Origin of the sequence: Brevibacterium sp. FME17 (assembly GCF_014897515.1) — a bacterium.
Taxonomy (GTDB): domain Bacteria; phylum Actinomycetota; class Actinomycetes; order Actinomycetales; family Brevibacteriaceae; genus Brevibacterium.
Window position 1 is genome coordinate 1 of the sequence record NZ_JABUYD010000021.1, and the last position, 57,671, is coordinate 57,671.

Below are 57,671 nucleotides of genomic sequence, written 5' to 3' on the forward strand. Positions count from 1 at the left end.
TCGATCACTGGCGCCCAGAGGCACGACTGGTGGACCCCAGCGAAGCGAATATTCAGTAACGGGGCAGTCCAGTTCGAGCGCTGGCGGACCCTCGAACCCCAGCGCGAGGTGATCGAGCTGGCCAAAGCTCAAAGCGTCTATCAGCGCAAGCTCACTGACGAAGACGTGCAAGCCTGCCGAGCGAGGGCCGGCATGGGAATCTCGGTGGCCGAGGCTGCCCGACGCTACGCGGTCTCTCGGCAGACTCTCTACAACGCAATCAAAGGAACGGGAGCCTGCTCTCCCGATTCCTGAGGAGCTGAGCGTGTCAACCTATTGACGCCGAACGAGATGCTCGCAGTCGATTTTATGCGAAGCGTTTTTTGACAAGATCGCTGACACGGACCCGGTTGATGATCAACACCCCGGACAGCGAAGCTGCTGCCGTGAGCACGGTTGTGCTGATGAATGGGACTGCAAGAACTCGCACCGCGATTGCGAAATCCATTCCAGGTATCCATGGCAGCACTGCGATGCACAATAATGCGGCCGCGCCAGTGCTGAGTACCCCTCTCAGCCCTAACCGTGACCACCATGCTCGAATGAGGGAGTAGCCGTGCAATCGCTGCACCCCCAGCGCCGCAGCGTCGCGAGCTAGCGCACCGATCGTAGCCACAATGACCAGCGCGGCGAGGGTGCCAGAAAGCGCTAGAAGGGGCGTTGAAGACAACGGTTCGGCATCCACTGCATCGCCAGTGTCTTCAACGAACGTGGCGGGGGTGGTCAATGCTGCATCTGGATCTGTTTTGAGGATCTCTTCATTTACTTGCCGGCTGACTGCTTCAAGGAAACTCTCGAAATCTCTCCGAATATCGGTTTCGGCTTTGTAGACACCAATCGCTGGGAGGTTCGCGAACACGTCTTCTAACGGGCGGAATGTGAGGTCGTAGCTATTCGCGAGACTCTGCGGAGTCTCCTTCGTAGCACCGGGTTTAGTCGACAGCACTGTCCCTGTCGCCTGCGTTTCGGAGTTGGTCAGCGTGTTTCCGCTTACGAGGCGTGCACGGTCAAATATCTTCGTTGGGTGGTTGAGTCGAATGTAGTAGGTGAGGTCGAGGCCGTTTCCATCTGACTGGCGAACGGTTCTTCTCACGAGATTGACATTGTTCTCATCCGCCGCGGTAGTGAGAATACGTTCTGTCGCCGAGGGATCCTGGACAGGTACATCGCGGGGCCAGATGAAGACCGCCATGTCTTGGGTGAGACCCTCAGCCGCGGTTTCCTGCGCACGCTTAATCTCGGTGGTCAGTCCAAGAGCTGCTGTAATGATGAACGTGAAGAAGAGGGTGACCGCGACGAAATTTCTCACGAAGGTGCGTCCTCGTGGCCTGCGTCTTGGTTTGATGTTCCTTCGTGTTTACTCAGGGAGGCGACTTCTACGGTTCTGGTACAGATTTCAGCTACTCGAAGGTCATGCGTTGCGAGGAGGATGGTCCGTCCGTCGGCGCTCATTTCCCTCAGGAGTTTGACGATTTCATCGCGGTTGTTTTCATCGAGTGATCCGGTGGGTTCGTCGGCGAGAACGAGTTCGCATGGTTTCAGCCAAAGGCGCGCGATGGCTACTCTCTGCTGTTCTCCTCCGGAGAGAGAGTAGACGCGGCGATTTTCGTATCCAGGCAGACCCACGCGCTCGAGAATGCGGGCGATCTGCCTTGCGTGATCACTGCGGTCGGAAGAGTAGGTCAAAGCGACTTTCAGGTTTTCGCGCACCGTCGCGGAGCCAATGAGAGCGAAGTTTTGAAACAGGTACCCGAGGCGATGCCGCAAGAACAGAGTGGCGTCTCGTGAGCGGGGCCGTGGTGCTGTGGTGCCGAAAAGTCGAACTTCGCCTGCATCGGGAGAATCGAGGAGTCCAGAGAGATTGAGGATCGTCGACTTCCCAGACCCGCTGGGCCCGGTGAATGCGACCATTTCCCCGGGACTGACAGAGAAACTAGCGTGACTGAGTACAGTCCGTCCGGTGTAGGTTTTTTCGACGTTATCGAAAACGACAGGGTCTACTTCTTTACGGCTGGGCATATCAGATTTCCTTGAGGCGGAGAGCGGGATGGCGGCGATCGAAGACCATGACGACAGCGATGGCGATGACTGCCTCCACGAGCACAACGGAGCCAGTGACAGCAAGGAGAGCCGGCCATTCATCGAGAAGTACCAGAGGATGGAAATACTCTGGGATCGCCACATGGCCTCCGAGAACATAGAAACTGGTGGTTGCCACCAGAGCGGCAGGGATGAGAAGCAACCAGGACGTTGCGAGCCCCGCGAAGACCTCCCCGAAACTCTTGAGCCTCGAGTAACCGTGGAGTCTGCGGATAGCTGAGTGCACACGCCATCGTTCATAGGCGACTACTACAGCCACGATGCTTAAGACCACGGTCAAGGCTCCGGCCACAACTGCGGCAGTGATCAACCAACGCGCATCCTCAGATGAGAGGGAAAACTGCTCGTTGATTGCATCGGCAGGGTAGACGAGTGCAGTGAAGTTGTCATCGAGTTCGTACTTCTCGAACAGGGGCAGCAGCTCTTGGTAAACCTTCTCAGGGTCTCCATCGACTCGCACCTTCATTGGAGTGTCGATTTCACCGGTGATCGTGTTCTCCCAATCGCTGGCGATTGTGTTCGAGCGTGTCATCACTGTGACGATGGGGTCAGGCAACGTGTTGCCCTCTTTCGGTCGTATTTGGGTGTCAAACGTGAATAGATCTTGGCCGGGCTGTGTCCATACGATGCGAACCTTCTGTTTGCGGACTGCGTCACTGACTTCGTAGCTATTTGCTTCTGCGTATTCGACGTCGCTGTCGGATGGGCCATTGCGTGATTCCTGCACATAGTCTCGGATCAGATCCTCACGATCCTTCAAAGTCTCCGGAACAGCGATGACCCAGTCAGTTTCTTCATCTGAAACCGCGATGGGTTTTCCTGAGCTATCGAGAATGGGATACTTCTCAAGATAGTTGGTGTTCACGCTCATCTGAACATAGGGCAGCACAGGGTCGTCTCCGACAACATCCATGTCAGCTGCCTCGACGTAGATCCCTCCGCGATCGTCAAGCTCGGGGTAGATGCGTTCGGCTACGGTTTTGGAGATTCCGTCAGTGCCGTCCTTGATGGCCTGGAGGTCGTCTCCATTGCTTCGTGGGAAGTAAACGGCATAGTCTGTGCTTTCACTCCAGTCAGTGAGTGCCGAAGCATCGTCTGAAACGAGGGCGAAGGCGCTGAAGAGGCCGACAGCCACGGCAATGAGCACCCCCGCGGCACATGACTTTATCCCGAATGCCACCAAAGTCTTGATGCCACTCTTGGAAGGTATCCGCATAGGTTTCCTATCGTTAGCAGAAGATCATCCGAGCTGGGGTAGGCCGACTTTTCGGCCTACCCCAGCTCGGATGAGGATACTCGAACGGCTTTGACTACGCGTTCGCGCTCCACTTCGTCTTGCAGGTCTGTGATCTCTTGCCGTAGGCGTTCGCGTTGGCCCATTTGCCCTTACTGGCGGTCTTCGTCACATTGACGGAGCCGATGATCGCAGTGCCAGAGTGGCGCTTTGTGCGGTGGAAGTAGTGGGAGTAGCACTTCTTCTGCTTTCCGGCCTTCGTCGTCACTTTCTCGCTACCGAAGTTCCATGTTCCACCGCCCGGGCTCTTCTTCGCCTGGGTAGTGAAGCCTTCCCCTGTTGCCTCATCTTGCACAATGGCTTCACCTGAGGTCGCTTGTTCGCTTGAGGCGCTGACGTTGCTGGAGGAGGTGTCACTTGCCATTGCTCCAGTCGCACCAGTTGCCGACAGAGCAAGCGCGAGAACAACCGTCGCTATCGTCTTTGAAGTCTTCACTCCACTCTCATGTTTCTATCAATCATTCTTCAGTGAACGGTCAGGATTGACCAATTAGTCACGCTAACGAGAAGTTCCGCAAAGCACATCGCACGATAGTATGAAGTTTCGACCTTTTTCACTCAGCAACCAGAGCCGTGGGACTGATGCACGGATCGGTACTCGGCATGAGCCACGACGTCCACTTCAAGCTCGTACGCTCGAGGTGACCTGTCGTATCGATCCGACAGGTCACTTTGGCAAGTAGACGTGAAGTATTCGGCGAACATAGACACTTGAGGACTTGCTCTACCGCAGGATACCGGTCCTGTGGCTACTACACGGTCGGGAATCTACTATTTTTCTTGATCGACGCACGAACTAGTAACCCTATGGCCACTCCGACGGTGATGCCCACCCAGCCGATGATGACAGTTGATGAGTTGAACTGAGCTCTGCCCAAAGGCATCACCAGATACTGGATCATTTCAACCAGCAGCGACACAATGTAGGCGCTGAGAGTCAGAGAAATGATGTTCCTCCACTGTGTGAACACACCACTAGCAATCCCGATTGGAGTGAACAGAACGAGATTCATGGACTGCCAATTGATGGTGAGCAGCGCGCTAGGACTGGGGAGCGCCCACGTCCAGACTCGTGTAGTCAACAGGCCTTCTTCCATTTCCAGTGCGTGGCCTGTCGGAGTCAAGGTCGCAGACAGAATTAGCATCAAGCTAGCTAGCCACCAAAACACTATGATCGGTTGTTCCTTTAGCTTTGCTCCGAGACGTTTGGCAAAAAGAGCTGCGATCACTGCCCCTACAACGAAGGCTGGCAGTGCAAACGGTAGGGCGCTGAAGTATCTGGACATTTACAGACCCGTACAGAACGTCGTTCTTGTGTCATAGATCTTGCCCGAAATCGTGTCTTTCATTAGACCCCTAGCGCCAGGGCGCGTCTCGCAGAGACGCCCGCGTCCCGATTTTTGTTGTAGGCGACCTTGTTCTTGGAGACCTTACCTTCAATACAACTTGGGCATTGAGAGTTTCATTCAGATTATCCGACTGCTCATCCCAGTCAGTGGCGCTACCACCGATAGTTCTGCTCTCGTTCGCCCAAGGCCAATCGCCTCGACAACATGACAGTTCGGTCCCAGAACATATACGCTGAACTCATACGCACCTCAGTGCTCACACAGTACTGACTTGGGGTCTCGGCACTGGGATCCCATGATCTCAGCTCGGCCGAAGGAGCACGACTTTGCCATCAGACGAACAGCTGACCGGAACTTGGGTCATCGACCCCGCACATACCCGCCTCGGATTCTCCAGCCGTCACGCGATGGTCTCGCGCATCCGTGGTGCTTTCAACACCGTCGAGGGCAAAGTCGTCGTCGCTGAGGATCTGGCGAATACCGAAGTGACCATCACGATTGATGTTGACAGCGTTGACACACGCACCCCTGATCGCGATGCTCACCTGCGAAGCGCAGACTTCTTCGACGTCGAAAACTATCCGACGATCACATTCAAATCCACCGGCGTCGATGAGGTCGAAGAAGGAAGCTACATCGTCAACGGTGACCTGACGATCCGCGATACCACCCGGCCAGTCTCTGTCCCCCTCGAGCTGCTGGGAATCGACCGCGATCAGAACGGTGCATTGAGGGCAGGCTTCGAAGGCAAACGCCGCATCGATCGTAAGGACTGGGGTGTGACGTGGAATACGACCTTGGATTCTGGCGGTCTGCTCGTCAGTGACAAGATCACTCTCGAATTCGAGCTCTCCCTGATCAAGGAATAGTCGGGCGGACGGATCGTTTTAAGAGGCGGTCAGGGGGCGCTGAGAAGCGCCCCCCCTGACCGCCTCTTCGTTGTTTGCCACCGCTTCTTCGTCGCTACGCCGGCCTGAGTTGTTGATTGAGCTTTTGACCTAGTTGCTGACCTAGCGGTTGATCGCCATCTCAACCGCACTGTCATCTTCCCACTCGAAGATTCTCAGCAGGTCCGCCTCCGATACCGATACGCAGCCTGCAGTCTCCTGACTACCCGTGTTGACGTGGAGGAAGATCGCTGAACCCTTGCCTGGCGTGGCGGCGGTGTTGTAGTCAATGACCTGGCCGTAGTCGTACGCGGGGGTCTGGTGCATGGATTCCCCGGAGTATCCGTCGGACTTCTTCTGCATGGTGTTGTAGCCCTTCACCGCGTCTCCATCGACCCAGACATCGTCCTTGGTGGTCTTGACGTACTTGGAGCCGTGAAACTGCTTGGGCTCCGCCTTCATGCCGAACCCATAGCCCATGTTGTACACGCCGGACGGCGTCTTGCCGTCGCCCTCATGCTTCGCTCCGGCGTCGGCGATGCCGTTATAGCCGACGTATCCGTCGACACTCATCGCAGAATAGTAGTTGTCATCCCACTTCTCGCAAGCGTCGACCGTTGCGGTAGATCCGCCGGTGCCGGTGACGGCAATGACCTTCTTCGCGGTGGCGCCCGAAGCCACAGAGCATTTCTCGCCGAGGTGATCCGGCTTCTGCGAGGCATTGCCGTCGACGAGCCCAGCCCCGAGACCCATAGCGGCCTGAGCCGAGGTCCCAGTCAACAGAGCGCCCGCAGCCAACGCTGTGGCAAAGCCCGATGTCAGCCAGCGGCGTGTTCTGCGTGAGCGGAAATGGGCAGCTCGTGGGTGTGTATGTGCAGGTTTCATGACTGTCTCCTCATCATCGGATTCTTATCATTGGGGGAAGGGCCTACGTGATTGCTGGGACGGCTGCGTTCAGGGCGAGTAGGGCGGAGTTCGTTCTTCATTCTCAGCACCGGGTTCAGCTCCAATATCTGCCTCGGTGCCGGCGTCCTGATCTCCGTCCACGTCCTGGTCGGTGCCGCGCCATTTCGCGATGCCGCGCATGACTTGATAGATGATGATCGCCGAGGCTGAACCAAGTGCAATGCCTTCGAACTGAAGGTCACCGGGAGTCCAGGTGAAATTGGCGATCGCGACGATCAGCGCCACCGCGGCGGTGTTGAGGTTGATGGGGTTGGAGAAGTCGACCTTGTTCTCCACCCAGATGCGCACGCCCAGCATGCCGATCATCCCGTAGAGCACGGTTGCCGCCCCGCCCAGAACACCGGGTGGGATGGTTGCGATGATCTCTCCGAATTTGGGCAGCAGGCTCAAGATCAGCGCAATGACGCCGGCACATAGGTAGGCGGCCGTTGAGAAGATTCGTGTCGCGGCCATGACACCGATGTTCTCGGCATAGGTCGTCGTTCCCGAACCTCCGCCTGTGCCGGCGAGAATCGTGGAGAACCCATCGGCGAACAGCGTCCGGCCCGTGATCGAGTCGAGATCGCGTCCGGTCATCGCCGACACCGATTTCACATGTCCGATGTTCTCAGCGATGAGGACGAAGACGACGGGGAGAAAGAGCCCCAAGTAGCCCAGGTCGAATGCGGGGGCATGGAAGGCAGGCAGTCCCACCCAATCGGCCTGTCCGACAGTGGTGAAGTCGATCTGCCCCTGCATCCATGCTGCACCGTAGCCGACGAGGACGCCGACGAGGATGGACAGGCGGCCGAGCATTCCACGAAACAGCACACTGGTGACCAAGACGGTGGCAATCGTGATCACCGCGGTCAGGGGAGCTTCCTTCACCCAGTCCCAGGCAGCGGGCGCGAGGTTGAGCCCGATGAGAGCGACGATGGACCCGGTGACAACCGGAGGCATGGTGACTTCGATCCACCGCACTCCGGCGAAGTGGACGACGATGCCCACCAGAGCGAGAGTCACTCCGACAGAGATGATCCCGCCCTGCGCCAGGGCCATGGCGTGGGAGTCGAGGTCCTCGCCCGAGGTGGCTGCGAATCCGGTGACGGCACCGATGGGTGCCAGCAGGCCAAAGGATGAACCCAGATATGAGGGCATCATACCCTTGGTGATGAGCAGGAAGAGAAGCGTTCCGATAGCTGTGAAGAACAGCGTGGTCGAGGGAGGGAAGCCGGTCAACAGAGGCACGAGGAACGTCGCCCCGAACATGGCCACCACGTGTTGGGCGCCGATTCCCACGGTCCGCGGCCAACTCAGCCGCTCCTCGGGCAGAACGCTCTCTCCAGGACGGATCGTCTTGCCATCCCCGTGCCGCTTCCAGCCCATTCTTCCGTCGAAGGGACTGGACGCAGGTGTCGCCTCATTGGGGGATGTCACCACTCGTCTCCTTTTCCGCCCGCCCGGAGGTGGCGGTGTCTGTTCGTCATACGTTTGCTGCCGAGAGCAGTCTATTCGTTTTCACCCACCCTTCATGCGCCGGTTCGAGCCAGGACTGATACTTCATTGAACACTGTTCAAGAAAGACGGCTTGCAAGCTAAGCTCATTACGCGACTATAAGGAGAAACCACCGATGACCAGCTGGTTCGACACCCTTGCCGACTCCCTACTCGATGGTGCAGTGATCACCGCTGAACAGGCGACTGCTCCGCTGGCGACGCCCGACCGCGAACTCCTCGATCTCGTCGCCGCGGGATTCCGGCTCAGGCGCAGACAGTTCGGAATGAGCGTCAAACTCAACTACTCCGTCAACCTCAAATCGGGACTGTGTCCGGAGAGCTGCAGCTATTTCTCACAAGCCCTTTGATCCTCGGCGCCGTCGTGGCTGAAGACCGATGAAGCAGTGAAGCAGGCAGATCTCGGCATCCGCGGAGGAGTCTCACGGGTCTGCCTGGTCGCCAGCGGACGAGGCCCCGGAAATCGCGACGTCGACCTGCGCATCGTCATCACGGCGCGATTCGTCTGCCCAGACCGGGAGACCAGGCTGGCCGGCGGACGCGAGATCCATCTCCGGTCGTTGCAGGCACAGGCGCTGCACGTGGCGAACTCGATCTTCCTCGGCGACTACCTCACAGCAGAAGGGCAGGCCGCCGAAGAGGATATCGTCCTCATTCGCGACAACGGTTTCACCATCCTCGGTTCCGAGAACGGCGTCGAAGCTTCGCCCACTTCCACAATCAGTAACCTGGGAGCGGGCACAGTGCAGGGAGCCAACGCGTGAGCCCGACTCATAACCTGGCTGCAAGCAGGTGTGCGCTTCAGGGTTCGCGCAGCTGTCGCTTGAGGATCTTGCCGGCGGAGTTCTTCGGCAGTTCGGCCACGAAGTCGACGCGTTTGGGAACCTTGAAACCGGCCAGACGATCCTTGACATGGGTGAGCACTTGCGCCTCGGTGATCTTAGGCTGATCAGGCTTGATGACGACGAAAGCGGTGATCGCCTCGATCCACTTCTCATCGGCGACACCGACGACCGCCACCTCGGCGACCTGGGGGAGTTCGAAGATCGCGTCCTCAACCTGTCGACTGGCCACCAGCACGCCGCCTGTGTTGATGACGTCCTTGACTCGGTCGACGACCTCGATGAAACCGTTTTCGTCTACGGTGACGAGGTCTCCGGAATGGAACCAACCGTTGTCGAAGGCTTCGGCTGTGGCCTCGGGCCGATTCCAGTAGCCCTCACACAGCTGCGGTGATCGGTAGAGGATCTCACCCTGTTCGTCGACACCGACATCATTGCCGTCGCCGTTGACGACCCGGGTTTCGACGAAGAAGACGGGCCGACCGGCTGAGGCCGCGTGATCATCGTGTTCTTCGGGACGAAGCACAGCGCACAAGGGTCCCAGCTCGGATTGGCCGAAACAGTTATAGAAGCCTAATTTCGGCAGACGCTGTCGCAGTTTCTCAAGCACCGGCCCCGGCATGATCGAGGCACCGTAGTAGGCCTTGCGCAGGCTCTCCAGATTGCGGGTATCGAGGTCGGGGCTGTTCGCGAGTGCGACCCACACCGTGGGGGCGGCGAAGAAGGAGTTGATCTCGCGTTCCTCGAAGATTGACAGCAGCTGCTCGGGGACGGGTGCGGGCACGACGATGTTGTGGGCCCCGATGGACAGCAGCGGAAGAAGGAAGACGTGCATCTGCGCCGAGTGATAGAGGGGGAGTGCATGGACTGCTCGGTCGGTGGGAGCGAAGTCGAGGCTCATCAGTGATGACATGTATTCGTGAACGAGTGCACGGTGGGTCATGATCGCACCCTTGGGCGCCGAGGTGGTCCCCGAGGTGTAGAGCAGCTGTGCGATGTCGGTGTCCGCGACGTCGAATTCCTCAGGAGCCGCCGGTGCGGTATCGGGTGCAGCAGCCGATTTCAGAAGCGTGGAGAAGTCCATGACCTGGGCATCGGCTCCGGTCGGTGTTGCGGTGACTGCATCGAGGAGATCGGCATCGGCGAAGACGAGCCGTGCTCCTGAATTGTCCAGAATGTAGTCGAGCTCGTCATTCTTAAGCTGATAGTTCACCGGCACATGGATGAGACCTGCGCGGGCACAGCCGAGGTAGAGGAGGAGGTAGAGATCGGAGTTCTTCCCGTAGGCGGCGACCCGGTCTCCCTTCTGTGCCCCGAGGTTGACCAGTTCGCGAGCCACAGCCGTCACCGCTGTGTCCAGACTGGAATAGGTCCACGTGCGGTCGCCGAATTCCACGGCGGTGGAGTCGCCGAAGCGTCCTGCGCTGCGACGCACGATATCGGCGACAGTGGAGGAGAAATGCAGTTCCGGCGATGGCGTAGTCGATGTATTCGTAGTCATGGGCCAAATCTATAGCCCAACTGTGATCTGGTGAACAGCGTCTCGCATATTTTTGCTGCATCTCGGACAATTCTGTGCCGCTGCCGCGCCCCTGCGAATGACCCACTCCGGGCACGCTGCTGCCGGCACCCCATTGAACACGCCGCGGCTGTGGTGGCTTCGCTGGCGTAGCCTGCCCGTGGCTGCTCGGATGTAATACTGTGGTGGCATGAGATACCCGAAGGTCAGTGAATGTGTGGACGTCTTCGAAACACTGTGGCCAACGGCCCTGGCAGAGAGTTGGGATTCGGTCGGTCTGGCCGTGGGCGATCCCGATGCCGACGTGCGCTCGATCCTGCTCGCACTCGACCCCATGGACGCGGTCATCGCAGAAGCGGTGGTGTTGGGTGCAGATCTTGTGTTCAACCATCATCCGCTCATGCTCAAACCCGTGAAATCGGTCAACGCCTCCACCCTCAAGGGTGGTGCCGTCCACACGCTGATCAGCAATGACATCGCGTTGTTCAACGCCCACACGAATGCGGATTCCGCGCGTGGGGGAGTCTCGGACGCGCTCATCTCCCTGCTCGGCATCGGCGACGCGGTTCCCCTCGTGCCCCATGCAGAAGGGGCGAGCACCGGAATCGGCCGTGTCGGAGATCTTCCCAAGCGGACGCCGGTGCGCGATATCGCCCGTACCCTTGCCACTCTTCTTCCCCGAACAACGACGGGTGTGCGCATCGCCGGCGACCCAGCTGCGGCCGTCACGCGAGTCGCCGTCTGCGGTGGTGCGGGAGATTCTCTGTTCGACGAGGTCCGTGCCAGCGGCGCGGAGGTCTACATCACGGCCGACCTTCGTCACCATCCCGCCACTGAGGCTCGCGACACCGCCAACAGGCAGGGCGGACGCCCGCAGCTCATCGATGTCTCCCACTGGGCTTCGGAGACCGTCTGGCTGACCGCGGCCGCCGAACAGTTGGAGACCGAATTCGCCGAGCGCGGATTCACGGTTGCCCTGCAGCATTCGGCGGTCAACACCGATCCCTGGGTCGAACGCTATTGATTCCCTGCCCACGACCCCCGATGCTTCGATGACAAGGAACCCCCAATGCTGATCACTGCCGAACAACGCACAGAACTCGAATCACTCATCGAACTTGCCGCCCACGGTCGCGCCCTGCGGCACGAACACGACAACCCCACTCAAGCCTCGGCATTGAATGATCTCGTGTCCTCGCACAAGGAGCTCGAGACTAAGAAGACCGAGGCCGCCGAGGTGGTTGAGAAGTACCGCGCCGAGGTTGCCGAGCACGCCGGTGCCATCGAGGCCCAGAACGGCCAGATCAAGAAGAAGACCGTCGAGCTCAATGATGGCACCGGTCTGACCAGTCGTGATCTCGTCAATCTGCAGGGCGAGATCGCAGGTCATGAGGAACGCGTTGCTGAGCTTGAAGAGGCTGAGCTCGGTACCATGGAGGAACTCGAATCCGCTGAGGCTGCGCTCACCGAAGTCGAGGCCTCCCTCGCCGAGGTGATCGCATCTGGCCGTGCCACGCAGACGGCAATCAAGGACCGTAAAGCGGAGTTGGCTGCCGAGCTTGAGGCCAACAGTGCCTCGGCGCAGAAACTGAAGGCCGACCTGCCTGAGGCGTTGATTCGCCAGTTCGAGCAGAATGTCGCCCAGGGCGGTCCTGGAGCTGCGATCCTGAATGGCCCGAACTGCCAGGCGTGTGGTCAGGAGATCAGCGGCATGGCGTGGAAGAGCATGCTGCTCGAGGACCCGAACCAGACCTATGAGTGTGAAGAGTGCGAGTCGGTTCTGCTGCGTAAGGGCTGAGCCCGGCTCCATGAGCGGGAGCGAGAGGGACTCAGTCGCGCAGGATGATGCTCAGCGCCGCCGGCCGGTTCTTGGCATGTGGGGTGAATTCGACCTCATAGGACTCTTCTGCCCGTGAAACCAGATCCTCAGAGTTCGCCGGCAGCTCACGGTCGTCTGCGAGCAGTCGGCCGACGAGTTCGCCGCGATAGTACTTTGCCCAATGGGAGACAACGCTGCGCTTGGCACCGATGACCTTGACGGCTCCCAGTGTGATGACCTGCTCGTGAGGTCCCGGCCATGCGCCCCGGTAGTCACTGGATCGGCAGTCGAGGATCACCTCGGCGGGGTCGACCATGAGTGATTTGGCCAAGACCGGCTTCCACCAGGACGACAGCTTGCCGAGGGTGCCGAGGTCGGTCTTCATCGCCAGCCGATAGGCGGGTATCGGATCGAGGCCGTTGACCTGGCCGAAGAGCGCCGAGAACACGTGCACATTTCGCAGGCGCTGGGCCAGAGTCTCATCGGCCATAGCATCGGCGACGAGATCCGGGGCACCCATCGCTTCATAGAGAACACCGGAATAGGTCAGAAGGGCCGGGGCGCAGGGGAGCGTATCGAGGCCGACATTGCGTTCGACGTCGGCCGCTAGCGAAGCTCCCACCCCTAGCTGAGTGAGTGCGTCTTTACGTTTGGATACCTTCTGCAGGGCAGCGAGGACCTTCTTCCGCTGTGGGGTGAGATCCGGTGCAGAGAGCCCTGGGAGGTCGAGTGGGGGACCCGAGTTCGCGGGAGTCTTACCTTCTGAGGGCGGCAATAGGATCTTCACGTCACCATCGTAGGTCCCAACGGCGAATCGCTGATTCTCTGTCCACGTTAGTTTCATCACGCCTGGCTCCTGCGTGCTGGAAGCGGCCCGATCACTGTGGCCGATGAGGGTAGACTGCTGTACTCGAGGACAGGTCACCAGACGGTCGCGGCTCTCTCACGAGAGCTGAGGAACGTCCGGGCTCCACAGAGCAAGGATGGTGGGTAACACCCACCCGGGGTAACCCGCGGGCCAGTGCAACAGAAAGCAGACCGCCCAGTTTCGACTGGGTAAGGGTGAAACGGTGGTGTAAGAGACCACCAGGGTGCCGGGTGACCGGCGCCGCTGGGTAAACCCCATCCGGAGCAAGATCAGACAGGCGACGTTCGAGGCTGCTCGCCGAGTCGTCGGGTGGATTGCTTGAGGCCGGTGGCAACATCGGTCCCAGATAGATGACCGTCCGTCGAGAAGGGTAACCGACTCGATGACAGAACCCGGCGTATCGGTGGCCTGTCCTCACCTACACTGCCAGACCGGCGCCGCGTCCGAGCTAGGCGGTGCCCTTCTTCACCTTGGCCTTGCCGTTGTTGGCAGCCAGAATCGCAGCACCGACGATGCCGGCATTGTTGAACAGCGTCGCCGGCCGCAGCTCTGCCCGGGTGCTGATCAGGTGCAGGAACTGTGCATGCGATTTCGAGATGCCACCGCCGATGAGGATCACGTCGGGTGCCACCAGCAGTTCGACCTGCGAATAGTACTGCTGCAGCCGTCCCGCCCACTCCTCGTAGCTGAGCCCCTCACGGACCTTGACCGATTCGGCCGCCTGGGTCTCCGCATCGCGACCGTTCATCTCGAAGTGACCCAGCTCGGTGTAGGGCACCAAACGCCCCTGAGTGAAGAGTGCTGTGCCGATGCCGGTGCCCAAGGTCGTCAGCAGCACCGTCTTCTTACGATGTTTGCGGCCGGCACCGAAGGTCATCTCGGCCAAACCTGCCGCGTCAGCATCGTTCATGATGAAGAAGCGCCGACCGGTATGTTCGGCAAGGATTCCAGTGATGTTCGACCCGATCCATGACTGGTCGAGATTCGCCGCGTATTCCACATGGTCATCGCGGACGACGCCGGGAAACCCGCAGCCGATCGGCAGAGCATCGAGAGCTGAACGGTCGTCGACGACCCCCAGCTCGAGTGCTGTGGATACAAGGAGCTCGACGAGCTGTGCGATCGCCTCGGCGACAGCGACCGGGGAACTGGGCTTCGGGGTGAGCACCCGTACACGCTTGAAGGCGAGGCCGCCGGTCTCGGTGTCGACGAGTGCGGCTTTGATGCCTGTTCCTCCGACATCGACTCCGATGGCGAAGCGTCCTGGCTGATCGTTCGTCATCTCAATCCTGTCGGGTCGCGGGGCCCGCAGCGATGGCTGCATCGGCATCGGGGAGAGTGAGGATATCGGCACCGGTCTCGGTGACGACAAGTGTGTGTTCGAACTGTGCGGAGCGCTTCCGGTCCTTGGTCACCACAGTCCACGCATCGTCCCAGACGTCCCAATCCACGGTTCCGAGGTTGAGCATCGGTTCGATGGTGAAGATCATTCCCGGTTCCATCACCTCGGCGTGGGCGGGTGCCGCGTCGTAGTGGGGGACGATGAGTCCGGAGTGGAACTCACGGCCGACCCCGTGTCCGCTGTAGTCGCGGACGACACCGTAGTCGAAGCGCTTCGCGTACTTCTCGATGACTCGTCCGATGACGTTGATCTCGCGGCCCGGCTTGACGGCCTTGATGCCACGCATCGTGGCGTCCCAGGTGCGTTCCACGAGGAGGCGCGATTCTTCATCGACGTCTCCGGCATAGAAGGTGTAGTTCGTGTCGCCGTGCATGCCTTCGATGTATGCGGTGATGTCGACGTTGACGATGTCTCCGTCGGCGATGACGGTCGAGTCTGGGATGCCGTGGCAGATCACCTCGTTGAGCGATGTGCATACAGACTTCGGGAATCCGCGATAGCCCAGGGTCGAAGGATAGGCGCCGTGGTCGCACATGTATTCGTGGGCGACACGGTCGATGGCATCGGTGGTCACGCCCGGTTCGATCATGTCGCCGACGGCGGCAAGAGCATTCGCCGCGATCGTGCCCGCAGCGCGGACCTTTTCTATCTCCTCAGTGGAATAGAAGTTGCTGCCCCGACCTTCGTCGGCATCTGCGCGTCCGACGTATTCGGGTCTGGTGATGTTCTGGGGGACTCCGCGCTCGGGGGAGATGGTTCCGGGCGTGAGTAGGCGAGGCGTTTCAGTCATGGTGCCTTCGATTCTAGAGCGGTTGAGCCCAGATATTCCACAATCGCGGTGCCTGTCGAAACGAGCGGCCTGTGGGAGGGGATATTAGAGTGGAGGAAACGAATGTCGCCCGTGTGTGCGACTGGGATGAAAGAGGAGGAGTGATGAACGATCAGGCCCCTTCTGCCGGCCACGAGTTTTCGGGACTCAGCGATGTGGTGAGTCTGACCAGCGCTCCACAGCAGATCGCTGATCACATCCTCTCCGGCATCGCCGTAGGTGCTCTTCCCGAAGGCACGCTGCTGCCCGGCGAGCGGGCACTTGCCGCTGATCTTCAGGTCTCACGCTCGAGTGTGCGCGCGGCGCTGCTGCGCCTCGAACGTCTCGGTGTCGTCGAACGCAGGCGGGGCCGCGGCGGCGGAACTTTCGTCGCCAACGCGGAGCCGACGACTCTGGCACCGATGGCCGATCGCATCGGTGAGTTCCATGCCGAACGCCGCAATCTCCTGGATGCCCGTGCGATCTTCCAGAACAGTCTCGCTGCGACAGCGGCTCTGCGACGCACCGACGAGGAGCTCACAGGGCTCAGGGAGCTGGCACAGAGATACTCCGAACGTGCCGAGGCCGGAGTGGCCAGAACAGCCGATGCCCAGTTCCACTTCGCCATCGCTCGAGCAGGACATAACCCAGAACTCGTTCGCATGGCCATCGACATCGACACCAGGATCAACGCGGGCTTCCGCCACGACCCGTTCTCCCACACGCTGTTCGACCATGCGGTGGCCGATCACGCGGCCATCGTCGAGGCGATCGCCGCGCAGGACGCGCAGGCCGCCGGCCGTCTGTGCGAGGAACACTTCCGGTCGACGACGATGCCGCCGCAGAACTGACTCGGGCCACTGAAGCCCCTGAACAGGACCCACATATCGCTGAAGGCCGACATCATGGCATGATGTCGGCCTTCTTGACACTCAAGCCGGGTGCGTGCGTCTGCCCCCAGCTCAGCTGTCAGTTCGCCAGGGCGTGTTCGACGGAGACAGCCTCGAGACCGAAGGCCTCGGCGACGTTGTCGTTGGTGACGTGCCCGTTGTGGATATTGAGTCCGCGAGCCAGCGCCGAGTCCTTCGACAGGGCCGAGTGCCATCCCTGGTTGGCGATCTTGACCGCGAAGGGCAGAGTCGCGTTGGTCAGGGCGGCCGTGGCGGTGTTCGGCACCGCTCCGGGCATGTTCGCCACACAGTAGTAGATCGAGTTGTGCACCTCGAACGTGGGATCATCATGAGTCGTGGCATGCGAGTTCTCAAAGCAGCCGCCTTGGTCGATGGCGATGTCGACGAGGACCGAGCCTGGCTTCATACCCGCAACCATCTCGTCGGTGACGAGCTTCGGTGCCTTCTTGCCGGGGATGAGCACCGAACCGATGACCAGGTCGGCAGAGGCGAGCGACTTCGTGATCTCGTACTTGTTCGAGACCTTCGTGGCGATCGCACCGGCGAAGGTCTCATCGATCTGACGCAGGCGAGGAATGTTGATGTCGATGACTTCGACGTTGGCTCCCAGACCCAGCGCCATCCGAGCAGCATTGGTTCCGGCGACACCTGCACCGATGACGACGACATTGGCGCGTTCGACACCGGGGACGCCGGAGAGCAGAATGCCACGTCCACCGGAGGCCTTGAGCAGGCTGTGAGCACCGACCTGCGTCGACAGCCGACCTGCGATCTCACTCATCGGTGCCAGCAGCGGCAGGCCGCCGCCGTCGGGCTGAACCGTCTCGTAGGCGATCGCAGTGGTGCCCGCGTTCATCAGCGCCTGGGTCAGCGCCTCATCGGCGGCAAGGTGCAGGTAGGTGAAGAGGATGAGGTCCTTGCGCAGGAATCCGTATTCTTCGGCGATGGGTTCTTTGACTTTGAGGACCATGTCTCCGGCGGTCCAGGTGGATTCCGCGTCCGGGGCGATCCTGGCGCCGGCTTCTGTGTACTCATCATCTGTAATGAATGATCCGAGTCCGGCTCCTGCCTGAACCGTGACTTCATGTCCGTGGGCGACGAGCTCATGGACACCGGCAGCGGTGATGGCGACGCGGAACTCGTTGTTCTTGACCTCTGTGGGCACTGAAATGCGCATAGCTTTCCTTCTCTCATGTTGCCCTATGGGCAGTTCCAGCCGAATCGACCTGTGGCTGAGTTCGATATGTGGCCGAGGATACATCTCACTGTATTCCGTAGAAGGTCTGGAGGGCAAACCTTTATCACCCGGATTCGTGGAAATCTCTGCGGATTCGGTGGAATAACGAGGCAGAAGATGCGAAACAACCATATTTTGTTCTCATCGGGCACAGAAACAGACGAAAATTGAAACGCGTCGAGTCTGGCTCAACGCCCCGGCGGCTTTGCAGGATGCTGCTCCGGGCCCGTGGCAATGCGCTCCGGGCCTGCAGGAAGAGTGCTGCCGACCTGCAGACGGGAAGTCGCGTGGCGGGGTCCCGGCAGCAGCGAGGAGAACCGGTAAGCTGAAATCTGTCAGGAATTCACCACACCCGCGATGGAGGGCTCGACATGGGACTGTTCAAAGATATCGACGACGCCGATTCGAAGTACTACTTCAATCTCAAGACCAACGAGGTCGAACGCGGCCTGGTCAGCGATGCGGACCACCGCATGGGCCCTTATGAGACAGAAGAAGTCGCTCGCGCCGCCCTCGAACGGGCTCAGGCTCGCAATGAGGAGTGGGAAGAAGACGAGAAGAAGTGGAACGGCTGAGGAATGTCGCGTCAGGAAGAATTCGTTCTTCGCACCGTTGAAGATCGTGAAGTCCGCTTCATCCGACTCTGGTTCACCGATGTCCTCGGTGGACTGAAATCGGTCGCAGTCGTTCCGGCGGAGCTTGAAGGTGCCTTCTCCGAGGGCATCGGATTCGACGGTTCAGCCGTCGAGGGACTTTCACGTGTCTATGAAGCCGATATGGTGCTCAAGCCCGATCCATCGACCTTCTCGCTTCTGCCGTGGCGTGGTGAGAAGGAACCCACCGGGAGGATGTTCTGCGACATCCATGTGCCCGGAGGAGAACCGGCTCAGGCCGATCCGCGCTATGTTCTCAAACGGACGTTGGCGAAGGCTGCGGAGAAGGGCTTCTCGTTCTATGTCCACCCGGAGATCGAGTTCTATCTGTTCAAGACGGACAACCTCGATCCCGGCACCGGCATCTTTGAGGGGACCACCCCCATTCCCGTTGATACGGCCGGCTATTTCGACCATGTCAACGGCGGCACTGCCAACGACTTCCGGCGCTCCGCCGTCACCATGCTCGAAGCCATGGGGCTGTCTGTGGAATTCTCGCACCACGAGGCCGGTCCTGGGCAGAATGAGATCGACCTTCGTTATGCCGATGCGCTGACCATGGCCGACAACATCATGACCTTCAGGTCTGTCATCAAAGAGGTCGCGATCTCCCAGGGCGTGTACGCATCGTTCATGCCCAAACCCCTCAACGATCATCCGGGCAGCGGAATGCACACCCATGTCTCACTCTTCGAAGGTGAGAACAATGCCTTCTTCGAACCCGGAGCCATGTATCAGCTGTCGAAGACGGGCAAGCAGTTCATCGCCGGAGTCCTCACCCATGCCGCTGAGATCACTGCGGTGACGAACCAGCATGTGAACTCGTACAAGCGACTGTGGACCGGTCACGAAGCTCCTTCCTACATCTCGTGGGGACATCGGAACCGTTCGGCCCTGGTCAGGGTGCCCCAGTACAACTCCGGGAAGTCCTCCTCGGCTCGCATCGAATATCGGGCGCTGGATTCGTCTGCAAACCCGTACCTGTCCTATGCGCTCCTGCTCGCCGCCGGGCTGAAGGGCATCGAAGAAGACTACGAACTGCCAGAAGAGGCAGAGGACAACGTGTGGGAGCTTTCGGACACGGAACGTCGTGCCATGGGGATTCAGGCACTGCCGACGAGCCTGTCCCACGCGCTGGAGATCATGGAGCAGTCCGATCTGGTCGCGGAGACACTGGGCGAAGAGGTCTTCGACTTCTTCCTGCGCAACAAACGCCAGGAATGGAACGACTACCGCGCGCAGGTGACTCCGTTCGAACTCAGCAAACACTTCACCTCGATGTAGTCTCATGGCCCGGATCACTTCGCGTACCTCGATCGTCTCCGAGTCAGCCGCCCGCTTCCTCGACGAGATCAATGGACTCCTCGGTCAGCCTCTGGCCACCGATTCGCGTTTCATCGATCTCCTGGAAGCGACTCCGGATCCGCATGCAGCGGCACTGGGTCTGCTTCGGGTTCTGGAGGCTGCAGCCGAGTCGGCACCGCAGTTCCTTGACGCCATCCGCTCGGACACCAGTGTGGATCTCGCCGAGGACGAGATCGACCGTCCGCTGCTGCGGCGTGTGCTCGCAGTCATGGGCACCTCCGAGGCCATGGTCGATCACCTCGTGCGGCATCCGGAGTCTCTGCCTCAGCTGGTCGAGAAGTCTCCGTTCCTCATGGTCTCCACCCCGGCAGCTTCGGCGGTATCGCTGCGCAAGGATCTGCTCGACAGTGTCGGAGCCGATCCGGATGCTCCGGCACCCGCGGCAGATCACCTCGGCGAGGAGGCGATCAAGGACCTGCGCCGCACCTATCGCAATGCACAGCTGCGGTTGGTTGCCGATGATCTCGTCTCCGAGGCGCCCGAGGAGATCGTCGATCATGTGATGGCTGTGCTCTCCGACCTGGCCGCAGCCGCCATGGATGCTGCTCTGGCGATTGCCAGGGCTGAACTCGATCCAAAGGGCACTGTTCGCATCGCTGTGATCGCCTTGGGCAAGACCGGAGCCCGTGAGCTCAACTACGTCTCCGACGTGGATGTGGTCTTCGTGCTCGATTCAGCGACGAGTGATGAACAGCGTGATCTGGCTACGGAGATCGCCCAACGGATGCGCGGCATCCTCTCCGATGCCGGTGCAGAGCCTGCCCTGTGGGAGGTCGACACGGCATTGCGCCCCGAGGGCAAGGCCGGAGCACTGGTGCGGACCATGTCAGAGTTCACCCGCTATTACGCCGACATCGCAAAGAACTGGGAATTCCAGGCTCTTCTCAAGGCGCGGCCTGTGGCCGGTGACGTCGGGGTGGGCGAGGAGTTCGTCGAGACGCTTCTGCCGCTCGTGTGGGAGGCCGCCAGCAGGCAGGGGTTCATCGACGGCATCCGGTCGATGCGTCGTCGCGTCGTGGACCTCATTCCCGCCTCCGAGGCGCCCCGACAGATCAAGCTGGGACGTGGAGGACTGCGCGATGTGGAATTCTCGGCCCAGCTGCTGCAGCTGGTCCACGGTCGCAGTGACGAGGAGATCCGCACCCCGAACACGCTTGTGGCTCTGGAAGAGCTGGGTGAGCATGGGTACATCGGAAAAGAGGATGCCGCAGTCTTCTCCGCCGCCTACCGGTTCATGCGCGTGGTCGAGCATCGGGTCCAGATTCCGCGGATGCTGCGCAACGCGCTCATCCCCGACGACGATGAGAAGCTGCGCATCCTCTCCCGTTCGGTCTTCACCTCGGGCTCGCGGACCGGAGCCCGGCTGGAGGACACGCGCAAGGATTATGCCAAGCAGGTCACCCGTCTGCATGATCAGATCTTCTATCGCCCCATCCTCGACGCAGCAGTCGGTGTCCACGGTGCCGTCGTCGACGCGCACAACAGGGGCAGCAGCATGCAGGCTGCCGCGGACCGCCTCCAAGCCTTCGGCTACCGTGATCCGCAGGGCGCTTTGACCCACATCAAGGCGCTGACCTCCGGCATGTCGCGCACGGCCCTTGTCATCAAGCAGGTCCTGCCTGCACTGCTGGACTGGTTCTCCGACGGAGTCAGTCCCGATGCTGCGCTCCTTGCATTCCGCCGCCTCACCGACTCGCTGTCGTCCTCCGGCTGGTTCCTGAAGATGCTGCGTGACTCCGGTCTGGCCGCGAAGTCCGTGGCGGAGGTCCTTTCACTGTCCGGCTATGCCAGTGAACTGCTTCTGCGCCAGCCCGCGGCGGTGGCCTGGCTGGACAACTTCGACAACCTCACTTCCCGCGATCCGAAGGCCCTGGAGGCCGAAGTCGGGGGCCTCCTCAAACGACATGCGGGCGCAGCGATCACACCGATCCGCGAAACCTACAGCCGTGAGCTTCTGCGTATCGCTCTGCGCGACGTCCTGGATGTCGGGGATCGGGCGGAGATCCCCGGTGACCTCTCCGCCCTGATGGATCTGACCGTCAGGAGCGCACTGCAGGCCGTCCGTCTGGACCTCGATGGTCCCGATACTCCATCTTACGAATTCGCGATCATCGCAATGGGGCGCTGGGGTGGAAGCGAGATCGGTTACTTCTCCGATGCCGACGTAACCTACGTCTATCGCTCTGTCAGCGAGGATCTGGATGCCGAGGAGAAGGCCAAGCTGAGCAAGCACGTGAGCAAGTTGGCACTGGGCCTCGGCAGCCGGCTCAAGGCCAGTGTCGGCGCCCAGGGCGTCGACCTCGACGCCGATCTGCGACCGGAGGGTAAGAATGGGCCTCTGGTCCGGGCACTGTCGTCCTACCGGGCCTACTATGCGAAGTGGTCCCAGCCTTGGGAAGCACAAGCACTGCTGAGGGCCCGTCCGGTCGCCGGTGACTCCGGCCTCATCGAGGACTTCACCGACCTCATCGATCCGCTGCGGTACCCAGCGGAGATGCCGACGAAGTCCCTGACCCAAGTCCGCACGCTCAAAGCACGGATGGAAGATGAACGCCTGCCTCGCAATGCGGACAAACGGCGCCACCTCAAGCTGGGTCGGGGGAGCCTTTCCGACGTCGAGTGGACGGTTCAGCTGATGCAGCTCCAACACGCCCAGCGGATTCCCGGTCTGCAGACGACCTCGACGCTGTCAGCACTGAAAGTCGCAGCCGAAGTGGGGCTCATCCCCACAGACGATGCCGACGAGCTCGCGGCCGCATGGCAACTGGCCACCGATGTCCGCTCGGCAGTGATGCTGTATCGGGGGAGGACAGCGGAATCACTGCCGGAGGAGCACTTCGAGCTTGAGGCCACGGCTCGACTGCTCGGATATCCGGCGGGTGGCGGACACGAACTCGAAGACGACTACCTGCGCACCACCCGCCATGCCAGGAACATCATGGAAGAGTACTTCTACGGGTTCTGAGGACTATCCTCAGTCGTCGTTGAACTCGAGGCCCAAGAGTGCGTTCTCAACGACTTCAGGCAGCGCCGGATGAATCCAATACTGACGTTTGGCCATCTCGTCTGCGGGCTGATCGAACGCCATCGCCTGGATCAAAGGCTGTACGATCATCGAGGCCTCGTGACCGACGATGTGTGCGCCCAGGATCTTGCGCGTCGCCTTATCTGCGATGAGCTTCACGACCCCGGGGTCATCGGCCATCGCCCAGCCGTAGGCCACGTCGGAGTACTTCTGCACCTTTACACTCACGTCGTAACCAGCCTGCCGTGCTTCATCTTCCGTGATGCCGACGTAGGCGACCTGGGGTGAGGTGAACACGGCACCGGGGACGGCGTGATGATTGACTTCGCGCAGATCCGCCTCGGTGGCGCCTCCAGGGGATCCGGCTGCCACGTCGAGCGCGAGGTTGTCGCCCACGACGTCGGCCTCATGATTGGCGACGTGCTTGAGCTGATAAGGAGAGCTGATGTCGCCGAGTGCGAAGACTCCTGGGACCGGCTGGCCGTGAGCAAGCACGCGCTGTCGTGAGTCAACGCTGAGACGAGCCCCATCAAGAACATCAAACCCGGCTTCGCCCACGTTCAGGCTCGCGGTGTTCGGTGTGCGCCCGGTGGCGATGAGGACCGCATCCGCGTCGATCCGAGAGGGCAGATCGACCCCGCCGAGGCGGCCGCTGGCTTTCAGAGTGACGCTGACCTGGCCGTCGTCGAAACTGTAGGAGGACACCTCGGCACCGCGGTGAACGGTGTGGGTGCGTTCGAAGAGTTCGGTGAACTCATCCGAGACGTCCTCATCGATGTTGCCGAGCAGACGAGGGCCGCGTGCGATCACGCTCACCTCGGCCCCGAATCCGGCGAAGACGTGGGCGAACTCCATGGCAATGATGCCTGAGCCGATGATGACCATACGTTCGGGTCTCTGGGGAATGCGCATGATCGAGTTCGATGTGTAGACGGGATAGCCGTCGGTATCCACCAGCTGCGGGTCGAGTCCATGCGCCTCGGGAATGACGGGGGAGGCCCCGGCCGCGATGACGATGCGATCGGCTGTGAGCTCCTCACCCGAGGCGGTGCTCACCGTCTTCGGTCCTGTGAAATGAACGTGTTCGGCCACGACGCTCACATTCGGTTGACGGTCGCCGCTGCGATAGTCCCGACCTCCGGCTTCGATAGCGTCGACACGGTCGAAGATCCGCTTCTGCAGCGCGGGCCAATTCACGCTGTGGAAATCAGTCGAGAGGTTATAGCGCTTCGAATCGGCGGCCTGTTCGGCGATCGTGGCTGGATAGACGAACATCTTCGTCGGTATGCAGCCCACGTTGAGGCAGGTGCCGCCGAAATGCCATTCCTCGGCTATCGCAACGTTGAGGCCGAAGAATCGGTCGTCGAGAAACATGTTCCCCGAACCTGTACCGATCAGAAGAAGATCGAAGTGCGTCATTGTCCATCCCTGTGTCAGTCGTGGTCACCGGCGAAGGCTGACCTGGTCAGATGCGTTAAGGGGCGCCACGGGTGAACCCGTGACGCCCCCACTGTATTCCTTAGGGCTGTGGCCTACGTGCTCTGTGCCGGCAGCCAGCGAACTCTACGACTCTGGATCAGAGTGCGTAGTAGAGCTCGAACTCCGTCGGGGTCGGACGCAGACGAGCCACCTCGATCTCGTTCTCGCGCTTGATCCGAATCCACGTCTCGATCAGGTCGGAGGTGAAGACGTCTCCGGCGGTGAGGAAGTCGTGGTCCTTCTCGAGTTCGATGAGGGCCTCATCGAGAGAGCCTGGGACAAGTTTGATGTCCTTGGCTTCCTCAGGTGGGAGCTCGTAGAGGTCCTTGTCGATAGGCTCCGGAGGCTCGATGCGGTTGCGGATTCCGTCGAGTCCGGCCATCAGCTGTGCGGAGAAGGCCAGGTACGGGTTGGTCGACGGGTCCGGCACGCGGAACTCAAGACGTTTGGCCTTCGGTGAGCTGCCAGTGACCGGAATACGGATCGCGGCCGAGCGGTTGCGTGCTGAGTAGACGAGATTGACGGGAGCTTCGTATCCGGGCACGAGGCGGCGGTACGAGTTGATCGTCGGGTTGGTGAACGCCAGAACGGCGCCGGCATGTTCGATGAGACCGCCGATGTACCAACGAGCCAGATCGGAGAGGCCTCCATAGCCGTTCTCGTCATAGAAGAGGGGTTCGCCGTTCTTCCACAGGGACTGGTGGCAGTGCATGCCTGAGCCGTTGTCATCGAAGAGCGGCTTGGGCATGAAGGTGGCCGACTTGCCCAGTTCGTAGGCACTGTTCTTGATGATGTACTTGAAGTCGAGGAGCTGATCGCCTGCATGCTGTAGGGTCTTGAACTTGTAGTTGATCTCCTGCTGGCCTGCAGTGCCGACCTCGTGGTGGGCGCGCTCCATCTCGAAGCCGATCTGCTCCAACGTCAGAGACATGTGGTCGCGAATGTCAGCGAACTTGTCCTGTGGTGAGACGGGGAAGTAACCGCCCTTGAAGGGAGTCTTATAACCCAGGTTTCCGCCCGGCTCGTCTTCGCCCATATTCCAGGCGGCTTCTTCGGAGTCGATCTTGTAGAAGCTGCTGCCCGGTGTGTTCTCGTAGCGGATCGAGTCGAAGAGGTAGAACTCTGCCTCAGCGCCGAAGAATACAGTGTCGGCGATTCCGGTGCTCTCGAGGTAGGCCTCGGCCTTGGCCGCAACCTGACGGGGATCGCGAGAGTAGGGCTCATCGGTGAATGGATCGACGATCGAGTGTGTGATGACCAGGGTCTTGGCCTCACGGAAGGGGTCGATATAGGCCGATGAGACATCTGCGAGCAGTTTCATGTCCGATTCGTGAATGCCCTGGAAACCCGTGATAGAGGAACCGTCGAAGAGCAGACCTTCGGTGATCTCTTCTGTGCCGTACGAGGCTGCAGGAAGGTTGAAATGCTGGACAACACCGGGGAGGTCGCAGAAACGAACATCGACGAATTTGACGTCGTTCTCCGAGATGTAGTTGACGAGTTCTTCAGCAGACGAGAACACTTAGTCTCCTAGTTAGTTTACGGTGGTCGTTCGACTTGACCATTCCCAATCTTAGTTGCAAGCGAGTGAAGCGGTGATGTCGTCCGTGTTTCGGGCATGTTTCCTGAGGATTCGTCCAGGTTCGACTTGGGTAAACTGGGTCCGTGATTAATCGTGATGACCTCGGCTCCTGGCTTGAGGGGCCCAAGATTGAGCGAGAAGAAGGCGATTGGCCAGGCAGACGGCTGGGACTGCCCGAGACTGGATCGCATTCGGCGGCACCCGCCTGGCGCAGGCTCTTGGGACTTATAGTCGACTGGTTCATGTGTTTGGCGATCGCGAACCTCATCGGGTCGTCCAATCCATTCCTGGCTCCGGGCCTCTTCGCACTTGAGCATTTCCTGCTCGTCTCGACTCTTGGATACACGGTGGGCCACAGGATCTTCGGCATCGAGGTCCGTCGCCTGGACGGTCATGTGCCCGGCTTCGTCAAGACGCTCATCCGTACTGTGCTCGTCGTTCTCGTCATTCCCGCACTGATCTTCAACCGAGACAATCGTGGTCTCCACGATCTGGCTGCCGGGACGTTCATCCTCAAGCGCTGAGGCCACGACCCGCTTGAGCGCAGTTCAGGCGGTTCCGATACATAGAAGTGGGGCACCGACTCGTTTGAGTCGGTGCCCCACTTCTATGTATGACCAGCTCAACGCGGTACTTTTCGATCAGCGTCCGCGCATCGCTTTGTGGTTCGGGCGAGCCTTGTTCGGATCGATGCCCTTCGGGATGGGGGGACGGGTGCCCTGGGTGCCGAGAGCGGCAAGGCGATTACGTACAGCCAGCACTTCGGTCTTGTTGAGCTTGCGAGGAAGCTTCTGGACTGCCGGAACAACCTGTTTCATCTTCAGCTGGCCTTCCTCATTGCCGCCCTGGAAAGTATGCACCGGGACGGTGGGCAGGATGCGCTCATGGCGCTTCTTCTCCTTGGCCAGCAGTTTCGCGCTGCGGCCCTTCGAACCTTCGCTGAGGAGCACGACTCCGGCACGACCAGTGGAGCGGAAGACGAGGTCGCGGCTCTTCGGGTCGATGGCGATGGGCTTGTCGTCCATCAGGTAGCCGCGGCGAGCGGTGTTGAGGACGGCACCGAAGGCTCCCGGCTGTCCCTCCATCTGTGCGAAGGCAGCCGTCTCAGCGAATCTGCCGAGCATGAACATGCCCAGCAGAAGACCCACCATGAAGCCGAGGATCGTGGTGAAGACCGCGCCGCCGAACAGAAGCCCGGCCAACAGGCCCAGCAACGTGCAGCCGAGAATGGCGGCAGCTAACAGCCACGGTGTGGCCTTATTGTGCTTGGCCGACAGTTCGTAGACCTGCTTCATCTGCGCCAGGCGGCCCGGCTTCTTGTTCGGATCCTTGGGCTTCCGGCGGAAAAGTCCCTTGCGCGGTTCTTCGCTCATGCTCTCACTTGCTCTTGAATGACGTATCGACGTCGAGGCCGGGCCCCGAACGCTCTCATTGCTCAGCAGTCAAGTCTACCTCTTCGCCCGGGCCGAATGTATCCACAACGGCCTGAGCCTCCTGCTTGGCGGGGGTGTGCTTGTCAAGGTGGGAGAGATGAGTGGGTATCTGCTCGCCTCGATGGCGCATGGCCGTCGCCCACAGGCGACCGGCACGGTAGGAAGAACGGACCAGGGGACCGGACATGACGCCCGAGAAGCCGATGTCCTCCGCTGCGTCACGCAGCATCACGAAGTCGGCCGGTTTGACCCACCGAGTCACGGGGTGGTGCCGCGGTGAGGGCCTCAGGTACTGATTGATCGTGATGAGATCGCAACCTGCTTCGTGGAGATCGCGCAGTGTTGCGATGATCTCGTCGTTGGTCTCACCCATGCCCAGCATCAGATTCGACTTCGTGATGAGGCCCGCGTCGCGCGCCTGGGTGATCACGGACAGAGAACGTTCGTAGCGGAAGGCGGGACGGATGCGCTTGAAGATGCGGGGAACCGTCTCAACGTTGTGAGCCAGCACCTCCGGACGCGAGGAGAAGACCTCGGCCAGCTGATCCGGCTCTGCATTGAAGTCGGGGATGAGGAGTTCTACACCCGTACCGCTGCCATCTGAGTAGTCGAGATTGTGGATCTGACGCACGGTCTCTGCGTAGAGCCAGGCACCGCCGTCGTCGAGGTCGTCGCGGGCCACGCCGGTGATAGTCGAGTAGCGCAGACCCATGTCGCGCACCGATTCGGCCACACGGCGAGGTTCATCGGCATCGAAGTCGGCAGGCTTTCCGGTGTCGATCTGGCAGAAGTCACAGCGCCTCGTGCACTGTTCGCCGCCGATGAGGAAGGTCGCTTCGCGGTCTTCCCAGCATTCGAAGATATTGGGGCAGCCGGCTTCCTCGCAGACCGTGTGCAGCTCCTGCTTACGCACCAGTGACTTCAGGGAAGTGTATTCGGGGCCGATATGGGCTTTTGCTTTGATCCAAGCAGGCTTGTCCTCGATCGGCGTTTCTGAGTTCCGTGCCTCGACACGGAGCATGCGGCGGCCTTCTGGCGCTATCGTCACGTCAATTCTCCTAGGCTGTGATGTGGTTGTGCAGGATCTCGTCAAGGCGGGCAGCGACATCTTCAGGAGTCACGCTGCGGCCGAGTTCGGCACTCATGGTCGTTGTGTCGGCGTCCGTGATCCCGCAGGCGATGATCGATTCGTAGGCGCCGAGGTCGTTGCTGCAGTTCAGGGCCAGACCGTGCATGGTCACACCTTCGTGGATGCGGATGCCGATCGCGCCGATTTTCCGGTCGCGGCGGGTGCCGTCACCGAGTATCCAGACACCTGCGCGTCCCTCGATGGTGGTGGCTGCGATGTCGTACTCGGCGAGGAGCTCGATCATGGAGTCCTCGAGCTGCGAGACGAAGAGCTTGACCTCTTTGGTGTCATTGAGCTTGTACACGAGGTAGGCCACCAGCTGCCCAGGGCCATGCCAAGTGATCTTCCCGCCACGATCGACGTCGACGACTTCGGTGCCATCGGTGGGCCGCTCATGGTCTTCCGTGCGTTTGCCGGCAGTGTAGACCGGCGGGTGTTCGAGCAGGAGAATCGTTGAGTCACGATCCTCAGCGAGCACTTCTTCGTGATATTTCTTCTGCAAGTCCCAGGTTCGCAGGTAATCCGAATATACGGGTGCGAAACCCAGCGTTTCTGTGACCAGAGGCATGGCACAAGACTATGTCTCTTGTAGCAGGGGTTCAATTTCATCGAAGATGAGCCTCGACACCTTCGAGTACCGCCCGACTCTTGACTTATGATCCACCATCAAACACTATTAAACCAGAGCAAGACTCCCTAAACAGCACCTATGCGGTTAAAGGATCCACCGACGGAGATGACGAACAATGACGTGGGAACTCCAAGCACCGGTCTCTGATGACATTCACCGACTCGTGAACGATCAGGGCCAGACGATCTGGGGAGTCGACCACCAGGGCTTCGATACAGATCACCCGGAAGCACTTGGAGTTGCCGACGTGGATCTGCCGTCCGGCTCCACATCTCTGCTTCTCGTCGAACCACTCGCCGGCGGTCTCGTCCTCGACGCTGTCCGTTCCTACCAGGGACTGGTGGAAGGGGAATTGTGCACCCTCTTCCTCGGCATCGTCGAGGAACTGTGGGGGAGCACCGATGCGCAATCACGGCTCTGCCTTGAAAGCATCGGACTCGATGCCGAAGGACGTCCGCGGATCATTCCCGGTATCAGCCGGACGTCGCCTGCCTCGGCGCGATTCGCGATCGGAGAGATGATCTATCACGCCGCGCATGGCCGCCCCTGGGCACAGAGTCCCTTGCCCGTGCGAATCGCACTTCCCGGGTGCTCGCAGCCGTTGCAGACACTTGTAGAACAGCTGCTGGATGATTCGACACCACCTTCCAGTCTCCACGACACCCTCGCCGAGGTGAGCGCGACCTTGCGTCGAAGCGGGACGCCAAGTGCCCTCCCGCTCCTGCCCGCCGAACGCGATCTCGACCCGGGGCAGGCCCTGACGGCTCGGCTGCGAGCTGTCAAGCCATCCATCGTCGCAGGATCTCCCGAGCCGGCAGAGGCTGCCCGGCCTGCTGAGAGCACCGGTGCAGCAGCCCGCCTACGGGCCGCCAGTCGAGACGGTGGCGTCAGCCGGCAACGCGGCAGACGCCGTCAGGTACCTCGTCGAAACCGGGGGACTGCGTCGCTGCGGAATCGACTGTCCTCGTGGGTTGCAGGGGGCGGGGAGGGGTTTCTGGGTCGGTTGCCGCTTCGCAGCCGGCGGCCCCGGAAGCGATCGACTGGGCCCCGTACTTGGGTTCTCCTTGCCGTGATCATGACGATCATCGGAGGTGCTGTGATGGTCAGATCGTGGAGTTCGGGGAACAGCACTGCCTCGGTGAGTTCGGCAGAAGATGCGAGTCCGAGCGCGAGCGAGACTCCTTCCCGGAACAGCGACGACTCCCAGGCCAATGTCGAGGAGATGTCGGAGAGCCAGATCTTTGCGCTGTTGGATGATCTCTGCCGGAAGCGTTCTGAGGCATTGAGCGCCGGCGACGATCAGGCACTGGCCGCATTGACAGTCCCAGACTCTTCGGCCGCTGCAGCCGATGAACTGCTCGACCTAGACACCTTCGTGGGAAATGACTACACGATCGAATTGAACGATCCGGTGATCAGCGAGCAGACACACCGCCACATCCTCGTTGAGGCCCAGATGTCGACGAGCGTGAAGACAGAGGGGGACGAGTCAGGGTTCGCTCCCGCCCATGTCGAGTTCGAGCTGGCACCCCATGATGGCGCCTGGAGAGTTCTGGCTGTCACGCAGATCAACCGTTGAGGGGATGAGAAAGGCCGGCCACATCAGTGACCGGCCTTTCAGCTGAAACGAATCAGAGATCGAGATCCGCTTCGAAGTTTCCTTCTTCGAGACGGGCCTTGATCGTCTGCAGGAAACGTCCTGCATCCGCGCCGTCAACCAACTGGTGGTTGTAGGTCAGCGGCAGGTAGACCATGTCACGGATGGCGATCGATTCCTCGCCGTCCTCGGTCTTGACGACGATCGGGCGGCGCACGATCGTGCCGGTGCCCAGAATGCCCATCTGCGGCTGATTGATGATCGGAGTGTCGAACAGAGCACCCACCGAACCGATGTTGGTGATGGTGAACGTTCCGCCCGAGAGCTCATCAGGCATGATCTTGTTGTTGCGAGTCCGATCCGCGACATCGTCGATGGCCTTCGAGATGCCGGCGATGCTCAGATCCCCGGCGTCCTTGATCACAGGCACGAGGAGTCCGCGTGGGGTGTCCACTGCGATCGCCAGATGCTCGTGGTCGAAGTACGTGATCTCCTGGGAATCCAGATCGTACTGTGCGTTGACCTTCGGGTGCTGCTTGAGCGCTTCGACGACGGCCTTGCCGAAGAACGGCAGGTAGGTCAGCTTCGAGCCGTGTTTGGACTGGAAGGCGTCCTTGTTGGCCTTGCGCAGCTTCACGACACGAGTCATATCGACCTCGACGACCTGAGTCAGCTGAGCCGATACGTCGAGAGACTCGCTCATCCTCTTGGCGATCGTCTGTCGGATGCGCGAAGCCTTCTCCGTGGTGCCGCGCAGCTTCGCAGCCTCTTCGGGAATCTCGAGCTTGAACGGTGCCTTCGCACCGCCGGCTGCCGGAGCAGCAGATCCCGACGAGGTGGAAGAACGGTCGGCGGCTGCGGCCATGACATCCTGCTTGCGGATGCGTCCGCCCACTCCGGTTCCGGTCACCGAGCTCAGGTCGACGCCCTCGTCGCGTGCCAATCGGCGCACGAGTGGAGTCACATATGCGGCATTTTCACCGACCGTGTCAGCGGCCGCTGGTGCGGGTGCGGAACCCTGCGAGCCTGACTGCTTCTCGGCTGGCTCTGACGCAGCCGGGGCAGGGGTCTCCTGCTTCGGTGTTTCTTCGGCAGCTGTAGACTTCTTGTCCACAGCGGGTGCCTCTTCCTTGGCCGGCTCCTCTTCCTTGGCAGGCTCCTCTTCTTCAGCAGGCTCCTCGGCGGGAGCTTCCACTGCAGCAGCGGAAGACTCTGCCTCGTCCGATCCGGAACCGACGCGAGCCAGAGGCGCGCCGACCTCAACGGTCTCGTCCTCTTCTGCCAGGTGTGCCTGAACGGTTCCCGCCACGGGGGAGGGCACCTCGGTGTCGACCTTGTCGGTGGACACCTCGAGAAGTGGTTCGTCGACCTCAACCTCTTCGCCGACGTCCTTCAGCCAGCGAGTCACGGTACCTTCGGTCACGGACTCACCGAGGGCAGGCATTGTGATCTCTGTGCCTTCGCCTCCGGAACCGGATGAGGCTGGAGCATCGGCTTCCGATTCGTCGGCTGAGTCCGAGGACGCTTCCTCGGACTCTTCGGCCGCTGCGGGCTCGGATTCTTCGGCTGGTTCAGAGGTGTCCTCGTCGGAGGAGCCCTCTGCGTCGGCGGACTCTGCGGAGTCGGATCCGCTGCCGTCGCCGATGTAGGCCAGATCTCCGCCGACTTCGACGACGTCGTCTTCGTCAGCCAGGATCTTCTCCAGGACACCCGCGTAGGGGCTGGGAATCTCTGTGTCGACCTTGTCAGTCGACACCTCGAGCAACGGCTCGTCTACTTCGATTTCTTCGCCGACCTCTTTGAGCCAGCGGGTGACTGTTCCTTCGGTCACCGACTCACCGAGAGCCGGCATCTGCACGGAATTCGACATGTCTTTCGTCTCCTCGGATCTTAAGAGTGGAAGTGCAGGGGTTTGCCAGCGAGGGCCAGGTGGGCCTCGCCGAGTGCTTCATTCTGTGTCGGGTGAGCGTGAATGAGTTGCGCAACTTCCTCTGGGAATGCCTCCCAGTTGACGATCAGTTGGGCTTCGCCGGCCTGCTCGCTCAGTCGAGCGCCGATGCCGTGGACGCCGACAACAGGTCCGTCCTTCTCACGGATGACCTTGATCAGACCGCTGGTGTTCAGAATCACGGACTTACCGTTTCCGCCCAGGTTGTATTCGATGGATTCGACGCTGTCGGCTCCATACTGCTCTTCGGCCTGCTTGGACGAGAGTCCGACCGAGAAGATCTCGGGTTCGCAGTAGGTCACGCGAGGGATGCCTGATTCCAGAACAGGAACCGGGTTCAGCCCTGCGATCTCCTCGGCGATGAAGATTCCCTGGCCGAAGGCGCGGTGAGCCAGCTGCAGTCCGGGAACGATATCGCCGCACGCATAGATGTTGCCGACGCCGGTGTGGAGACGTTCGTTGGCGAGGACGAAACCACGGTCCATCGGGACGCCCTGGTCTTCGAAGCCGAAGCCTTCGGTGACCGGGCCACGGCCGACGGCAACGAGGAGGTACTCAGCCTCGAGGACCGAACCGTCTTCGAGAGTCACCTTGACTCCGTCAGCAGTCTCCTCGACGCCCTTGAACATGGTGCCGAGCTTGAAGCCGATCTTGCGCTTCTTGAAGGCCCGTTCGAGGTTCTTCGAGATGGTCTCGTCCTCGTTGGCAACGAGGTGCTTGAGTCCTTCGACGATGGTGACCTTGGCACCGAACGACGACCACACACTGGCGAACTCGACGCCGATGACGCCGCCGCCCAGAACGATCGCCGAACCGGGGACCTTGTCGAGCTCGAGAGCCTCGGTGCTGGTGATGACACGCTCAGTGATGTCGAGACCGATGGTCTTCGACGTCGAACCGGTGGACAGGAGGACGTTGGTGCCGGTGACGGTGTGCTTGCCGTCTTCACCGTCAACCTCGACGGTGTCCTTACCTGTCAGTTTGCCGGTGCCGAAGTACGTGTCGATTCCACGCGCCTTCACCAGCCCCTGCAGGCCCTTGTAATTGCGAGAAATGACATTGTCTTTGTAGTCGAGAACTTTCTCGATGTCGATTCCCTTGAATTCGACCTCAATGCCGAAGTTCGACGATTCCTTCGCCGTGTCGGCGACCTCTGCAGCATGCAGAAGGGCCTTCGTCGGAACACAACCGCGGTGCAAGCATGTGCCGCCAACCTTGTCGCGTTCGATCAAAGCAACCTTCATGTCGAGCTCTGCAGCGCGCAGTGCGGCAGCGTAGCCGCCGGTTCCGCCGCCCAGAACGACAAGGTCGTAGGTCAATGAGTCACTCACGGATTACTCCTCGTAGCTGTGAATAAGCCTGCCGTACGCAGCTTTCCTTCTATCTTTCCACTTTTCTCGCCAAGGGCGAAAGCACAAACTGTCTGTTTGGACACAGGTGTGGATGATCACGTCCATATCGACAGCGTGTAGAAACTATTTTGTCAGTTCACCTGCTTTGCTGCCTCGATGAGAGTGCGGACCGCCGCGCCCGTGGCGGCGACCGGTGTGTAGCCGAAAGCGGAGCCGGTGTTGAAGCTCGGTCCCGCGATGTCGATGTGTGCCCAGTTGGTGCCCTCGCTGACGAATTCCTGGAGGAAGGCGCTGGCTGCGAGCATGCCGCCGGGCCGGGGTCCGGAGTTCTTCAGGTCCGCGGCGTTGGAGTCGAAGCCGGAGAGCATCTCTTCGGGGATGGGCATCGCCCACATCTCCTCGCCGGCGTGGGTCGCCGAGGTTGTGATGAGATTGCGTGCCTCTTCGGCACCCATGACTCCCGAGGTCCGAGTGCCCAGTGCAACGACCTGCGCACCTGTGAGTGTTGCCACATCGATGAGGAGATCAGGGTTCTCTGCATCGGCGTCTGCCAATGCGTCGGCGAGGACCAACCGGCCCTCGGCGTCGGTGTTGGTGACTTCCACTGTCTTGCCGCTGCGCATGTGCAGAACGTCGCTGGGGCGTGTCGCCGATGATCCCGGCATGTTTTCGGCCAAGGGCAACCAGGCGGTCGCCCTGACAGGCAGTCCCAGGTCCGCGATCGCGAACAGAGCCTGGACGACGGCAGCGGCACCGGCCATATCGGACTTCATGTCCTCCATGCTCGCAGCGGGTTTGAGGGAGATGCCGCCGGAGTCGAAGGTGATGCCCTTGCCGACGAAGCTGACGTGGCGCTCGGCACCTTTCGGGGAGTATTCGACCTTGACCAGGCGCGGTCCGCGGGTCGAGCCCTGTCCGACGCCGATGATGCCTCCGTATCCGCCGGCCTGCAGTTCCTTCTCGCCGAGCACGCTCACTTTGAGCTTGCGGTCCTTGCCCTGTTCTTTGACGCGCTGGGCGAAGGATTCGGGGTAGAGGTCGAGGGGAGGAGTGTTCACGAGGTCGCGGGCGCGGTTCGTCGCCGCGGCGATGATCGCACCGTTGGAGTGCGCGGCCGTGTGCTCTTTGCTCTTGGGCCCGAGGATGGTGACGGTGCCGGGAACCTTGTCTGCGTCCTGGCTGCGGTAGTCGATGAAGCGGTAGGCGCCGAGTCCAGCACCGATGGTGATGGCTTCGACAGCGTCGGCGGTGAGTGCCGGCAGGCCCACCGCGATCGAGTCCACACCGTCCAGGGCACGCAGCGCATTGCCTGCACCGCGGCGGAGCACCTCGTGTGACTTCGCTGCGGCGTCGGTGCCGCGAGCTGTGGCGTCGAAGGCGCCGAGGCCGACCAGGAGGATGCTCGATGCGGAAAAGGCCTTGGGCGCTGCAACACGTGCAGTGGCTCCGGCCTTTCCGGTGAATTCGATGGCGCGAACCACGTCTTCGAGAGCGGTGCGTGCGGATTTCGCAGTATCGAGGCCGAGGACCTTGTCGTCAGCTACTCCCAACACCAGAACTGAAGCGGTGGCTTTCACAAGTGTGGTCGAAGAGTAGTTGGTGGGCGTGGATGCACTGGGCATATATTCCCTTTCATCGTCTTTGAACGTTGAATCGATCCTAATGCCATTTCGCGGAGGATGGATAAACTGTGACCATTCGGACCAGGCAAGTGCGTGAATTCCTGGTAGCCGTGGACCGTGCCGTCCTGGGGTCACATCGCCACCTGACATATTCTGGTGGGTGTGTACTCACTTTTCTTCAAACTCTTCTTTGCCCCCATGGACGCCGAACGCGCACATCATGTGTCGTTCACAGCACTGAAAATCCTCGATTCCATCCCCGGTCTGGGCCGACTGCTCCGGATCGTGCTGGCTCGCGGTACCCGCGATGAGGTCGAAGTGCTGGGCCTGAAGTTTCCCAATCGCCTCGGGCTGGCGGCTGGATTCGATAAGAACGGTGAAGGGATTCGCGCTCTGTCGACGATGGGCTTCGGCCACATCGAGGTCGGCACGATCACTGCTCATGCTCAGCCCGGCAACGAGAAGCCGCGACTGTTCCGTCTGCGCAAGAACATGGCGCTGCTCAACCGGATGGGATTCAACAACCAGGGTGCCCGGCAGGCCGCCTTCAACATCGAAGAACAGCGGAAGTCCCTTGCCTTTCTGCCCTCGGCACAGCGCCCGATCGTCGGGATCAACATCGGCAAGACTAAGGTCGTCGAAGCTGCTGACGCCGTCGAGGACTATGCGAGTTCAGCGCGGTTCTGTGCGCCTCTGGCTGATTACCTCGTCATCAATGTCAGCTCGCCGAACACTCCGGGTCTGCGTGACCTGCAGTCCGTGTCGAGCCTGGAACCCATCATCGACGCGGTGCGCTCTGCCGCCGCCGAGGTGGTCACGACTACTCGTTCCACGCTCGGTCACGTGCCGCTGCTGGTCAAGATCGCACCCGATCTCAATGACGAGGATGTCGCCGAGATCTGTGACCTCGCCATGCGTTCGGGAGTCGATGGACTCATCACCACCAACACCACGATCAATCGCGACGTGCTCAACGGCCCGGAAGCGGACTTCGCTCGCGGTCAAGCCGGGGGCATCTCGGGACGACCCTTGGCTGCGCGGTCGCTGGAAGTCCTTCGTCTGGTCAAGGCCACCGTCGGCGACAACCTCAGCATCATCTCCGTCGGCGGAATATCTGATGCCAATGACATCAGCGCCCGGCTTGCGGCGGGCGCTGATCTGGTTCAAACCTATTCGGAGATGATCTACTCCGGGCCGTTCTGGCCCGGACGGATCATTCGCGGAGCCCGTTCCCGGACTCTGCTCACTTCGGGTACTGGCGGCGCTTGACCTGAGGTTTCGGCATGCGCAGCGGACGAATCTGGACGCTGCGCATGATTGCGTAGAACGCCAGGCCACGTTCGACGGTTCCGAACTTGGCTTTCAACCGTCCCTTGAGGATGTAGTTGACGATCACTCCATCGAGGATGACCAACGCCAGCAGACCCCAGACCGCGTAGGTGAAGTACTGCTGAATGGCCACCGGCTGCGTGAATGCCACCACCAGGATCAGAATCGCAGCGGGGATGAAGAGCTCTCCGATGGAGAAGCGCGCGTCGATGTAGTCGCGAACATAGCGCCGCTGCGGGCCTTTGTCGCGGCGCGTGAGGTACTGTTCCTCACCGTTCATCATGCCGATGCGGGCACGATCGCGGTCCTTGCGCGTCTGTTCCTTGGCCTTCTGGTTCGCCACCTTGCGATCCTTCGAAACCAGCGGCTGTTTGCGCACCGATTCCTGCTGACTGCGTTTGGGCGTCGGCCGTCCTTTCTTCTGCTCAGCCTCACGCTGCGAGGCAGCGCCAGGGTGTGAACCGTCATCGTTCACCGGTCGATTGTCGGAGGATTGCGCATCCTCAGGAGATTTTTTGCTTCCGAACACCTAATGAATACTACCTTTGGAGAATGAGCGAATCGACTTCTGCACTGGACAGTGCACAATTGCATACCGAACTCGACACCATCTTCGATGAGGTCATCGACCAGCTGACCGATCTCGTGGCGATCCCGTCAGTCGCCTGGCCCAGCTTCGATCCCGCAAACGTTCGGACCAGCGCCGAGGCTGTGGCCGGACTTGCCCGAGATTTGGGGCTCGACGTCGAGATCCTGACCGCAGCGCAGGAAGACGGCTCCGAAGGCTACCCGGCCATCGTCGCCTCGGTGCCGGCTCCTGCAGGCGCACCGACCGTGCTTCTCTACGCGCACCACGACGTTCAGCCTCCGGGCAAAGCCGAAGCCTGGAACTCTGAGCCTTTCGTTGCCACCCGAACGGGGGAGCGGCTCTACGGTCGTGGAGCCGCCGACGACAAAGCCGGCATCATGGTCCACCTCACCGCTCTGCGTCTCCTGGCAGGCCGCCTCGGCGTGGGTGTGACTCTCTTCATCGAAGGAGAGGAGGAGGCTGGCAGTCCCAGCTTCCGCAACTTCCTTGAGACATATCAGGACAAGCTCGCCGCCGACGTCATCGTCGTCGCTGACTCCGGCAACTGGGCGGCCGGCACACCAGCACTGACGACGAGCCTGCGCGGTATGTGCGCTATCGAATTTGAGATCTCCACGCTCGATCATGCCGTGCATTCGGGAATGTACGGCGGGATCGTTCCCGATGCGATGCTGGCGATGACACGGGTGCTGAGCACTCTCCACGATGAGGACGGCTCAGTGGCCGTCAGCGGTCTTAAGTCACAGACCAGCAGTGACATCGACTACGAAGAGGCGACGATCCGCGCCGACTCCGGTGTTCTCGAATCGACCTCACTCATCGGTTCCGGCTCACTGGCCTCACGCCTGTGGACTCAGCCGTCGATCACTGTGATCGGACTCGACATCCCCGAAGTCGACGTCTCCTCGAACACTCTGCAATCCAGCCTGCGGGCAAAACTGTCGATCCGTCTGGCACCCGGAGACACTCCGGCCAATGCTGTTGAGGCAGTCGAGAAGCATCTGCGCGAGAACCTTCCCTTCGGCGCCACACTGACCATCGGAGACACTGAGGGCGGCAGTCCGTGGCAGGCGGATCTGGACGACCCGGTGGTGCAGACCGCAGAACGCGCTCTCACCGAGGCCTGGGGACAGGAATCCGTGACTATGGGCATCGGCGGTTCGATCCCGTTCATCGCCGATCTCCTCGAGGTGTTCCCGCAGGCATCTATTCTGGTCACGGGAGTTGAGGACCCGGATGCCAGGGCCCACAGCGCCAATGAGTCGCTGTATCTGCCTGATTTCAAGGCCGCGATCGTCGCCGAGGCGCTGCTGCTGCAGAAACTGGCAGCGAGCTGAGGCCGGCTCGGGAATAGGTTCACCGACCAGAACGTTGTGGTCGGTGTAGCCTGGAGACAGGCAGGATCGAAATAAGGAGTAACCATGACTGTGACGAACGAAGCGATGGCCACGCACGAGGTCGAACTCTCGAGCACGGCTGCTGACAAGGTGCGCAGCCTGTTGCAGCAGGAAGGTCGCGATGACCTGCGTCTGCGTGTGGCCGTTCAACCCGGTGGCTGCTCTGGTCTGATCTATCAGCTGTACTTCGACGAGCGGCAGCTCGACGGTGACGCAGTACGAGACTTCGACGGCGTCGAGGTCATCGTTGATCGGATGAGCGTGCCTTACCTGGGCGGCTCGACCATCGACTTTTCGGACACCATCGAAAAGCAGGGCTTCACGATCGACAACCCGAACGCGGGCGGCTCCTGCGCATGCGGCGACTCATTCCACTGATGTCAGCCCGCTGAAACAGACCTGAAAGTCACTGAGATGGACCTGGAGGATCTGCGCGCCGTGTCATACACGGCAACGCAACCCCAGGTCCTCTCTTCGTATCGGGCCGGACTCTTTCCGATGGGAATCGGCAGTGGCGGTATCGGACGCATGGGGTGGTGGGCTCCGCGACGACGCGGAGTCCTGCTCCCCGGCGACCTCAAAGTCAGCAAGAGCCTGCGCAAGTCGATGCGCAGATTCGAATACAGCGTCAACACTGATTTCGAGCAGGTCATCCGAGCCTGCGCAGACCCCAACAGGCCCGGCAGCTGGATCACCGAGGACATCATCCGCCTCTATCAGGGTCTCCACAGGGCCGGGTGGGCACACTCCGTGGAGGTCAGGTCCGAGGGCGTCCTCGTCGGCGGTCTCTACGGAGTCGCCATAGGCTCGTTCTTCGCCGGAGAATCGATGTTTCACACGCAGCGCGATGCCTCCAAAGCGGCCCTGGTGCATCTGGTGTCCCTCTTCAACGGAACGACGTCCCCAACGGCCCCCACCTCGGTCGACGCTGATTACGATGGTGGTGAGTGGCTCATCGATACTCAGTGGCAGACATCACACCAGGCGAGCCTCGGCGTGTCGGAGATCAGTGGTCTCGACTACTCTGCCCGGCTAGATTCCGCTCTCCGTGGGGATCGTTGTCAGGTTATTCTCAACAAATGATCATTTGCATGTGAATTTCTACCGCTTGTAGCGGTACTCTGGTAACTGACATAGTAAGAATTCGTCTTTCGGGCACCCGGACGGCGAATAAGGTTGTGAAAGGCTGCACGTGGATTCTCCGAATCAGGCAGGACCGGGAAGGTCCTGGGCGAAGCGGCTCGGCACTCTGGGCGCCGTCGCTGTACTGGCGTTGCTGTCCGGCTGCACGAAAGAGCAGATCTCCACAGGGTTCTTCCCCGCCGAGTCGAAGGGCGCCACCAACCACACCGAGGCATACACCTCCCTGTGGAACGGTGCATGGATCGCCCTGCTCATCGTGGGCTTGATCGTGTGGGGACTCATCCTGTGGGCGATGGTCGCTTACCGCCGCCGCAAGAACGATCGCGGACTGCCTGTGCAGCTGCGCTACAGTATGCCGATCGAAATTCTGTTCACGGTCACTCCAGTCATCTTGGTCCTCGGATTCTTCTTCCAGAGCGTCCAGGTCATGGAGAAGACCACCGACGACACCACACCCGGTGACCAGGTCATCGAAATCGCCGCAAAACAATGGGCATGGGACTTCAACTACGTCAATCAAGACGTGTACTTCGCAGGAACGCAGGTAGCGCTCGATGGCACGGAGAAGCCGGGGGAGAAGGCACCGACCCTCTACCTCCCGGTCGATACCGACCTTGAGATCAAGTTGCGCTCACGCGATGTCATCCACTCGTTCTGGGTCCCCGCTTTCCTCGAGAAGCGCGACATGATTCCTGGTCACGACCAGAGTCTGCATCTGCGCGCCGAGAAAGAAGGCGAGTACGTGGGCAAGTGCGCTGAGCTGTGCGGTGAATACCACTCCGAAATGCTCTTCAATGTGAAGGTCGTATCTAAGGACGAGTTCGAGGACTACACCAAGTCCCTCGCCGACGACGGCAACAAGGGTCAGCTCGGACCTGAGTACGATCGCAACTGGTACCCGAAAGAAGGTGCTGAAAAATGACCGCAACGATGAATCAGTCGGCCCTTGACGCCCCTGTTGTTCCGCGGAGCAAGGGGAAGATCATCGTCGACTGGGTTACGTCGACCGACCATAAGACGATCGGGTATATGTACCTGATCGCGTCGTTCCTCTTCTTCTGCGTCGGCGGCGTCATGGCCCTCATCATCCGTCTCGAGCTCTTCGACCCGGGTATGCAGATAGTCGAGACCAAGGAACAGTACAACCAGCTGTTCACGATGCACGGCACGCTGATGCTGCTGATGTTCGCGACTCCGCTGTTCTCCGGTTTCGCCAACGTGATCATGCCGCTGCAGATCGGCGCACCCGACGTGGCGTTCCCGCGTCTGAATGCGTTCGCCTTCTGGATGTATCTCTTCGGCTCCCTCATCGCCATCTCCGGCTTCCTCACCCCTCAGGGTGCAGCCTCGTTTGGATGGACTGCGTACGCGCCTCTGAGCAATACAACCTTCACCCCGGGCGCCGGCGGAAACCTCTGGGTTCTCGGCCTGGCGTTGCAGGGAATCGGAACGATCCTCGGATCAGTCAACTTCATCACCACGGTCATCACGATGCGTGCTCCTGGTATGACCATGTTCCGTATGCCGATCTTCACCTGGAACACGCTGATCACCGGCATTCTGGTTCTCATGGCCTTCCAGCCTCTCGCGGCCGCATTGCTGGTCTTGGGAGCTGACCGAATACTGGGATCCCATGTCTTCAGCCCCGGGAACGGGGGACCGATCCTCTGGCAGCACTTGTTCTGGTTCTTCGGACACCCTGAGGTTTACGTGATTGCCTTGCCGTTCTTCGGCATCGTGACTGAGATCTTCCCAGTCTTCAGCCGCAAGCCAGTCTTCGGCTACAAGGAACTGGTCTTCGCGACGATTGCTATTGCTGCCCTGTCCGTGACCGTGTGGGCTCACCACATGTACGTCACAGGAGTTGTGGCGCTGCCGTTCTTCGCGTTCATGACGATGCTCATCGCAATTCCGACTGGCGTGAAGTTCTTCAACTGGGTTGGCACCATGTGGCGAGGGTCGATCACCTTCGAGACCCCGATGGTTTGGTCCATCGGATTCCTCGTTACCTTCCTGTTCGGTGGTCTCACCGGCGTCATCCTGGCCAGCCCTGCTCTCGATATGCAGGTCTCGGACACCTACTTTGTGGTTGCTCACTTCCACTACGTGGTCTTCGGTACCGTCGTGTTCGCGATGTTCGCCGGATTCTACTTCTGGTGGCCGAAGTGGACAGGCAAGATGCTCAACGAGAAGCTTGGACTCATCCACTTCTGGATGCTGTTCATCGGTTTCCACGGCACCTTCCTCGTCCAGCACTGGTTGGGTGTCGACGGAATGCCCCGTCGTTACGCGGACTACCTCCCTCAGGATGGCTTTACCTGGATGAACCAGGTGTCCACTGTCGGCGCAATGATTCTGGGTCTGTCGATGGTTCCGTTCTTCTGGAACGTGTGGATCACCGCACGCAATGCACCGAAGGTCACGGTCGACGATCCTTGGGGTTACGGCGGTTCACTGGAGTGGGCAACATCCTGCCCACCTCCACGCCACAACTTCACCTCGTTGCCCCGTATCCGTTCGGAACGTCCGGCATTCGATGTGAACCATCCCGAACTGCTCGAATACGCCGGGCACGGCACCCCTGAACCGCAACTCGCCGGAGGTAATGTCAAGTGAAGTCGTCGATCACTCTTTTCCTCGTCAACGCAGTGTTCTTCGTGATTGTCGCCGTTGCCTATGGCCTCTACACGGACTTCGGCGAAATGGTTGGTTTCCCCGCTTTGCTTCTCACCGGTGGCATGTCAGGCATGGTCGGTGTCTACCTGTGGCTGACCGACCGTCGTGTCGGTCGCCAGCCACAGGACTCCGAGCAGGCAGAGATCTCCGATGCCGATGCGGACTACGGCTTCTTCAGCCCTTGGAGCTGGTGGCCGATCGCCTGTGCAGGTGCGGCAGCTGTGGCCTTCTACGGAATCGCCATGGGTTGGTGGATCTTCCCCTTCGGCGCCGTCCTCGGCCTCGTCGCTCTGGTCGGACTGTCGTACGAGCATGATCGTGGGGATCACGCCCACTGATTTGCTGCAAAGCGAATACTGATTACAGATAGTACTGATGGCCCGGACTCATACGAGTCCGGGCCATCAGTGCATTCACTCATGCAAGGGGATCCGTGACTCTCTTGTCCCGAAGCTGCGATCGTGTGCTGCGGCCGTGTGAGAGTTGTCCTTGGACACTGCGATGTCTTCTTTGGTCCGAGTCCTCGTCTGCCTCTGTCTGTGCGCGCGAAGGCGGGTGCACCAGTAGCTTGTACAGTCCGGCCGAGGCCATTGTGGGCCTCGGCAAGCCTTTGTTCCCGCCCTTTGCCCGTCCGAGGGCTCAGGCGGGCCTGCAGAGGCTGGTGACGCGTGTGGTCTCATCGGTGCGAAGAGGACACCGGTGATCGCGTCTCCCTCGTCCCATCCTCGATGCATGTCGGCGCCTCATCCATCTTCGCGAGAAATCGTTTCGTGGCCGTCGACGGGCACTATGAAGTGACCGCTGACATCGAAGTCGGGCTGGGATCACCCGCTTGTCGCTTTGTACAACGCTGGGTGGTCTTAACGACGCCGCACTGGGGAAACTGTCGGGGCGACTTCACCAGCCCCGTACAGGTCCCTCGTCAGCCATGATTTGGGTCGGCAACTACTTCGGCGTTCGTCGAGTCAGAGGCACGGCCGTCGCAGCACCTGACGATCATCCCAGCGGATGCAGGCGCGGCCTACAGCCCAAAGCCCAATAGGGGGCGCTTCCTGTTGCTCAGAGCGCGAGGAGACGGCACTTCAGGGTCTATGGAACGTCCGTCATCTTCTTCAGCGGCATTCGCCCAGCGGTCGTCAGCTGTCAACAGTCGGTAGGAAATGCCCATAGGGGGTCACGAGAATTGCCCACCAGTGGCCAAGAGAACTGCCCACGGGCGGCCACGATTTCTGCCCATCCACTCCTCGTGATTGGTCGTGACCACCAGGCACAACGAGCTCACCGGCCCAGGCACGAAGCTGGCAGGAGAATTCTCGACAGCCGGCAGTCTCAGCGGGTGGGCAGATGCAGACGGAATCTAGCACCAAGGGGATGAGTACCCGCAATCGGCCGCCGTCCGAGATGGCAGAGTCTAACCCACTCATTACGCGGTGAATTCTCTAAGGCACAGGGGTCACTCGAGCAGCGGGGCGCTGAGGCAGTTCGCTGTGCAGAATAGGCGGAGCCCGATGCAGCGCAGCCGAGTCCAACGGAGTGCACCTCAGTCCAACGCAATGCAGCGCGGCCCTCCTGGAGGCATGAGGTGGCATCGTGACGTGGCTGAATCGGACCGCACTCTGCGACGGCACTGTTCACAGGTGATCCACTCTTCCGCCAGCTGCACCCTGTTTGTGCGCCCGCATTCTCAGACAGACCGGGCACCGTACGGGCATGGCTTCATGGCGTATTGGAAATTCTCTTTGGCCGCCGAGCGGAACTGATGGGAGGGAGAGCCCCGTGGGTACGAAAGAGGGGTCCAGCATTGATGCTGGACCCCTCGATCAATCGCCCGCTTTCTCAGGGCGCCGAGATTGGAACTCTGGCTCGATCAGTGACCGATCTGGTTGTGAGTGTCTGATTCAACCGAATCATGGTGGTGATGCGAGGCTTCGAGCTCCTGCTTCGTCACCGGAGCGACACGGTCTTCGAAGAAGAACTTGGAAAGCTTCGCACGGAACTTCTCGAGTCCGGTGATCTTACCCTCCGCGTTCGGCTCCGCAGGCGTGTACATAGGCGATTCAAATCCTGTCAGCTTCCACAGTTTGTGTGGAGGCAGAGCCTCGTGCCGCTCAAGGAACTCGCCGTGGGGGAGTCGGATGATGTTGGCCGTCTCCCGCCCGTGCAGTGCAATCTCGCGATCCTTGCGCTGCAGGCCGATGCACACACGTTTCGTGATCATGTAGCCGAAGATCGGTCCAAGGAAGAACAGAATTCGGAAAATGTAGATCATGTCGTTCAGTGACATCTGGAAGAACACAGCAACAATATCGCCCGAAGCTGCAGCCCACATGTTGCAGTAGAAGATGATGCCTGCAACACCGATGGCTGTACGCGTCGGGTTGTTGCGTGGACGATCCAAGATGTGGTGCTCGCGCTTGTCCTTCATCAACCAGGACTCGAAGAACGGATAGATGAACATGGCGCCGAAGACACCGCCCATGACAACGACCGCGCTGTTGATATTCAACGAGATCGGCCAACCGGCAATGTAGAACTCGAGCCAACCGGGAACAATGCGCAGGAATCCGTCGGCCCAACCGATATACCAGTCAGGCTGGGTGCCTGCAGACACTGGTGATGGATCATACGGGCCGTAGTTCCAGATCGGGTTGATCGTGAACAGTGCCGAGATCAGTGCCACCAGGCCGAAGATGAGGAAGAAGAATCCTCCTCCCTTCGCTGCGAATGTCGGCAGAACAGGCTCGCCGACCACATTCTTCTCGGTGTTGCCTGCACCGGGGTACTGCGTGTGCTTATGCACGACCACGAACACCAAGTGGATACCGATCAGAGCGATCAGCAGTGCGGGCACGATCATAATGTGGAGCGAATAGAGCCGGGCCACAATGTCATTGCCGGGGAACTCACCGCCGAAGATGAAGAACGACATATACGTTCCGACCAAAGGCAGTGACTTGACGATGCCGTCAATGATTCGCAGACCGTTACCTGACAGGAGATCATCGGGCAGCGAGTAGCCGGTGAAGCCAGCCGCCATACCCATGATGACCAGGAGCACACCGACGATCCAGTTGAGCTCGCGAGGGCGACGGAACGCACCGGTGAAGAACACGCGCAGCATGTGAATGCTGAGTGCGGCAACAAAGAGCAGCGCACCCCAGTGGTGCATCTGGCGGATGAACAGACCGCCGCGGATCTCGAAGGAGATCGCCAAGGTCGAGTTGTACGCCTCTGAGATCTCGATGCCGCGCAGTGGAGCCCAAGGACCTTCGTAGTGCATCTCTCCCATTGCGGGGGTGAAGAAGAAGGTCAGGAACGTTCCGGAGAGGATAACGATGACGAAGCTGTAGAGAGCGACCTCACCGAGCATGAACGACCAGTGGGAAGGAAAGATCTTCCGTCCGAACTCGCGCACGAGGACCGAAGCCCCGACTCGAGTCTCGGCGAAGTTCGCGGCCTTCCCGATGGTGGTTGTGGGTTGTGTAGTACTCATGGGTGATTGATCTCCCAGAACGTAGGACCGACGGGCTCAGGGAAGTCTGACTGCGCGACCAGGTAGCCGTCGCTGTCGACCGAGATCGGCAGCTGCGGCAGTGGACGCTTGGCCGGGCCGAAGATGACCTTGCAGTGTTCGGTCACATCGAACGTCGACTGGTGGCACGGGCAGAGCAGGTGGTGCGTCTGGTGCTCATAGAGTGCAACGGGGCAACCGACATGGGTGCAGATCTTGGAATACGCGACGATGCCGTCGTGCGACCACTCCTTGCGATCCGGATCCTCTTTGAGTTCCTTAGGATCGATGCGCATGAGCAGAACAGCAGCCTTCGCCTTCTCCTCAAGAGGGTGCTCGGCATTCTCTTCGTCGCCGATGCCGGCTGGCAGCACATGGTACGCCGAGCCGATGGTGATGTCGTCTGCCTTGATCGGTCGTTCAGATTCTACCGATGGAATGCCGCCCGGATCCTGGATCAGGCGAACGCCTTTGCCCCAGAGCGTGTTGAACATCTTGTCACCGGGCAGTGGGCCCAGGTCACGGAAGACGAGAACTGCAGGCAGGGGAGCGATGGCCAATGCGGCGATCAGCGTATTGCGCAGGAGAGGGCGTCGGGCGATCCCGGACTCTTCCTTCGCCTGGTGAAGAATCTCCAGGGCGACAGCCTGATCTTCTTCGCTGCCGCCGATGTCGTGGCGCTCGTCGATGCCCTCATGATCACTCATGAGGTTCTTCGCCCACAGCACAGCACCGACACCGATGGAGAACATCGCTACCGCGGCGCCGAGGCCGATGGAGGTGTTGTGGAGTCGAATGCTCTGCATGGTCTCGCCAGGGGTGAACAGGAAGTAGGCGACGATGAACCAGATGGTTCCGACCATCGACAGGACGAACCACAACGCAACCTGGCGTTCGGCGACCTTCGCGGCTTTCGGATCACGGTCAGCGAGCCGGGGCTTGTGTTCCGGCAGCCCCGGGTTCGTGAACCCATTCAACTCCTCGAGCTGGCTGCCGCCGCCGAAGTGGTCTTTCGAGGTCATTGAATTCCCCGTCTTTTCTCGTGGTGGTTACTGAACGACATTGACTGACTCACTTTGCCCTGGATGACAGCCATACTGTCAGTCCGATGACTGCGCTGAGTCCGAAGAACCAGATGAAGAGGCCTTCAGCCACAGGTCCCAGTGATCCCAGCTTGAAGCCACCGGGTGAGGGAGTATCCGAGACCTCTTTGACATAGGCGATCACGTCGCGCTTATCGTCGGGAGTCAGGTTTGCGTCGTTGAAGATTGGCATGTTCTGCGGACCGGTCTGCATGGCTTCGTACATATGCTTCTCGGATACATCCGACAGGTTTGGAGCGTACTTGCCTCGGGTCAGGGCACCACCGGCGCCGACCACGTTGTGGCACATGGCGCAGTTGGTGCGGAAGAGACTGCCGCCGACGGCAGGATCGCCCTTCGACGCGTCGAGGTCCTCGCCCTCAGGTACCGCAGGGCCAGGGCCAAGCGACGCAACGTAGGCAGCGAGCTGAGCCGTCTGCTCCTCATCGAACTGAGGTTCCTTGACACGTGCCTGCGGTCCATTCGCCTGCAGCGGCATGCGTCCGGTTCCGACCTGGAAGTCGACAGCTGCTGCGCCGACTCCGATGAGGCCCGGTCCGGATTTCGAGCCCTCGCCGCTGAGCCCGTGGCATGTTGCACAGTTCGCGGCAAAGAGCTTCTTGCCTTCGTCGACGTCCGATGCGCTGGCTGTATCTGCCTTGGCGCTCGAGGTCTGGGTGAAGAGTGCGTAGGCTCCGCCAGTCATCAGCAGGGCCACCAAGAGCAGCACAACCAGTGCCATTGGATGCCTGCGGCGATCTGCTAAAAGCTTCACGTGATCGTCCTTTGCTTAATATGTTGTGAGTCCGAATGGCCGAGCATCTCGAGCCGACTACTGGAGGAGGTAGATGACTCCGAAGAGACCGACCCAGACGACGTCGACGAAGTGCCAGTAGTAGGACACGCAAATCGCGAATGTGGCCTCATGATGACCGAACTTCTTTGCTCCGTATGCTCGTCCGATCACGAGCAGGAAGCAGATGAGTCCGATGGTCACGTGGATACCGTGGAACCCGGTGGTCAGGTAGAAGACAGAGCCATAGCCATCAGTGTTGATGGCGATGCCCTCGCTGACCAGGGTGGCGTATTCCATTACCTGACCGGAGACGAAGATCGCACCAAGGAGGAAGGTGAGGTAGAACCACTCGACCATCCCCCATTTGGCGATGTTTAACAGAGATCCCGTCCGGCGCGGCCGGAACTTCTCTGCTGCGAAGACGCCCAGCTGGCAGGTAAATGAAGACGACACCAAGATGAGCGTGTTGCCGAGCGCATATGGAATATCGAGGACCTCAGTCTGGGTCTCCCATAATTCCGGCACGACGGATCGAATGGTGAAGTACATGGCGAAGAGCGCGGCAAAGAACATCAGGTCGCTCGCGAGGAACACGATGAAGCCCACCGTGGTCACATTCGGACGATTGACAACCGGATGTGCTGGCGCTGTTTGAGATGCAGTGGCAGTTGACACAACCCCATTATTACTCGTCTCGGGGTAAGTTTTCATCTTTTACCCAGCATTCGGTGAATATTTTTCTACACGATGTAGCGAAACCCTTGATTTGATGCCGGAATCTCGTATTCGGACCGGCTGGCCCCCGCGTGTCGAAGACAGGATAAGATGCCGCAGGTAAGTTCCACCTCGTAGTCACTCGTAGTCAGAGGTGGTGGAAGTCCCTTAAGGAGAGTTCATTCGGATGACGGAGACACCGCGTACGACAGCCACGGAAACACTGGATTCCGGGTTCCGATCCGCATTTCAGGGCGCGACGTACAGCTGGCCCGATCTCCTTATGGCACTCATGCACCAGCAGGATCTCGATGAGACAGCTGCTGCATGGGCGATGGACCAGATCATGTCGGGTCAGACTCCCGATGTGACAATGGCCGCATTTCTCGCGGCCCACCATACGAAAGGTGAGACTGTCGCCGAAATAGCCGGCTTGGTCTCCGCCATGATGGAGCACGCGGTGCGGTTGCCAGGTCTCGAGGACTCCGTCGACATCGTCGGCACAGGCGGTGATCGGGCGAAGACCGCCAACATCTCCTCAACCGCGGCGATGATCATCTCTGCCAGCGGTCAGCGCGTCGTCAAGCACGGTAACCGCGCGACGTCGTCTGCCTCCGGCTCTGCCGATGTGCTCGAAGCTCTCGGAGTTCGCTTCGACATCACGCCGGAACAGACAGGAATCATCGCAAAGGAAGTCGGTCTGGCGTTCTGCTTCGCCAACGTCTTCCATCCCTCGATGCAATTCGTGGCGGCAGTACGTCGTCAGATCAGTGTGCCGACCGCCTTCAACATCCTGGGACCACTGACGAATCCGGCGCGTGCCCGTCACACCGCGATCGGCGTCGCTGATGCCCAGATGGCTCCCCTAGTCGTCGGTACCTTAGCCAAGCGGGGGCACCAGGCGCTCGTATTCCGATCACGCGACGGTCTGGACGAACTGAGCAACACCGACGTCAACGATGTGTGGGAGATTCGACACGGCGAGGTCGAACATATGACGTTCGATGCCTTGGACCTGGGCTTTGAACGCGTCACCAAAAACGATCTGCGCGGTGGCGGGCCCGAGCAGAATGCCGATATCACTCGGTCCGTACTCAACGGGGAGAAGTCGGCGGTACGTGACATCGTCCTCATCAATACGGCAGCGGCGCTCGTCGCAGCCGATGAGTCAGCGGTGGGGAGTCTGACCGAGCGGATGGCGGCGAAGGTCACCATTGCAGAGGAAACGGTCGATGCCGGTCTCGGTGCGAAGAAGCTCGATCAGCTGATCGAGGTCTCACACCGGGTCGCCGAGACGAACCGTTCCTGACTCCTGCGCGTGGAAGTTGGCCCCGGTGCGGGGGAGCGACCAGGCTCCCTCCATCGAGGTCGAGGTCGCGGACTGCAGCCATTGGGCCAGGAGCCGGGTCTCTTCTGGCAGAGGGTCGGATACTGCCGGAAGTCTCCCTGGGGCCTGAACCCATTCCGCGGTCGCACGGATGGCGGTGAAGCTCTCATCTATGCCCCGCGTACCTCGAGTGTGTGCGGCTGCCGCCAGCTTCCCATGTCGGATGACAGCGAGATCGAACCCGCCTTCGGCTCCTGGGCGGTAGGCGAGAACCTCAGGCAGGTCACGCAACGCACGAACAGACTCGGCCCGTGCGGCATTTGAGAGTGCCGCACGCATGGCATCATGGACCTCGGCGGCTGTTTCGTATCTGGCTTCGGTGGCCAGTCTCGCCATGCGCTGTGTACACAGACTGCGCAGCGATGAGAAGTCGCCGTCCATGGCAGCGAACAGCTCCGTGATGTCGGCGAGGTAGGCCTGTTTGTCGGTCACCCCGGCGCAGGGGCCTCCGCATTGGCCGACTTGAGAACTTACACACGGACGGTGAGATGCAATGTTGGCGGCTGTGATCTTCGCCGTGCACCTTTTGACCGGGTACAGGGTATCGAGGAGCTCCTTCACCGCTTGAGCCGTTTTTCGTGACCGGAACGGACCCAGGGGAGTTGCCGGTGACTTCTCCAACGCCGTGTTCGACCGGACAACTGAGAGTCGGGGGTAGGCCTCGTCGCTGAGCACGATCCAGGAATTGCGTTCGGGGTTCTTCGAACGACGGTTATAAGGCGGGGCGAGCTCTCCGATCAGTCGAATCTCTCTGACCTCGGCCTCAAGCGCGTGCACGCACGGAAGGCAGCTGACTTCTTGCGCTGCTGTGATCATCTCGGCCATCCGGCCGCGATTTTCCGAAGCATTGAAGTACCCGCGGACTCGGCGAGCCATATTGCCCGACTTGCCGATATAGAGGACCCGGCGAGTTCCATCGAGGAACATGTAGACGCCCGGTTCTGACGGAACTCCCTTGGCCAGATGCGATTTGGCTTGGCGCTTGGCCCACCCTGCCTGACGCACCGTCGCCAATTCTTCGAGAGTCGTGATGCCGTAGCCGCCGAATCGTTCGAGCACTCGATGCAGAACTTCCCCAGTGGCCTTGGCGTCGGAGAGTGCCCGGTGGTCGGGAGAGACTTCGGTCCCGAAGTGTGCGGCGAGAGTTGAGAGCTTGTGGTTGCGGACCTCATCGCGACTGACCACTCGCCGCGACAGGGTGACGGTATCTAGGACTCTCGGCTGGGGCCAGTGATAGTCGAGCTTCTCGCAGGCTGATCGGAGGAAGCCGATGTCGAAGGGGGCATTGTGTGCAACGAGAACTGCGCCGGCGGAGAACTCGAGGAAGCTGGGCAGCACTGAACGGATGGAAGGTGCATCGTCGACCATCGCATGTGTAATTCCGGTCAGGCGTGCCACAAACGGGCTGATGACCGATTCCTCAGGCTTGACCAAAGATTGGAACTCGCCGAGGACTTCACCGCTGCGGGTCTTGACCGCCCCGATCTCCGTGATCTCCGACTTTCCGGCGGTTGTGCCGGTGGTCTCCAGGTCGACGATGACGAAGGTGACCTCGTGGAGAGGTGTGCCAAGATTCTCGAACGACAGCTGCGAGGACTCGATGGCTGTCGGCGTACGGTCAAACGGGGTGGACATGCTCCCCAGTCTTCCACTCGCTCCTGACACAGAAGGACGTCCGGGATTCGACGGCGGCATCAGACCGACGCGCCGTTGTCTCCGTCAGAGGTTCGGCTCGTCGGGAGATGAAAGAAGAGTCCGACTGCTCCGCCGAGGCAGACGGCGATGCCGATCAGCAGAAACCACCCGGGCAGCGGTCGGAAGAAGATCGCGCCGAGGACCAGCAGCAGGACAGCCCCGAACGTCGCAATCACAGAGAGCACCAGAGTCGGCGAGGCGGTGCGCCAGCCGATGGGCTCGGCCGGTCCGGGTTCCCACCCTTCTTCCTCTTCGAGCCGCTCCCTTACTTCTTCGACGGGCATATCGCCCATGAAAGCGCTGGGTTCGGCAATCTGATTGACGAGATCTTCCCAGTGACTGTCACTGATGCGCGAGGAATCGTCGAGTCGCTCCGATTCCGGAACCTCGTCGCGCCAGTCCTCGTTCTTCTCGTCGTCCATGTTGTCTATCAGCAATCTTCTCGGTGTCTCTATTCCCCGATTCCGGGGGTGTCTGTCGATGCACGGTCGGAGGATGCAACCTTCTGCCCGATCACCTCGGCGATGGTGTGGGCATCGTTGTCCAATGTGGCAACGTGCTTGGACCGACGCAGCGAGAGGATCGTCGGTCGCTGAGGCAGGCGCGACCTCAAGCTCCGGAGAGTACGTGGCCCGACCACGGCGTCACGGCCGGAGACGAAGAGAGTGACTGGGCACTCGATCCGCCAGAGATCTTCGCGCAGAGTCTTCTGTGCAGATGCGAACGAAGCGATGGCGGCGACAGGTGTACGGTCGTAGGCATATTCACAGCGGTCCGGATGCTCGATGTCTCCGGCGATCGCCGGCACCGAGGCGACGAAGTGTTTGAGGGCCGGCAGCAACGGTGTCAGTGGGGAATCGATGTAGAGCGCCGGATTGATGAGGACGAGTTCGTCGGGAGGGGAATCGCCGGCCCCCAGCGCCAATGCCAGTGCACCGCCCATTGACAATCCGGCTACCACCACCCGGGAATGAGTCTGGGACAGTGCTTTCAGCTCTGCCCTCGCTGCGTCGAGCCAATCGGACCAGGTCGTGGCATTGAGGTCCTGCCAACGCGTACCGTGACCAGGAAGCAATGGCACGCTGACACTGATTCCGTACTGACTTATACTCCGTGCGATCGGGAACCACGCGGCAGCAGAACCCGTGATTCCATGGAGAAAGAGCACCGCAGACGAAGAGTCCGGAACAATCTGCCGGTAAGGTGCAGTCGGCACCGATTGTGGTGAGTAGTCGATCTCCATAGCTTCAGCATGGCATGAATATGCGGTGATGGTGTCGATATATGATGTCCGAGGACGACAAAGAGTCGTGACAGGGAAGGGTGCTCGTGTTCTACTGGTTTCTCAAGCGAGTCGTGGCCGGACCCATTCTGCGGATTCTCTTCCGCCCTTGGGTACGTGGGCTGGACAATCTCCCGTCCGATGGGCCTGCGATCATCGCGGGAAACCACAACCACTTCATGGATTCGATCTTCGTGCCTCTGCTGGCACCACGACCGGTCGTCTACCTGGCGAAGAAGGACTATTTCACGGGACGCGGGCTCAAAGGAGCCGTCACCCGCTGGTTCTTCAAACTCAATAATCAGCTGCCGATGGACAGGGCAGGGGGATCCGGGTCCCAGGCATCCCTGGAGTCCGGTCTCAAGGTCCTGCGGGAGGGTAACTCCCTGGGCATCTATCCGGAGGGCACGCGGTCACCGGACGGCAAGCTCTACCGGGGCCGCACCGGTGTAGCACGCCTGGTCCTCGAGTCTGGCGCCCCGGTCATTCCAGTCGCGATCATCGGCACCGACAAGATTCAGCCCCCTGGTCGCCTGATCCCGAAGTTCCGGCGCGTGGGCATAGTATTCGGGTCCTCCATGGACTTCTCCAAATATGAGGGGCTTCCGAACGACAGGTTCCTTCTGCGCTCGGTGACCGACGAGATCATGTACGAGATCATGCGCCTGTCGGGGCAGGAGTACGTCGACAAATACGCATCGAGCGTCAAAACCAAGCTCCTCACCAGTTCCAAGGCAAAGAAGGCAGAGGAACGGAAGCCGGCGGATGAAAAGCCCCAGGGGCCCACTGGTGACACGGGCGACTCAGCACAGCCTGAGACTGACTGAGCGCGTCGCCAACCGGGTTCCGAAACCCGCGTTCGACCATGAATCAGGTGTTCGAATACTGCGATAACGGCGACACGCAGAAATTGTTACCTTGAGGTGTTTGTCCTGGAAGCCCCGGGAGAATAGCTTGGAGATGTTGAATCCCACTGTAGGTTCGCTGAGAAGAGAGCTAGAATGGATATGTTCTCTGCCCTTCAAAGCGACCTCGCTTCCCCCAGGGACTATAAGGAGGAGTCGGTGTGAACCGCTCAAGTCATGAAAGCGTCGAGCCGACGCCAATACCACCAGCCGCCCAAGGACTGTTGTTCGACGACGATCTGCCGGTCCTCGACGAAGAGGCTGGCTACCGTGGTCCAACGGTGTGCAAGGTAGTCGGCATCAGCTACCGCCGCCTCGATTACTGGGCGCGCACCGATCTGGTGACCCCATCGATCCGCAATGCAACGGGATCGGGCAGCCAGCGGCTCTACAGCTTCCGTGACATCCTCGTACTCAAGATCGTCAAGCGTCTCCTCGACACCGGCGTCGGACTGCAGTCGATCCGTACCGCAGTCGACCACCTGCGTTCGCGCGGCGTCCGAGACCTCTCACAGATCACCCTGATGTCAGACGGTGCGAGCGTCTTCGAATGCACCTCGCCCGATGAGGTCGTCGACCTCCTGCAAGGCGGACAGGGTGTCTTCGGCATCGCCGTTGGACGTGTCTGGAACGAAGTCGAAGGCAGCCTCTCGGAACTGCCGAGCGAACGTCTTCCCGAAGACGATTCCGTCAGCATCGAAATGGATGAACTCGCACAGCGAAGAGCTCAGAAACTCGGCTGAAAAGCATGTTGCCCGAATAACGGGCAGTCCCTGAACGGGACACCATGGGGGAATGATGAGTGTGGCCCGTCCGAAATGACGGGCCACACTCATATTCATCAACAGCATCAGGATCTTTAGGGCACTGCAACACGCCTGTACGGCAATGTGCCACGGCAAGCACGTCTTGCCGTGGCACATTCTAGCCCGATGAGACTGGGCGGATGACTGGAAACCTACTGATTATTAGGTGCCTTGCGCGAGCGGATGTTCTCCGAGCGCAGAGCACGTTCCAGCAGTGAGTCGAATGATGTCGCGACTTCTTCTGCTGGCTTCCCGGGCCACGAGTGGATCGGGCGGGCAGAGCCCTGGGCCTGCTGCATCACAGCACGTTCGGCCAGAGGCGGATTGAGCACCAGGGGACCGAACATCTCCCGCATCTCGCTGATGCGGTAGTCATGCTCGTTCGAACCCGCACGAACCCGGTTGACCACGAGCCCCAGAGGCTGAATGTCCGAGGTTCCACGTTGACGCAGTTCGTCGGCAGCTCGAAGCGCGCGATCCGCGGCCGCCACAGAGAACAGGCTGGGCTCGGTCACGACGGCAACCCGATTGCTGGCAGTCCACGCTGTGCGTGTGAGCCCATTGAGGCTGGGCGGACAGTCGATGAGTACGAGCCGATATCCCTGGGCGACGCGACTCAGCGCATCTTCAAGGCGTCGGAGGTACCTCTCTGACAACGAGGGGCGATCGAACTCTGCGGCTCTGGGCGAGCCGGAGATCACATCGAGGTGTCCGAGCTTATCGCCCACCCACCCGGAGGGGATGATCGCCTCGGAGAGGATCTTCTGGGACTTAGGAGCAGCGAGTACATCGGCGATGTCGACACGCGTCGACGTCGGAACATCGAGGCCAGTCGAGGAGTCCGCTTGCGGATCCATGTCGACGACCAAGGTCGGAATCCCCCGGTTGTATGCGGCCGAGGCAAGACCGAGTGTCACGGACGTCTTACCGACTCCGCCTTTGAGGCTGCTGATACTTAGGACAAGCACTCTCCTACGTTAACGTATCCGGCCGCGCTGAGCAGTCACGACCACGCCGGGTGTGGCAGTCGAGTGAAAATGGGACCCCCTGTATTCGAGTGGTCTAGGTCACTGAGTAGAGTAGTTCCTCGACAGCCCGTCGAACATCGCCGTAGAGCGATCGATACAGAAGTGAGAGACACAGATGTTCTCTAAAGTTCTTGTGGCAAATCGTGGAGAGATTGCCGTTCGCGCGTTCCGTGCAGCGTACGAACTCGGTGCCTCCACTGTCGCTGTTTTCCCATATGAGGATCGGAACTCCGAACACCGAATGAAGGCCGACGAGGCCTACATGATCGGAGAGGAAGGGCACCCAGTTCGTGCCTACCTCAGCGTCGAAGAGATGCTGCGCGTCGCGAAGGAATCCGGCGCCGACGCCATCTACCCCGGCTACGGCTTCCTGTCGGAGAATCCGGACCTGGCGCGAGCTTGCCATGAGGCAGGAATCACCTTCATCGGTCCCAAGGCCGATGTGCTCGAACTCGCCGGCAATAAGGTGCAGGCTCTGACGGCCGCACGCAATGCCGGGATTCCCGTACTTGATTCGACTCGCCCCTCAGCCGACATCGCCCAATTGCTGGCCGATGCGGAATCCATGGAGTACCCGCTCTTCGTCAAGGCTGTTGCCGGTGGCGGCGGGCGCGGAATGCGCCGCGTTGGGCAATCTTCACAGCTGGAGGACGCGCTCAAAGCCGCAATGCGCGAGGCTGAGGGAGCTTTCGGGGATCCCACGGTCTTCATCGAACAGGCCGTGCAGCGCCCGCGTCACATCGAGGTTCAGATCCTTGCCGACAATGACTCGAATGCGATTCACCTCTTCGAGCGTGACTGCTCCGTTCAGCGTCGCCACCAGAAGGTCGTCGAGATTGCACCGGCTCCCAACCTGGACCCGGCCATTGCCGACTCACTGCACACAGATGCTCTGAAGTTCGCCGAGGCCTTGGGGTACCAGAACGCAGGAACCGTCGAGTTCCTCCTCGAGACCGATGGTCCACGCAAGGGTCAGCACGTCTTCATCGAGATGAACCCGCGCATCCAGGTCGAACACACGGTCACCGAGGAGATCACGGACATCGACCTGGTCGCCTCTCAGATGCGTGTCGCCTCCGGTGAGACTCTGGCCGAGATCGGCCTGGCCCAGGAAGACATGCGGATCAAGGGCGCAGCCCTCCAATGCCGCATCACCACCGAGGATCCGGCCAACGCCTTCCGACCCGACACCGGAATCATCACTGCCTACCGCTCTGCCGGCGGTGCCGGTGTCCGCCTCGACGGTGGAACCGTCCACGCCGGTGCCGCAGTCAGCGCACACTTCGACTCGATGCTGGTCAAGCTCACCTGCCGTGGACGTGACTTCGAGCAGGCGATCTCTCGTGCACGACGTGCCCTGGCAGAGTTCCGAATCCGCGGCGTTTCGTCGAACATCGGGTTCCTGCGCGCCGTCCTGGAAGATGAGTCCTTCATAGCAGGCGACCTCGCCACCTCATTCATCGAAGAACGCCCACATCTGCTCGACGCTCGCGTCAGCGCCGATCGCGGTTCGAAGATCCTCGACTACTTGGCCGGCGTCACCGTCAACCGTCCCCACGGCGAGCCCGATGTGCGCATCCGTCCAGGGGAGAAGCTTCCCGACATCGACCTCAGCACAGACCCGACACCAGGAAGTCGTGACCGACTCCTCGACGTCGGTCCTGTCGGGTTCGCACAGGCGCTGCGGAACCAGACTCCGTTGGCGGTCACGGACACGACCTTCCGCGACGCTCACCAGTCTCTGCTCGCCACCCGCGTGCGTACCCGTGACCTGCTGGCCGTCGCCGGACATGTCTCCCGGATGACACCGGAGCTGCTGAGCATCGAAGCCTGGGGCGGAGCCACCTACGATGTGGCACTGCGCTTCCTCGGCGAGGACCCCTGGGAACGATTGGCCGCACTGCGCTCTGCTGTGCCCAACATCAACCTTCAGATGCTGCTGCGCGGTCGCAACACCGTCGGTTACACCCCGTACCCGAC

Annotated in this window: 50 protein-coding genes, 1 other RNA gene and 1 pseudogene (1 of these 52 running past the window's edge); 23 read left to right on the forward strand and 29 right to left on the reverse strand. The window is 60.5% G+C overall.

Features of this window, described 5'->3' with window-relative positions; all coding sequences use genetic code 11:
• The coding region (locus tag INT40_RS16110; RefSeq protein ID WP_193096504.1) for a helix-turn-helix domain-containing protein at window positions 1-294 on the forward strand (294 nt) is incomplete at its 5' end.
• A 52-nt stretch (window positions 295-346) separates the two neighbouring features.
• Here INT40_RS16110 and INT40_RS16115 read toward each other — a convergent pair.
• From INT40_RS16115 to INT40_RS16135, 5 genes are all read right to left on the reverse strand, one after another.
• Complete coding sequence (locus tag INT40_RS16115) at window positions 347-1,348, reverse strand: hypothetical protein (protein ID WP_193073256.1); 1,002 nt, start codon at window positions 1,346-1,348, stop codon at window positions 347-349.
• Window positions 1,345-2,058, reverse strand: coding sequence for an ATP-binding cassette domain-containing protein (locus INT40_RS16120; protein ID WP_226831516.1), 714 nt, complete (start codon window positions 2,056-2,058; stop codon window positions 1,345-1,347). The genes INT40_RS16115 and INT40_RS16120 overlap by 4 nt, the downstream gene beginning before the upstream one ends.
• 1 nt (window position 2,059) lies before the next feature.
• A complete protein-coding gene (locus INT40_RS16125) occupies window positions 2,060-3,286 on the reverse strand; it encodes a hypothetical protein (protein WP_193096505.1) in 1,227 nt (408 codons plus the stop codon).
• Between the two features lie 163 nt (window positions 3,287-3,449).
• Window positions 3,450-3,797 carry a lactococcin 972 family bacteriocin gene (locus INT40_RS16130; protein ID WP_193073259.1) on the reverse strand — a complete coding sequence of 116 codons (348 nt, stop codon included), beginning with the start codon at window positions 3,795-3,797 and terminating at the stop codon, window positions 3,450-3,452.
• A gap of 388 nt (window positions 3,798-4,185) precedes the next feature.
• Window positions 4,186-4,662, reverse strand: a complete 477-nt coding sequence (locus INT40_RS16135; protein WP_193096506.1) for a hypothetical protein — start codon at window positions 4,660-4,662, stop codon at window positions 4,186-4,188.
• A 446-nt stretch (window positions 4,663-5,108) separates the two neighbouring features.
• On the opposite strand from INT40_RS16135, the gene INT40_RS16140 reads away from it, so the two are divergent.
• Window positions 5,109-5,651, forward strand: coding sequence for a YceI family protein (locus tag INT40_RS16140; protein ID WP_101574807.1), 543 nt, complete (start codon window positions 5,109-5,111; stop codon window positions 5,649-5,651).
• A gap of 141 nt (window positions 5,652-5,792) precedes the next feature.
• Here INT40_RS16140 and INT40_RS16145 read toward each other — a convergent pair whose 3' ends face one another.
• A complete protein-coding gene (locus INT40_RS16145) occupies window positions 5,793-6,554 on the reverse strand; it encodes a L,D-transpeptidase family protein (RefSeq protein WP_145997498.1) in 762 nt (253 codons plus the stop codon).
• A 69-nt stretch (window positions 6,555-6,623) separates the two neighbouring features.
• Window positions 6,624-8,000: a uracil-xanthine permease family protein gene (locus INT40_RS16150; RefSeq protein WP_219618928.1), complete on the reverse strand. Its 1,377-nt coding sequence runs from the start codon at window positions 7,998-8,000 to the stop codon at window positions 6,624-6,626.
• Window positions 8,001-8,245: 245 nt separating this feature from the next.
• On the opposite strand from INT40_RS16150, the pseudogene INT40_RS16155 reads away from it, so the two are divergent.
• A pseudogene (locus INT40_RS16155) lies at window positions 8,246-8,890 on the forward strand (biotin synthase BioB); the annotation flags it as partial.
• A 40-nt stretch (window positions 8,891-8,930) separates the two neighbouring features.
• On the opposite strand, the gene INT40_RS16160 reads toward INT40_RS16155, so the two are convergent.
• The gene (locus INT40_RS16160) at window positions 8,931-10,472 is read right to left on the reverse strand and encodes a fatty acyl-CoA synthetase (RefSeq protein ID WP_193070578.1); all 1,542 of its coding nucleotides are present in this window, start codon (window positions 10,470-10,472) and stop codon (window positions 8,931-8,933) included.
• Between the two features lie 208 nt (window positions 10,473-10,680).
• Between INT40_RS16160 and INT40_RS16165 the strand changes: the two genes are divergently transcribed.
• Window positions 10,681-11,514: a Nif3-like dinuclear metal center hexameric protein gene (locus INT40_RS16165; RefSeq protein ID WP_193070577.1), complete on the forward strand. Its 834-nt coding sequence runs from the start codon at window positions 10,681-10,683 to the stop codon at window positions 11,512-11,514.
• Window positions 11,515-11,559: 45 nt separating this feature from the next.
• A complete protein-coding gene (locus INT40_RS16170) occupies window positions 11,560-12,288 on the forward strand; it encodes a zinc ribbon domain-containing protein (RefSeq protein ID WP_193070576.1) in 729 nt (242 codons plus the stop codon).
• 31 nt (window positions 12,289-12,319) lie between these two features.
• On the opposite strand, the gene INT40_RS16175 is transcribed toward INT40_RS16170, so the two are convergent.
• On the reverse strand, window positions 12,320-13,153 hold the full coding sequence (locus tag INT40_RS16175; RefSeq protein ID WP_193070604.1) for a YaaA family protein: 834 nt from the start codon (window positions 13,151-13,153) through the stop codon (window positions 12,320-12,322).
• A gap of 72 nt (window positions 13,154-13,225) precedes the next feature.
• Here INT40_RS16175 and rnpB point away from each other — a divergent pair.
• An RNA gene (rnpB, locus tag INT40_RS16180) (RNase P RNA component class A) lies at window positions 13,226-13,593 on the forward strand.
• A 32-nt stretch (window positions 13,594-13,625) separates the two neighbouring features.
• On the opposite strand, the gene ppgK is transcribed toward rnpB, so the two are convergent.
• On the reverse strand, window positions 13,626-14,459 hold the full coding sequence (gene ppgK / locus INT40_RS16185) for a polyphosphate--glucose phosphotransferase (RefSeq protein ID WP_101574813.1): 834 nt from the start codon (window positions 14,457-14,459) through the stop codon (window positions 13,626-13,628).
• Between the two features lies 1 nt (window position 14,460).
• Window positions 14,461-15,369, reverse strand: a complete 909-nt coding sequence (map, locus tag INT40_RS16190) for a type I methionyl aminopeptidase (protein WP_101574814.1) — start codon at window positions 15,367-15,369, stop codon at window positions 14,461-14,463.
• Window positions 15,370-15,512: 143 nt separating this feature from the next.
• On the opposite strand from map, the gene INT40_RS16195 reads away from it, so the two are divergent.
• Window positions 15,513-16,238, forward strand: coding sequence for a FadR/GntR family transcriptional regulator (locus INT40_RS16195; RefSeq protein ID WP_101574815.1), 726 nt, complete (start codon window positions 15,513-15,515; stop codon window positions 16,236-16,238).
• A gap of 118 nt (window positions 16,239-16,356) precedes the next feature.
• On the opposite strand, the gene ald is transcribed toward INT40_RS16195, so the two are convergent.
• Entirely contained in the window at window positions 16,357-17,475 is a 1,119-nt protein-coding gene (ald, locus tag INT40_RS16200; RefSeq protein WP_101574816.1) for an alanine dehydrogenase, read from the reverse strand.
• A gap of 431 nt (window positions 17,476-17,906) precedes the next feature.
• On the opposite strand from ald, the gene INT40_RS16205 reads away from it, so the two are divergent.
• Genes INT40_RS16205 through INT40_RS16215 form a run of 3 tightly spaced genes read left to right on the forward strand, consistent with a single transcriptional unit; the run spans window position 17,907 to window position 22,518 of the window.
• Window positions 17,907-18,110 carry a hypothetical protein gene (locus INT40_RS16205; RefSeq protein WP_096160701.1) on the forward strand — a complete coding sequence of 68 codons (204 nt, stop codon included), beginning with the start codon at window positions 17,907-17,909 and terminating at the stop codon, window positions 18,108-18,110.
• A 3-nt stretch (window positions 18,111-18,113) separates the two neighbouring features.
• Window positions 18,114-19,472: a type I glutamate--ammonia ligase gene (gene glnA / locus INT40_RS16210; protein WP_101574817.1), complete on the forward strand. Its 1,359-nt coding sequence runs from the start codon at window positions 18,114-18,116 to the stop codon at window positions 19,470-19,472.
• 4 nt (window positions 19,473-19,476) lie between these two features.
• Window positions 19,477-22,518, forward strand: a complete 3,042-nt coding sequence (locus INT40_RS16215) for a bifunctional [glutamine synthetase] adenylyltransferase/[glutamine synthetase]-adenylyl-L-tyrosine phosphorylase (RefSeq protein WP_193096507.1) — start codon at window positions 19,477-19,479, stop codon at window positions 22,516-22,518.
• Between the two features lie 9 nt (window positions 22,519-22,527).
• On the opposite strand, the gene INT40_RS16220 is transcribed toward INT40_RS16215, so the two are convergent.
• Together INT40_RS16220 and glnA (INT40_RS16225) are read right to left on the reverse strand one after the other, a co-directional pair.
• Complete coding sequence (locus INT40_RS16220) at window positions 22,528-23,997, reverse strand: mycothione reductase (protein WP_193096508.1); 1,470 nt, start codon at window positions 23,995-23,997, stop codon at window positions 22,528-22,530.
• 157 nt (window positions 23,998-24,154) lie between these two features.
• Entirely contained in the window at window positions 24,155-25,579 is a 1,425-nt protein-coding gene (gene glnA, locus INT40_RS16225; protein ID WP_101574820.1) for a type I glutamate--ammonia ligase, read from the reverse strand.
• Window positions 25,580-25,722: 143 nt separating this feature from the next.
• Between glnA (INT40_RS16225) and INT40_RS21250 the strand changes: the two genes are divergently transcribed.
• A complete protein-coding gene (locus INT40_RS21250; protein WP_101574821.1) occupies window positions 25,723-26,163 on the forward strand; it encodes an RDD family protein in 441 nt (146 codons plus the stop codon).
• Between the two features lie 117 nt (window positions 26,164-26,280).
• Here the strand turns inward: INT40_RS21250 and INT40_RS16235 are convergent, their stop codons facing one another.
• The 3 genes from INT40_RS16235 to lipB are packed head-to-tail and all read right to left on the reverse strand — an operon-like array spanning window position 26,281 to window position 28,769.
• Window positions 26,281-27,012, reverse strand: a complete 732-nt coding sequence (locus INT40_RS16235) for a DUF4191 domain-containing protein (protein WP_101574822.1) — start codon at window positions 27,010-27,012, stop codon at window positions 26,281-26,283.
• Window positions 27,013-27,067: 55 nt separating this feature from the next.
• A complete protein-coding gene (gene lipA, locus INT40_RS16240) occupies window positions 27,068-28,120 on the reverse strand; it encodes a lipoyl synthase (RefSeq protein ID WP_193096509.1) in 1,053 nt (350 codons plus the stop codon).
• A 10-nt stretch (window positions 28,121-28,130) separates the two neighbouring features.
• Window positions 28,131-28,769, reverse strand: a complete 639-nt coding sequence (gene lipB / locus INT40_RS16245; protein WP_101574824.1) for a lipoyl(octanoyl) transferase LipB — start codon at window positions 28,767-28,769, stop codon at window positions 28,131-28,133.
• A gap of 178 nt (window positions 28,770-28,947) precedes the next feature.
• Here lipB and INT40_RS16250 point away from each other — a divergent pair, with 178 nt between their 5' ends.
• A complete protein-coding gene (locus tag INT40_RS16250) occupies window positions 28,948-30,411 on the forward strand; it encodes a hypothetical protein (protein WP_101574825.1) in 1,464 nt (487 codons plus the stop codon).
• Window positions 30,412-30,463: 52 nt separating this feature from the next.
• Here INT40_RS16250 and sucB read toward each other — a convergent pair whose 3' ends face one another.
• The 3 genes from sucB to INT40_RS16265 all read right to left on the reverse strand — a co-directional run bounded on the left by sucB (window position 30,464) and on the right by INT40_RS16265 (window position 35,351).
• Complete coding sequence (gene sucB / locus INT40_RS16255) at window positions 30,464-32,299, reverse strand: 2-oxoglutarate dehydrogenase, E2 component, dihydrolipoamide succinyltransferase (RefSeq protein WP_193096510.1); 1,836 nt, start codon at window positions 32,297-32,299, stop codon at window positions 30,464-30,466.
• A gap of 20 nt (window positions 32,300-32,319) precedes the next feature.
• The gene (gene lpdA / locus INT40_RS16260) at window positions 32,320-33,708 is read right to left on the reverse strand and encodes a dihydrolipoyl dehydrogenase (protein WP_193096511.1); all 1,389 of its coding nucleotides are present in this window, start codon (window positions 33,706-33,708) and stop codon (window positions 32,320-32,322) included.
• Window positions 33,709-33,860: 152 nt separating this feature from the next.
• The gene (locus INT40_RS16265) at window positions 33,861-35,351 is read right to left on the reverse strand and encodes a leucyl aminopeptidase (RefSeq protein ID WP_193096512.1); all 1,491 of its coding nucleotides are present in this window, start codon (window positions 35,349-35,351) and stop codon (window positions 33,861-33,863) included.
• A 162-nt stretch (window positions 35,352-35,513) separates the two neighbouring features.
• On the opposite strand from INT40_RS16265, the gene INT40_RS16270 reads away from it, so the two are divergent.
• Window positions 35,514-36,620, forward strand: a complete 1,107-nt coding sequence (locus INT40_RS16270; RefSeq protein ID WP_193096513.1) for a quinone-dependent dihydroorotate dehydrogenase — start codon at window positions 35,514-35,516, stop codon at window positions 36,618-36,620.
• Here the strand turns inward: INT40_RS16270 and INT40_RS16275 are convergent.
• Window positions 36,595-37,155 (reverse strand): DUF3043 domain-containing protein, encoded by a 561-nt coding sequence (locus INT40_RS16275; protein ID WP_257930285.1) that lies wholly within the window; start codon window positions 37,153-37,155, stop codon window positions 36,595-36,597. The genes INT40_RS16270 and INT40_RS16275 overlap by 26 nt on opposite strands.
• A gap of 77 nt (window positions 37,156-37,232) precedes the next feature.
• Between INT40_RS16275 and INT40_RS16280 the strand changes: the two genes are divergently transcribed.
• The 6 genes from INT40_RS16280 (at window position 37,233) to INT40_RS16305 (ending at window position 42,823) form a co-directional block, all read left to right on the forward strand.
• On the forward strand, window positions 37,233-38,606 hold the full coding sequence (locus INT40_RS16280; protein ID WP_101574831.1) for a dipeptidase: 1,374 nt from the start codon (window positions 37,233-37,235) through the stop codon (window positions 38,604-38,606).
• An 84-nt stretch (window positions 38,607-38,690) separates the two neighbouring features.
• The gene (locus tag INT40_RS16285) at window positions 38,691-39,044 is read left to right on the forward strand and encodes a HesB/IscA family protein (RefSeq protein ID WP_101574832.1); all 354 of its coding nucleotides are present in this window, start codon (window positions 38,691-38,693) and stop codon (window positions 39,042-39,044) included.
• Between the two features lie 36 nt (window positions 39,045-39,080).
• Complete coding sequence (gene aat / locus INT40_RS16290; RefSeq protein WP_193096514.1) at window positions 39,081-39,749, forward strand: leucyl/phenylalanyl-tRNA--protein transferase; 669 nt, start codon at window positions 39,081-39,083, stop codon at window positions 39,747-39,749.
• 109 nt (window positions 39,750-39,858) lie between these two features.
• Entirely contained in the window at window positions 39,859-40,731 is an 873-nt protein-coding gene (coxB, locus tag INT40_RS16295) for a cytochrome c oxidase subunit II (RefSeq protein WP_101574834.1), read from the forward strand.
• Complete coding sequence (ctaD, locus tag INT40_RS16300) at window positions 40,728-42,425, forward strand: cytochrome c oxidase subunit I (RefSeq protein WP_101574835.1); 1,698 nt, start codon at window positions 40,728-40,730, stop codon at window positions 42,423-42,425. The genes coxB and ctaD overlap by 4 nt, the downstream gene beginning before the upstream one ends.
• Window positions 42,422-42,823 (forward strand): cytochrome c oxidase subunit 4, encoded by a 402-nt coding sequence (locus INT40_RS16305; protein ID WP_101574836.1) that lies wholly within the window; start codon window positions 42,422-42,424, stop codon window positions 42,821-42,823. Before ctaD ends, INT40_RS16305 begins: the two co-directional genes overlap by 4 nt.
• Before the next feature lie 1,529 nt (window positions 42,824-44,352).
• Here the strand turns inward: INT40_RS16305 and INT40_RS16310 are convergent.
• Genes INT40_RS16310 through INT40_RS16325 form a run of 4 tightly spaced genes read right to left on the reverse strand, consistent with a single transcriptional unit; the run spans window position 44,353 to window position 48,480 of the window.
• Window positions 44,353-45,978 carry a cytochrome b gene (locus tag INT40_RS16310; protein WP_101574393.1) on the reverse strand — a complete coding sequence of 542 codons (1,626 nt, stop codon included), beginning with the start codon at window positions 45,976-45,978 and terminating at the stop codon, window positions 44,353-44,355.
• Window positions 45,975-47,018, reverse strand: a complete 1,044-nt coding sequence (locus tag INT40_RS16315; protein ID WP_101574394.1) for a ubiquinol-cytochrome c reductase iron-sulfur subunit — start codon at window positions 47,016-47,018, stop codon at window positions 45,975-45,977. The genes INT40_RS16310 and INT40_RS16315 overlap by 4 nt, the downstream gene beginning before the upstream one ends.
• A 49-nt stretch (window positions 47,019-47,067) precedes the next feature.
• The gene (locus INT40_RS16320) at window positions 47,068-47,853 is read right to left on the reverse strand and encodes a c-type cytochrome (protein WP_101574395.1); all 786 of its coding nucleotides are present in this window, start codon (window positions 47,851-47,853) and stop codon (window positions 47,068-47,070) included.
• Window positions 47,854-47,910: 57 nt separating this feature from the next.
• A complete protein-coding gene (locus tag INT40_RS16325; RefSeq protein WP_101574396.1) occupies window positions 47,911-48,480 on the reverse strand; it encodes a heme-copper oxidase subunit III in 570 nt (189 codons plus the stop codon).
• Window positions 48,481-48,775: 295 nt separating this feature from the next.
• Here INT40_RS16325 and trpD point away from each other — a divergent pair, with 295 nt between their 5' ends.
• The gene (gene trpD / locus INT40_RS16330; RefSeq protein WP_101574397.1) at window positions 48,776-49,897 is read left to right on the forward strand and encodes an anthranilate phosphoribosyltransferase; all 1,122 of its coding nucleotides are present in this window, start codon (window positions 48,776-48,778) and stop codon (window positions 49,895-49,897) included.
• Here trpD and INT40_RS16335 read toward each other — a convergent pair.
• The 3 genes from INT40_RS16335 to INT40_RS16345 are packed head-to-tail and all read right to left on the reverse strand — an operon-like array spanning window position 49,865 to window position 52,913.
• Entirely contained in the window at window positions 49,865-51,610 is a 1,746-nt protein-coding gene (locus INT40_RS16335) for a DEDD exonuclease domain-containing protein (protein ID WP_193096515.1), read from the reverse strand. The genes trpD and INT40_RS16335 overlap by 33 nt on opposite strands.
• Window positions 51,611-51,669: 59 nt before the next feature.
• Entirely contained in the window at window positions 51,670-52,092 is a 423-nt protein-coding gene (locus INT40_RS16340) for a hypothetical protein (protein ID WP_193070564.1), read from the reverse strand.
• A gap of 29 nt (window positions 52,093-52,121) precedes the next feature.
• A complete protein-coding gene (locus tag INT40_RS16345; protein WP_193070563.1) occupies window positions 52,122-52,913 on the reverse strand; it encodes an alpha/beta hydrolase in 792 nt (263 codons plus the stop codon).
• Between the two features lie 86 nt (window positions 52,914-52,999).
• Here INT40_RS16345 and INT40_RS16350 point away from each other — a divergent pair, with 86 nt between their 5' ends.
• Together INT40_RS16350 and INT40_RS16355 are read left to right on the forward strand one after the other, a co-directional pair.
• Window positions 53,000-53,779 carry a lysophospholipid acyltransferase family protein gene (locus INT40_RS16350; RefSeq protein WP_193096516.1) on the forward strand — a complete coding sequence of 260 codons (780 nt, stop codon included), beginning with the start codon at window positions 53,000-53,002 and terminating at the stop codon, window positions 53,777-53,779.
• Between the two features lie 239 nt (window positions 53,780-54,018).
• Window positions 54,019-54,600, forward strand: a complete 582-nt coding sequence (locus tag INT40_RS16355; RefSeq protein WP_193070561.1) for a MerR family transcriptional regulator — start codon at window positions 54,019-54,021, stop codon at window positions 54,598-54,600.
• A 215-nt stretch (window positions 54,601-54,815) separates the two neighbouring features.
• Here the strand turns inward: INT40_RS16355 and INT40_RS16360 are convergent, their stop codons facing one another.
• Entirely contained in the window at window positions 54,816-55,631 is an 816-nt protein-coding gene (locus INT40_RS16360; protein WP_193096517.1) for a ParA family protein, read from the reverse strand.
• 175 nt (window positions 55,632-55,806) lie between these two features.
• Here INT40_RS16360 and INT40_RS16365 point away from each other — a divergent pair, with 175 nt between their 5' ends.
• Window positions 55,807-57,671: the 5' portion of a pyruvate carboxylase gene (locus tag INT40_RS16365; protein ID WP_193096518.1), read on the forward strand. 1,537 nt of this gene lie beyond the right edge of the window; only the first 1,865 of its 3,402 coding nucleotides appear in the window; the start codon lies at window positions 55,807-55,809; the stop codon falls past the right edge of the window.

What these genes read in the sequence shown, in the direction of transcription:
- INT40_RS16120 (WP_226831516.1), bottom strand. Translation starts at nt 2,058, where the DNA reads ATGCCCAGCCGTAAAGAAGTAGACCCTGTCGTTTTCGATAACGTCGAA.
- INT40_RS16130 (WP_193073259.1), bottom strand. Translation starts at nt 3,797, where the DNA reads ATGGCAAGTGACACCTCCTCCAGCAACGTCAGCGCCTCAAGCGAACAA.
- INT40_RS16145 (WP_145997498.1), bottom strand. Translation starts at nt 6,554, where the DNA reads ATGAAACCTGCACATACACACCCACGAGCTGCCCATTTCCGCTCACGC.
- INT40_RS16150 (WP_219618928.1), bottom strand. Translation starts at nt 8,000, where the DNA reads ATGGGCTGGAAGCGGCACGGGGATGGCAAGACGATCCGTCCTGGAGAG.
- INT40_RS16160 (WP_193070578.1), bottom strand. Translation starts at nt 10,472, where the DNA reads ATGACTACGAATACATCGACTACGCCATCGCCGGAACTGCATTTCTCC.
- INT40_RS16165 (WP_193070577.1), top strand. Translation starts at nt 10,681, where the DNA reads ATGAGATACCCGAAGGTCAGTGAATGTGTGGACGTCTTCGAAACACTG.
- INT40_RS16170 (WP_193070576.1), top strand. Translation starts at nt 11,560, where the DNA reads ATGCTGATCACTGCCGAACAACGCACAGAACTCGAATCACTCATCGAA.
- INT40_RS16175 (WP_193070604.1), bottom strand. Translation starts at nt 13,153, where the DNA reads ATGAAACTAACGTGGACAGAGAATCAGCGATTCGCCGTTGGGACCTAC.
- ppgK (WP_101574813.1), bottom strand. Translation starts at nt 14,459, where the DNA reads ATGACGAACGATCAGCCAGGACGCTTCGCCATCGGAGTCGATGTCGGA.
- map (WP_101574814.1), bottom strand. Translation starts at nt 15,369, where the DNA reads ATGACTGAAACGCCTCGCCTACTCACGCCCGGAACCATCTCCCCCGAG.
- INT40_RS16195 (WP_101574815.1), top strand. Translation starts at nt 15,513, where the DNA reads ATGAACGATCAGGCCCCTTCTGCCGGCCACGAGTTTTCGGGACTCAGC.
- ald (WP_101574816.1), bottom strand. Translation starts at nt 17,475, where the DNA reads ATGCGCATTTCAGTGCCCACAGAGGTCAAGAACAACGAGTTCCGCGTC.
- INT40_RS16205 (WP_096160701.1), top strand. Translation starts at nt 17,907, where the DNA reads ATGGGACTGTTCAAAGATATCGACGACGCCGATTCGAAGTACTACTTC.
- glnA (WP_101574817.1), top strand. Translation starts at nt 18,114, where the DNA reads ATGTCGCGTCAGGAAGAATTCGTTCTTCGCACCGTTGAAGATCGTGAA.
- INT40_RS16215 (WP_193096507.1), top strand. Translation starts at nt 19,477, where the DNA reads ATGGCCCGGATCACTTCGCGTACCTCGATCGTCTCCGAGTCAGCCGCC.
- INT40_RS16220 (WP_193096508.1), bottom strand. Translation starts at nt 23,997, where the DNA reads ATGACGCACTTCGATCTTCTTCTGATCGGTACAGGTTCGGGGAACATG.
- INT40_RS16235 (WP_101574822.1), bottom strand. Translation starts at nt 27,012, where the DNA reads ATGAGCGAAGAACCGCGCAAGGGACTTTTCCGCCGGAAGCCCAAGGAT.
- lipB (WP_101574824.1), bottom strand. Translation starts at nt 28,769, where the DNA reads ATGCCTCTGGTCACAGAAACGCTGGGTTTCGCACCCGTATATTCGGAT.
- INT40_RS16250 (WP_101574825.1), top strand. Translation starts at nt 28,948, where the DNA reads ATGACGTGGGAACTCCAAGCACCGGTCTCTGATGACATTCACCGACTC.
- sucB (WP_193096510.1), bottom strand. Translation starts at nt 32,299, where the DNA reads ATGTCGAATTCCGTGCAGATGCCGGCTCTCGGTGAGTCGGTGACCGAA.
- INT40_RS16265 (WP_193096512.1), bottom strand. Translation starts at nt 35,351, where the DNA reads ATGCCCAGTGCATCCACGCCCACCAACTACTCTTCGACCACACTTGTG.
- INT40_RS16280 (WP_101574831.1), top strand. Translation starts at nt 37,233, where the DNA reads ATGAGCGAATCGACTTCTGCACTGGACAGTGCACAATTGCATACCGAA.
- INT40_RS16285 (WP_101574832.1), top strand. Translation starts at nt 38,691, where the DNA reads ATGACTGTGACGAACGAAGCGATGGCCACGCACGAGGTCGAACTCTCG.
- aat (WP_193096514.1), top strand. Translation starts at nt 39,081, where the DNA reads ATGGACCTGGAGGATCTGCGCGCCGTGTCATACACGGCAACGCAACCC.
- ctaD (WP_101574835.1), top strand. Translation starts at nt 40,728, where the DNA reads ATGACCGCAACGATGAATCAGTCGGCCCTTGACGCCCCTGTTGTTCCG.
- INT40_RS16310 (WP_101574393.1), bottom strand. Translation starts at nt 45,978, where the DNA reads ATGAGTACTACACAACCCACAACCACCATCGGGAAGGCCGCGAACTTC.
- INT40_RS16315 (WP_101574394.1), bottom strand. Translation starts at nt 47,018, where the DNA reads ATGACCTCGAAAGACCACTTCGGCGGCGGCAGCCAGCTCGAGGAGTTG.
- trpD (WP_101574397.1), top strand. Translation starts at nt 48,776, where the DNA reads ATGACGGAGACACCGCGTACGACAGCCACGGAAACACTGGATTCCGGG.
- INT40_RS16335 (WP_193096515.1), bottom strand. Translation starts at nt 51,610, where the DNA reads ATGTCCACCCCGTTTGACCGTACGCCGACAGCCATCGAGTCCTCGCAG.
- INT40_RS16340 (WP_193070564.1), bottom strand. Translation starts at nt 52,092, where the DNA reads ATGGACGACGAGAAGAACGAGGACTGGCGCGACGAGGTTCCGGAATCG.
- INT40_RS16345 (WP_193070563.1), bottom strand. Translation starts at nt 52,913, where the DNA reads ATGGAGATCGACTACTCACCACAATCGGTGCCGACTGCACCTTACCGG.